This window comes from Roseburia sp. 831b (assembly GCF_001940165.2).
In the GTDB taxonomy this organism is placed as follows: Bacteria; Bacillota; Clostridia; order Lachnospirales; family Lachnospiraceae; genus Roseburia.
On record NZ_CP135162.1, the window covers coordinates 2,760,687 to 2,805,000 of the forward strand.

Annotated in this window: 43 protein-coding genes and 2 tRNA genes (1 of these 45 running past the window's edge); 17 read left to right on the forward strand and 28 right to left on the reverse strand. The window is 37.8% G+C overall.

What is annotated here, in order from left to right; genetic code table 11:
• Nucleotides 1–209 precede the first annotated feature (209 nt).
• A complete protein-coding gene (locus BIV16_RS12750) occupies nt 210–716 on the forward strand; it encodes a hypothetical protein (RefSeq protein ID WP_075680484.1) in 507 nt (168 codons plus the stop codon).
• 257 nt (nt 717–973) lie between these two features.
• Here BIV16_RS12750 and BIV16_RS12755 read toward each other — a convergent pair whose 3' ends face one another.
• Nucleotides 974–2,308, reverse strand: a complete 1,335-nt coding sequence (locus BIV16_RS12755) for a D-alanyl-D-alanine carboxypeptidase family protein (RefSeq protein WP_242940375.1) — start codon at nt 2,306–2,308, stop codon at nt 974–976.
• Nucleotides 2,309–2,554: 246 nt separating this feature from the next.
• Between BIV16_RS12755 and trmB the strand changes: the two genes are divergently transcribed.
• Nucleotides 2,555–3,193, forward strand: a complete 639-nt coding sequence (gene trmB / locus BIV16_RS12760) for a tRNA (guanosine(46)-N7)-methyltransferase TrmB (RefSeq protein WP_075680485.1) — start codon at nt 2,555–2,557, stop codon at nt 3,191–3,193.
• A 52-nt stretch (nt 3,194–3,245) separates the two neighbouring features.
• Here trmB and BIV16_RS12765 read toward each other — a convergent pair whose 3' ends face one another.
• The 3 genes from BIV16_RS12765 to BIV16_RS12775 all read right to left on the reverse strand — a co-directional run bounded on the left by BIV16_RS12765 (nt 3,246) and on the right by BIV16_RS12775 (nt 4,559).
• Nucleotides 3,246–3,383, reverse strand: a complete 138-nt coding sequence (locus BIV16_RS12765; RefSeq protein ID WP_159435935.1) for a hypothetical protein — start codon at nt 3,381–3,383, stop codon at nt 3,246–3,248.
• 413 nt (nt 3,384–3,796) lie between these two features.
• Complete coding sequence (locus BIV16_RS12770; RefSeq protein ID WP_075680486.1) at nt 3,797–4,270, reverse strand: LURP-one-related/scramblase family protein; 474 nt, start codon at nt 4,268–4,270, stop codon at nt 3,797–3,799.
• A 216-nt stretch (nt 4,271–4,486) separates the two neighbouring features.
• Nucleotides 4,487–4,559: transfer RNA gene (locus BIV16_RS12775), tRNA-Lys, on the reverse strand.
• Nucleotides 4,560–4,707: 148 nt separating this feature from the next.
• Here BIV16_RS12775 and pepT point away from each other — a divergent pair.
• Nucleotides 4,708–5,925, forward strand: a complete 1,218-nt coding sequence (gene pepT / locus BIV16_RS12780) for a peptidase T (protein ID WP_075680487.1) — start codon at nt 4,708–4,710, stop codon at nt 5,923–5,925.
• A gap of 86 nt (nt 5,926–6,011) precedes the next feature.
• Here pepT and BIV16_RS12785 read toward each other — a convergent pair whose 3' ends face one another.
• The 13 genes from BIV16_RS12785 to BIV16_RS12845 form a co-directional block, all read right to left on the reverse strand.
• Entirely contained in the window at nt 6,012–7,370 is a 1,359-nt protein-coding gene (locus BIV16_RS12785; protein WP_075680488.1) for a hypothetical protein, read from the reverse strand.
• Between the two features lie 527 nt (nt 7,371–7,897).
• Nucleotides 7,898–8,449, reverse strand: a complete 552-nt coding sequence (locus BIV16_RS12790; protein ID WP_075680489.1) for a histidine phosphatase family protein — start codon at nt 8,447–8,449, stop codon at nt 7,898–7,900.
• Between the two features lie 105 nt (nt 8,450–8,554).
• Nucleotides 8,555–8,626 (reverse strand) — tRNA-Arg (locus BIV16_RS12795).
• Between the two features lie 33 nt (nt 8,627–8,659).
• On the reverse strand, nt 8,660–9,538 hold the full coding sequence (locus tag BIV16_RS12800; RefSeq protein ID WP_075680490.1) for a DUF3881 family protein: 879 nt from the start codon (nt 9,536–9,538) through the stop codon (nt 8,660–8,662).
• An 84-nt stretch (nt 9,539–9,622) separates the two neighbouring features.
• Complete coding sequence (locus BIV16_RS12805; protein ID WP_083625194.1) at nt 9,623–10,597, reverse strand: HD-GYP domain-containing protein; 975 nt, start codon at nt 10,595–10,597, stop codon at nt 9,623–9,625.
• A 20-nt stretch (nt 10,598–10,617) separates the two neighbouring features.
• Nucleotides 10,618–11,124, reverse strand: coding sequence for a DUF4446 family protein (locus BIV16_RS12810; protein WP_075680491.1), 507 nt, complete (start codon nt 11,122–11,124; stop codon nt 10,618–10,620).
• Nucleotides 11,125–11,208: 84 nt separating this feature from the next.
• Nucleotides 11,209–12,114, reverse strand: a complete 906-nt coding sequence (locus tag BIV16_RS12815) for a ParB/RepB/Spo0J family partition protein (RefSeq protein WP_075680492.1) — start codon at nt 12,112–12,114, stop codon at nt 11,209–11,211.
• A gap of 1 nt (nt 12,115) precedes the next feature.
• Nucleotides 12,116–12,883, reverse strand: coding sequence for a ParA family protein (locus BIV16_RS12820; protein WP_075680493.1), 768 nt, complete (start codon nt 12,881–12,883; stop codon nt 12,116–12,118).
• Nucleotides 12,884–13,696: 813 nt separating this feature from the next.
• Entirely contained in the window at nt 13,697–15,298 is a 1,602-nt protein-coding gene (gene tnpC / locus BIV16_RS12825; protein WP_075680494.1) for an IS66 family transposase, read from the reverse strand.
• A 279-nt stretch (nt 15,299–15,577) separates the two neighbouring features.
• The gene (tnpB, locus tag BIV16_RS12830) at nt 15,578–15,940 is read right to left on the reverse strand and encodes an IS66 family insertion sequence element accessory protein TnpB (RefSeq protein WP_075680044.1); all 363 of its coding nucleotides are present in this window, start codon (nt 15,938–15,940) and stop codon (nt 15,578–15,580) included.
• Nucleotides 15,930–16,319 (reverse strand): hypothetical protein, encoded by a 390-nt coding sequence (locus BIV16_RS12835; RefSeq protein ID WP_075680043.1) that lies wholly within the window; start codon nt 16,317–16,319, stop codon nt 15,930–15,932. Before BIV16_RS12835 ends, tnpB begins: the two co-directional genes overlap by 11 nt.
• A gap of 867 nt (nt 16,320–17,186) precedes the next feature.
• Nucleotides 17,187–17,825 (reverse strand): response regulator, encoded by a 639-nt coding sequence (locus tag BIV16_RS12840; RefSeq protein ID WP_075680495.1) that lies wholly within the window; start codon nt 17,823–17,825, stop codon nt 17,187–17,189.
• Nucleotides 17,818–18,849 (reverse strand): sensor histidine kinase, encoded by a 1,032-nt coding sequence (locus BIV16_RS12845; protein ID WP_075680496.1) that lies wholly within the window; start codon nt 18,847–18,849, stop codon nt 17,818–17,820. The genes BIV16_RS12840 and BIV16_RS12845 overlap by 8 nt, the downstream gene beginning before the upstream one ends.
• A gap of 177 nt (nt 18,850–19,026) precedes the next feature.
• On the opposite strand from BIV16_RS12845, the gene BIV16_RS12850 reads away from it, so the two are divergent.
• Nucleotides 19,027–19,977 carry an alpha/beta fold hydrolase gene (locus tag BIV16_RS12850; protein WP_075680497.1) on the forward strand — a complete coding sequence of 317 codons (951 nt, stop codon included), beginning with the start codon at nt 19,027–19,029 and terminating at the stop codon, nt 19,975–19,977.
• 126 nt (nt 19,978–20,103) lie between these two features.
• Here BIV16_RS12850 and rsmG read toward each other — a convergent pair whose 3' ends face one another.
• From rsmG to rpmH, 9 genes are all read right to left on the reverse strand, one after another.
• Complete coding sequence (rsmG, locus tag BIV16_RS12855) at nt 20,104–20,820, reverse strand: 16S rRNA (guanine(527)-N(7))-methyltransferase RsmG (protein WP_075680498.1); 717 nt, start codon at nt 20,818–20,820, stop codon at nt 20,104–20,106.
• A gap of 9 nt (nt 20,821–20,829) precedes the next feature.
• Nucleotides 20,830–22,749 (reverse strand): tRNA uridine-5-carboxymethylaminomethyl(34) synthesis enzyme MnmG, encoded by a 1,920-nt coding sequence (gene mnmG / locus BIV16_RS12860; protein WP_075680499.1) that lies wholly within the window; start codon nt 22,747–22,749, stop codon nt 20,830–20,832.
• A gap of 31 nt (nt 22,750–22,780) precedes the next feature.
• A complete protein-coding gene (locus BIV16_RS12865; RefSeq protein ID WP_075680500.1) occupies nt 22,781–23,071 on the reverse strand; it encodes a Dabb family protein in 291 nt (96 codons plus the stop codon).
• 80 nt (nt 23,072–23,151) lie between these two features.
• Nucleotides 23,152–24,528, reverse strand: coding sequence for a tRNA uridine-5-carboxymethylaminomethyl(34) synthesis GTPase MnmE (gene mnmE / locus BIV16_RS12870; protein WP_075680501.1), 1,377 nt, complete (start codon nt 24,526–24,528; stop codon nt 23,152–23,154).
• Nucleotides 24,529–24,625: 97 nt separating this feature from the next.
• Complete coding sequence (gene jag / locus BIV16_RS12875; protein ID WP_075680502.1) at nt 24,626–25,249, reverse strand: RNA-binding cell elongation regulator Jag/EloR; 624 nt, start codon at nt 25,247–25,249, stop codon at nt 24,626–24,628.
• Between the two features lie 53 nt (nt 25,250–25,302).
• Nucleotides 25,303–26,577, reverse strand: a complete 1,275-nt coding sequence (locus tag BIV16_RS12880; RefSeq protein ID WP_075680546.1) for a YidC/Oxa1 family membrane protein insertase — start codon at nt 26,575–26,577, stop codon at nt 25,303–25,305.
• Between the two features lie 23 nt (nt 26,578–26,600).
• On the reverse strand, nt 26,601–26,810 hold the full coding sequence (gene yidD / locus BIV16_RS12885; protein WP_075680503.1) for a membrane protein insertion efficiency factor YidD: 210 nt from the start codon (nt 26,808–26,810) through the stop codon (nt 26,601–26,603).
• Nucleotides 26,811–26,830: 20 nt separating this feature from the next.
• The gene (gene rnpA, locus BIV16_RS12890; RefSeq protein WP_075680504.1) at nt 26,831–27,175 is read right to left on the reverse strand and encodes a ribonuclease P protein component; all 345 of its coding nucleotides are present in this window, start codon (nt 27,173–27,175) and stop codon (nt 26,831–26,833) included.
• Nucleotides 27,176–27,218: 43 nt separating this feature from the next.
• Nucleotides 27,219–27,362: a 50S ribosomal protein L34 gene (rpmH, locus tag BIV16_RS12895; protein ID WP_075680505.1), complete on the reverse strand. Its 144-nt coding sequence runs from the start codon at nt 27,360–27,362 to the stop codon at nt 27,219–27,221.
• Nucleotides 27,363–28,015: 653 nt separating this feature from the next.
• Between rpmH and dnaA the strand changes: the two genes are divergently transcribed.
• The 8 genes from dnaA to BIV16_RS12935 all read left to right on the forward strand — a co-directional run bounded on the left by dnaA (nt 28,016) and on the right by BIV16_RS12935 (nt 38,979).
• A complete protein-coding gene (dnaA, locus tag BIV16_RS12900; RefSeq protein ID WP_075680506.1) occupies nt 28,016–29,392 on the forward strand; it encodes a chromosomal replication initiator protein DnaA in 1,377 nt (458 codons plus the stop codon).
• A 402-nt stretch (nt 29,393–29,794) separates the two neighbouring features.
• Nucleotides 29,795–30,907: a DNA polymerase III subunit beta gene (gene dnaN / locus BIV16_RS12905; RefSeq protein WP_075680507.1), complete on the forward strand. Its 1,113-nt coding sequence runs from the start codon at nt 29,795–29,797 to the stop codon at nt 30,905–30,907.
• Between the two features lie 24 nt (nt 30,908–30,931).
• On the forward strand, nt 30,932–31,147 hold the full coding sequence (locus tag BIV16_RS12910) for an RNA-binding S4 domain-containing protein (RefSeq protein WP_075680508.1): 216 nt from the start codon (nt 30,932–30,934) through the stop codon (nt 31,145–31,147).
• Complete coding sequence (gene recF / locus BIV16_RS12915; protein ID WP_075680509.1) at nt 31,144–32,244, forward strand: DNA replication/repair protein RecF; 1,101 nt, start codon at nt 31,144–31,146, stop codon at nt 32,242–32,244. The genes BIV16_RS12910 and recF overlap by 4 nt, the downstream gene beginning before the upstream one ends.
• A gap of 68 nt (nt 32,245–32,312) precedes the next feature.
• Complete coding sequence (gene gyrB, locus BIV16_RS12920; protein WP_075680510.1) at nt 32,313–34,235, forward strand: DNA topoisomerase (ATP-hydrolyzing) subunit B; 1,923 nt, start codon at nt 32,313–32,315, stop codon at nt 34,233–34,235.
• Between the two features lie 93 nt (nt 34,236–34,328).
• Nucleotides 34,329–36,938 (forward strand): DNA gyrase subunit A, encoded by a 2,610-nt coding sequence (gene gyrA / locus BIV16_RS12925; RefSeq protein WP_075680511.1) that lies wholly within the window; start codon nt 34,329–34,331, stop codon nt 36,936–36,938.
• Between the two features lie 167 nt (nt 36,939–37,105).
• On the forward strand, nt 37,106–38,125 hold the full coding sequence (locus BIV16_RS12930; RefSeq protein ID WP_075680512.1) for a putative ABC transporter permease: 1,020 nt from the start codon (nt 37,106–37,108) through the stop codon (nt 38,123–38,125).
• Between the two features lie 11 nt (nt 38,126–38,136).
• Nucleotides 38,137–38,979 (forward strand): fumarate hydratase, encoded by an 843-nt coding sequence (locus BIV16_RS12935; RefSeq protein WP_075680513.1) that lies wholly within the window; start codon nt 38,137–38,139, stop codon nt 38,977–38,979.
• Nucleotides 38,980–39,043: 64 nt separating this feature from the next.
• Here the strand turns inward: BIV16_RS12935 and BIV16_RS12940 are convergent, their stop codons facing one another.
• Both BIV16_RS12940 and BIV16_RS12945 read right to left on the reverse strand, forming a co-directional pair.
• Nucleotides 39,044–39,946, reverse strand: a complete 903-nt coding sequence (locus BIV16_RS12940) for an RsiV family protein (protein WP_075680514.1) — start codon at nt 39,944–39,946, stop codon at nt 39,044–39,046.
• Between the two features lie 47 nt (nt 39,947–39,993).
• Nucleotides 39,994–40,488 carry an RNA polymerase sigma factor gene (locus BIV16_RS12945; RefSeq protein ID WP_075680515.1) on the reverse strand — a complete coding sequence of 165 codons (495 nt, stop codon included), beginning with the start codon at nt 40,486–40,488 and terminating at the stop codon, nt 39,994–39,996.
• 249 nt (nt 40,489–40,737) lie between these two features.
• Between BIV16_RS12945 and BIV16_RS12950 the strand changes: the two genes are divergently transcribed.
• The 5 genes in view from BIV16_RS12950 to BIV16_RS12970 are tightly spaced (at most 53 nt apart) and all read left to right on the forward strand, a layout consistent with a single transcriptional unit that may run on beyond the window.
• Complete coding sequence (locus BIV16_RS12950) at nt 40,738–41,733, forward strand: alpha/beta hydrolase family protein (RefSeq protein ID WP_075680516.1); 996 nt, start codon at nt 40,738–40,740, stop codon at nt 41,731–41,733.
• 53 nt (nt 41,734–41,786) lie between these two features.
• Nucleotides 41,787–42,338 carry a Fe-S-containing hydro-lyase gene (locus tag BIV16_RS12955; RefSeq protein WP_075680547.1) on the forward strand — a complete coding sequence of 184 codons (552 nt, stop codon included), beginning with the start codon at nt 41,787–41,789 and terminating at the stop codon, nt 42,336–42,338.
• 38 nt (nt 42,339–42,376) lie between these two features.
• Entirely contained in the window at nt 42,377–43,204 is an 828-nt protein-coding gene (locus BIV16_RS12960; protein WP_075680517.1) for an ornithine carbamoyltransferase, read from the forward strand.
• Nucleotides 43,205–43,246: 42 nt separating this feature from the next.
• Entirely contained in the window at nt 43,247–43,588 is a 342-nt protein-coding gene (locus tag BIV16_RS12965) for a phenylpyruvate tautomerase MIF-related protein (protein WP_075680518.1), read from the forward strand.
• Nucleotides 43,589–43,618: 30 nt separating this feature from the next.
• A protein-coding gene (locus BIV16_RS12970) for a Gfo/Idh/MocA family protein (RefSeq protein WP_075680519.1) crosses the window boundary here: on the forward strand, nt 43,619–44,314 show its 5' portion. The gene runs 366 nt beyond the window's last position; the window shows 696 of its 1,062 coding nt (coding positions 1–696); the start codon lies at nt 43,619–43,621; the stop codon falls past the right edge of the window.

Consider the following 44,314-nt stretch of genomic DNA (forward strand, 5'->3'; position numbering starts at 1 on the left):
CTATATCGTAATCACAATTCGTTGTCAATTTCAGATTGAACTACTGAAAACTTTTTCATTCTCACTTCATATTCTTTCATTTTATCTATATTTTTCTATTATGTCAGATATTTTACAAATTCCACTTGTGATGCTCCAAATTATGTCGTAAACTGAATTTAGACATTTTTTCTTGTCGTTTATGTCGCATCAAAGAAAGGACTTATACTATGGAAGAATATGCTTCTTTACGAAAAAATCCATCCCGCAAAACCTGTGAGGATGTCATTAAACGGATTCTTTTTGCTGAGATTGCAGAAAATGGAACGAATGCACACTTTAGAAGTGCCTCCGATTTTATGAGCTACTTCGAGTCTCTCTATCCTGCGTCCGAGGCGCTCACCAAACAGGTTCAGCGCGCTGTAAAAACCTTGGATATGCCGCGTGATGAAAAAGGTTATTTTATTGTCAATAAATCCAAGGAACAGTTTGCACAGGAAAAGGAGCTTTCTGCCACCTTGAAAAAGGCAGATGCCGGTGTGTTTTCCTTAACCGATTGTGTTCCGGTTCTTCTAAAAGCGGACGCCGCTCTTTGTCCTTATCTCACAGAACTGTTATCGCAATCCCCTCTGGCCGGTGATTTGATTGTGACCATTACGAACTGTAACAATGGATTACTCTTGTATACCAAAAGGGAAAAAGAGCTTTTGGCTGTGCTTGAGAATCTTGTGATGTAGGTTTTCTTTCGCTATTTTGTTGGCTGTCTTTCTGGTTTCGTATAATTATCTTTCTAAAAATGTGTTGTTAATTACTATAATTTACATTGTTTTCAGATAATTTTGCGTAATTTTCTTAGTGTCTTATATAATAAAAACGACAATATCTTTGATTTGATATTGTCGTTTTTGTTATATTTGTTATCTTAATTTGACTTTTCTTTTTGTTCTTGTCTTTTAGTTTCTCTTTGAACGGAAGCTCAAGTTACTTTTTTCTTTTATCTTCTCTTTGAACGGAAGCTTAAGTTACTTTTTTTCTTTTTTCTCTTTTGCTTTTTGCTATATTTACGAACTTCAATATTATGCCGCATGATATAAAAATTGTCTGCCGCACGTCTTGCTACAAAAAAGATTACAACAAGTGCTAACACACCTAACAAAATTAGAATTACGATGAGCGGATTGATATGAAGTGTTTTCTTTTCCGCATCTTCTACATTGTCAAAATCAAACGTTTTGACATCGGTATCCGTCACGACAATGTCCGCTTTTCCGACCTGGCGTCCCATATAAGTGTAACTTAGCTCTCCCACCACCTTATCGATGGTATTATCCTGATTCACCTCAACGGTGGTATCCTGAAACTCTGCCGTTTTTGGAAGTACAATCTGAGCATCCTGGTCAATCTGTGCATACGCCGGATAGTCATTCAGGGAACCAACATTCTGGTTCACCTCATTCTCATATCGGTTTTCATTATCTGCGATGTTCCACATCTGGAAATTATCAAAACAATAATCAAACAGCGTGGTACTGTCTAGCCAATGCGCCGGGGAAATCGTGTTCATCACGACGCATACCAGCGTCATTCCGTCTTTCTCTGCATAGGTAACAAGTGTGCTGTTTGCCACCTTTGTAAAACCGGTCTTACCACCCGTACAATATTCGTATTTAAACTGTGTATATTTCCAAGGATACAGCATCTCATTGTGATTCTGTAATGGTGTTGGATCGGAATGTTTATTTGTCGGTGGAATCGTATAACGGGCTGTTCCTGTAATAATCCGGAACGTCTCATTTTTATATGCCGCCTGCGAAATCAGCGCCATATCTCTTGCCGAGGTATAATGCTGCTCATCTGGCAGACCGTTTGGATTGTTAAAATGCGTGTTGGTACAGCCAAGCTCTTTTGCTTTTTCATTCATCATCTCAACAAAATGCTCTTCCGTACCGCCCACGTGCTCTGCAATCGCCCACGCACACTCATTCGCAGAGGCTAACATAATTCCATACAAACATTGTTCCACGGTCATCTCTTCGCCAACATCACGCGAAATATGGGACGTATCACCTTCATTCTTATATACGGCTTCCTTTGAGAATGTGACAATCTCATCCATGCTACAATTTTCAATAGCAAGCAAGGTTGTCATAATCTTCGTAATACTTGCCGGATATAGCTGCTGGTCTGCATTTTTTTCATATAAAACCGTTCCTGTGGATACCTCCATCACAATTGCCGATGGTGTGTCAATCGTCGGCCCCTCCGGCCAATACTTAGCAGCCTCAACCTTCTGTGGAAAGCTTGTCAAAAGACAAAACGCTGCCAACACTATTCCTGTTATTCTTTTCCAATGTATCTTTTTCAATCTTCTATCCTCAACTTCTATTTTCAGAGACTTTTCTGCCTGCACGGCTATCTATAAGTATAAACGCATGGTTTTTCTGTTGCAACAACTTTTCACCAAATTAAAGAAAAATGCTTTTTTTATCCACAATTTTATTGTAAAATAACCTCATGCAGTGGATAAGCTACCGTTTTTTCTTATCCCTTGTAAATAAATAGTAGGAGTTTTCCAATGCGATTACGAAATATTAAAGGTGCCGATGAGGCCATTGAAAATAGCGAATATTGTATCAAAAATCCAGAAAGTTTAAAAGGGAACTGGCAGTCTGTTTTTCCTTCCAGCCAGCCGCTTCACATCGAAGTCGGCATGGGAAAAGGTCGCTTTATCATGGATCTTGCAGCTGCTAACCCGGACATTAATTACATCGGAATCGAGCGTTATACCAGCGTACTTTACCGTGCCGTCCAGAAGATGGAGCTTACCCCTCTTCCAAATCTTCGTTTTCTTTGCATCGATGCCGCAACCTTACCGGATGTCTTTGCCCCTGAGGAAGTAGCCCGCATTTATCTGAACTTTTCTGATCCTTGGCCAAAGGACCGCCATGCCAAAAGACGACTTACCTCACGTGAATTCTTTGCACGTTATAATCAGATTCTTGCCAAAGATGGCCGCGTAGAATTCAAAACAGACAACCAGGATTTATTCACTTTCTCTTTAGAAGAAATCCCGGAAGCTGGCTGGAACTTAGTTGCATCCACCCGTGACCTCCATCACGACCCGGTCCTGAATGAGGGAAACATCATGACAGAATATGAAGAGAAATTCTCTTCCAAAGGAAATCCAATCTGCAAGTTGATTGCGAATCGATAAATTAGTAGAAAAAGCAAAAGGTGCTGAACGAAAAAATCGTTCAGCACCTTTTTTAAGTTAGAAGTTCCTTTTCTAAATCTTCTGCGTCAATCCATCCTTCTTTTTCAGCTCTTTCTTCTGCCTCCTGAAGTTTGGTAGATAACATATCAACATATGTTTCATCCATCATCTTATCTTTATCTCTCTTCATATTAATAATTTTCCTTAAAAATTATAAATGCACTTGCCACACTTTTTCTGATTCTATATCATTATAGCCTTTTTGTATTTTGCATAAATTTCTCCATAAGAAAATACCTACTATCACTTGATTTTATACGCTACTAATATATATATTTACATATCAATAATAGCCATCCTTCTATAAATTTTGACAAAAAGTAACGGAATAATTTACATATCAAATACCAAAGTAACGGAATAGATGACATTTCAACACTAAAAGTTACGGAATAAATGACATAAAACCCTGTTTTTAATAAAAAAATCGTACAAATTATGTTCCGTATTATCATTCATTCCGTTACTTTAAATAATAATAATAAAAAATTTAATAAAAAACAAATTCTTCAAAACATCATATAACGCTTCCTTCTATAAGAATCAATCTCCCTGCGAACAATTCGCCGCATCAATCGCAATGACAAGCATCATGCCCATGAGTTCATCCTCCGGATTTGCAATATCAATCACATAAGTATCCCCAAAATGCAGCAATTCCTTGGAAATATGAATAATGGAGCTGCACCCAGAATACACATCATAGTCCCAACCTAAGAAGTCTCCCTCAACGCGCCAGCCATTACAATCAATCTCATACCTCGGTTTAAAAAAGGAAAACTCCTTTTGTATCTTGCCAACGGTTCTTCCGCCTATCTCAATCTCAAAAGCAGGCAAGAATGTCAACAGTTTCTGTTTAATCATTCCAATTTCATTCTGGTTTGCATCATAAACATGAAGCTGGTGGCCCAATGCAATAAGCTCCGCTTTCACAAAATAACGTACATTTCCATTTTCATCGTAAATATCATAAGAATCTGTCCATGAAAAAACACGCTGCTTAATTAGTAATCTCATAAGATACCTTCCTCCTACATTTTTTAATGGATTCCACTATGATTTTGCATATAATTGGGGTTTCAATTGATTTTTGCCCGAACCTGGACTTACTTTACTATAAATAAGTATATAAGAAATGTTTTTGAAAAGAAAGAATGTTCTCGATTTTTATCCCAGAACAGAAAAAAACACCGCCCCCACGACCACTTTGTCGCAAAAACAGTGCTTTTATAATGCGCCACCAGGGGTTCGAACCCTGGACACCCTGATTAAGAGTCAGGTGCTCTGCCAGCTGAGCTAGTGGCGCGTATCTTGTGAACACAAACGTTATTATATAATATTTTTTTAAGAAATGCAACATATTTTTTATTATTTTTTATTTTATTTCATAAAAATTTGTGCTATCTTGGTAGTAGTGTGAGTATTTCACAATAAAATAGAAAGGGAGACCGCAAATGAACGTAAAAGAACGATTTTTAAAATATGTTTCTTATTGGACGACCTCTGACGAAGACAGCCAGACCGTACCATCCACCAAGAGACAGTTTGATCTTGCAAAAGAATTAGAACAGGAAATGATTGCTTTAGGATTGGAAAAAGTAAAACTTACCGACCAGTGTTATTTATATGGTCTTTTACCTGCAACAGACGGCATGGAAAAGGCAAAAGCAGTCGGATTTATCGCACACATGGATACCGCACCTGACTTCTGCGGGGAACATGTAAAACCTCAGATTATCGAACAGTACGACGGTGGTGATGTTCTTTTAAAAGGGGCAAATACGATGTTAAAAGTATCCGATTTTCCTACCCTTACTTCCTTAAAAGGACGCACCTTAATCACAACAGACGGAACCACCTTACTTGGCGCCGATGATAAGGCCGGTATTGCTGTTATTTTGTCTGCCGTAGAAGAAATCAAAGAACAGAATCTTCCTCATGGAGATATCTGGGTTGGTTTTACACCGGACGAAGAGATTGGTGCTGGCGCAGACCACTTTGATTTAGATTATTTTAAAGCTGATTTTGCTTACACCGTAGATGGCGATTACGAAGGCGAAGTTGCTTATGAAAACTTCAACGCTGCAAGCGCTGTCTTTTCCTTAAAAGGTGTCAATGTACATCCAGGCGAGGCAAAAGATATCATGTTAAACGCTGCACTTGTCGGCTGTGAAATCGCTGCTTCCCTTCCGGAAAAAGAGACACCAGCCCATACAGAAGGTCATGAAGGATTCTATCATTTGACGGATATGTCCGGTGATGTTGCATCTGCAACACTCTCTTACATTGTACGTGACCATGACAAAACTTCTTTTGAAGCAAGACTTGAGACATTGCGTTCCTTGGAAAAAGCAATGAACGAGAAATACGGAGCTGGTACTGTAACGCTTACCATTACAGAATCCTATCTGAATATGTTAGAGATTATCGAACAGCATCCAGAAGTCGTTAAACTTGCAAAAGATGCCATTCAAAGCGTTGGTTTAGATCCACTCTCCCGCCCGGTACGTGGTGGTACCGATGGTGCACGTTTAAGCTTTATGGGACTTCCTTGTCCAAACCTCGGTGCAGGCGGATATGGCTTCCATGGTCCTTACGAGCATATTACAGTAGAAGGCATGGAGACATCCATCCAGATTCTGAAATACATTGCTGCACATCCTATCAACTAATTTTGTAGTTGTTTTATTACTTGCAATGTATTTCTTAAACTACAAAAAGGTTGTGAAACAAATGTTTCACAACCTTTTTTCACACCTTAGATACTTGCAATCAATGCTGCTATCTCGTCTGGTGACATAATTTTATTCGGATCTGAAAGATCTGGTGCCGCTGGTTTTGGCTCCTCAACCGGCTTTGGCTCTTCCATCTTCGGACTATCCGTTGCAGTTGTATTTGCAATCAACGCTGCTATCTCGTCCGGCGTCATAATCTTATTTGGATTATCGGCAACCGGCGTTTCCTCGACTGCTGGTGTGTCTTCCACTACTGGTGTTTCCTCAACCACTGGTGTGTCTTCCACTACTGGTGCTTCCTCGACCACTGGTGCTTCTTCCACTACTGCCGGCTCTTCTGCAATTGGCGTGTCATCAAAACCTAATGTATCGTCAAATCCAGGTGTGTCGTCCAAACCTGGTGTATCATCCAGCACCGGCGTATCCTCTAAGCTTGGTGTATCCTCTAAGCCCGGTGTATCATCAAAACCTAACTGTGGCTCTTCCTCCAATCCAACCTCTGGAATAACATCCTCAGATGCTGTATCAAGAACCTCCGGCTCTTCTAAATTCATCTCATCCAACGAATTATCTGCAAGCGGAGTTTCTTCTAATGAAACATCCTCTAACGTTGTTTCTTCCAGCGGTGTCTCTTCTAATGGAGTCTCTTCTGTTACAACTTCATCCGTAGGTGTATTTGCCTCATTTACAGCGGCAGATGCAGGTGTCACTACCGATTCCGGCATTACAATCTGTGGCTGTGGAATTGAGATATTCGATACAGCCTCTAATGTCTGATTCCGAATACTGAGTTCCATTTCTTTTAAGCTGGATAAAATCTCCTGCTGTTTCAGTAACAAATCTTTATTCGCACTGTCAATGACTTCCTTCTGTCTCTGGAGCAGCTCATCATTATTTCCTTCTAATGCATTTTCAAATGAAAGCACACGTTCCATCAACTTGTCATTTGAATTCATTAAGGCATCTGTATTCTCTTTACTACGGTTAATTGTGACTTTGGCGATTCCCTTCTGTGCAGAAACAATGTCATCCGCAGGAAGCATCAGATTCTTTTCAAGTGAATTCACTCTTGTCTGAAGCTCATCAAAAGATTTTCTTAAAACCAGATAGGTCGCTTTCCCAGATTTAAAAATATTCTCGTACTGTTCTTCGCGCCGTGCCATTGTCTTCTGATTCTCTTTTAAAACTGCTACTACTATCATATAAACTGCAAGTAGCATAATTACCGCAAGAACGCCTATCACAATAAAATTCCTGGAATCATTTACCATCTCATACAATTCCAACAAAAGTAACAGACATGCAATCAATGTCGAAAAAATAATTTTTACTCGATTCGTATCTTTGTGCGGCTGTGGTGTCACTGGATTTTCCTTACCCATAATGAATACCCCCTTGTAATTTAATGTCTTCCGTGACTTCTTACATTTATTTATGTCGTATTTTTCATACGTTTTTCCTATTAGACTATCTATATTATAACGTGTATGAAGTCGGATGTCGATGTTTTTTTTGGCTATCCTCGACTCGTTTTTGCCGATATTTTGCGAAATTTGTAAAAATAGGAAGAGTCATAGGTAAGTATTCTCACATATGACTCTTTCCACTGTCCGTATTCTTTCTCATTTTTTGAATGTTCTCTGAGGGTTCATCCATTCCGTGCCTGCAAATTCATATTTATGGCTACCATTCGAGCTCAATATGCGGTAATGATAACACTTGTTTTCTTATTAGATTACCTATATTATAGCGTGTGTAAGGTCGGATGTTGCTATTTTTTTAATCATTATTATAGTACACAATAACTCTATCAAAGTTGACAAAGAATTCTGAATTTTCAATAAACGCCACATTAATTGCCTTTGCCAATTTCCCCGATATACTAAAAATAACGGTTATTACACACCCTCTAAATTAATTTTATAATCTTACACTGCTCAATCCCGGCACTCCAAAATTCCTCAATCGGTAATTTTTTAACTTGACATATAATAGCTGAATTCATTGCACCGTGTCCCACAATAAGAATATCTTTTCCCGCTTGTATCTGTGGCTCTACTACCTCCTTAAGAAATGAACCCGTTCTTGCAAATAATTGTTCAAATGTTTCTGCCCCACCCACAGATTCTATGTATTTCTCCGGCTGATTAAATATCACATTAATTGGACAATCCGGAATTGCAAGGCTATTTTCAATCCCCTCATATTTACCAAAACTCATTTCACTCAAACGTTTATCCTCTATTATAGGAATTTTTCTATTTTTTAACACAATTTGTGCTGTTTCTACAGCTCTGACTAAAGGAGAGCAATAACACACATCTATGTTTAATTCCTTATATTTTTCACAAGCCTGTCTCGCCATTCGCTTTCCCTCATCATTCAAAGGTATATCCGTTCTTCCCTGTAATTTATGTAATGCATTCCATTCGGTTTTTCCATGCCTCATAATATATAACATTTTTATCTCCTCCTAGTCCTATATTTTTTGACTTTCTGACTCCGTCAATGCCTTTTTATACAAAAAATGCAACAATGAATTTACTACCATTGTTGCAAAAATTAATGTTCCCTGCGGGAATCGAACCCACAACTAGCGCTTAGGAGGCGCTTGTTATATCCATTTAACTAAGAGAACAAGTGTCCTTTTCAGGACTTTTTTATTTTTCGATTAGTCTTGGTAGTTGATGCTGCCTTGCATCCAGATATTTCCTTTAAAACGTCTGCCTACCTGTGGCTCTCCCAACAAATCTTTCTGGTTGATACACACACTAAACGATATATCACTACATAAAATATCCAGACAATAGATATTTTCTAATGTAACCTGGTTCTGAACGAGTGAAACATCCATAATTTCACCCAAAATGGAATATTGATCGCTCTCTATTCCGTATGGCATAAAATAAGATTCTACAATACTTAAGACATCCTCATGAGCCACCCGGCGGGACAACATGGAATAAGTATCCATATCTTCAAGGGTCAGATTCTCAATCGCATCTTCATCCCCTTCTCTTGCGGCTGCAATCAGACAATTTCTGTCTCTTGTACCTCCATTCTGGTGACGATTCTTATTCTCCGGTTTGTTAATCGGAAGTAAAATCTTGCCATCTGTGGATAACGCTGCAAGAATCACACCATTTTGTGGATGAAGTGATAAAGAATATTTCTTCTCTGCGAAATAATCTACAATATTCTGCAAGTAAAAAATTAATGTCACACCAATTCTTACTTCATCACATACTCCGGCATAAGATTCCTTTTCTGCATGTTTCTCAATCTCAACTTTTTCCCTGGTTGAAATCTGTTTTCCGCAAAAATATGGGTAATAGTAATCCACTTCGAAACGGTCATCCTCACGATAAGTTCCACGTAAAGAGATTCCCATGAACTCTCCATATTCTTTTGACATCTCTGCAAACTCATTTCCTTCCGAATCTTCTGCAACTTTCAAAACGGTTGGATGTTCAATAATGTCTGCTATGATATTGTCTAATTCTTTTTTATTCAGATTTGAAAATCCAATCGCTCTTAAAAACTTATGCAATCTCATTCTCCTTCTAAGATTCGTTTTGTCACAAAATGTATTCTTATTATATTATATCTCTATCTATTTTGCAATTTAAAACATTTATTTCTGCGGCTCTTTTATTTCCAGTAATCGAGGTCTTGCTGCATCCAATGTCTGTTCTATCACCACAAAAGTGCTTCCATCCTCTTTTACAATCTCTGTTCCAACCGGATAATGTGCCACAATGTGTTCTAAAATAGTTACAATCTCAGCATCATACTTTTTGCCTTTTTCTTTTTCCAGTAGGGCAAGTGCGTCTGGAATTTCTACTCTTTTACATTCCATCCCTGTAATCATGCAATCAAAAGCATCGCACACCTGTAAAATGCGGCAGCCAATATCCTGCCTTTTTTGTTTCAATGGAAAACCGGAACCATCCATTCTCTCATGATGCGACAATACCATTTTACGGGAAAGGTCTGGCAGCCAGCTTTCTGCCTCCAGCGCTGAAAAACCAAGAATTGTGTGTTTCTTATATTCAAACAACTCCGCCGCACTTCGTTCCGCATCTGCACAATTTAGGTATGGAACCGTAATATAACGCAACCCAATGTCATGGAGCAATGCACCAATTGTAATCTCATGTAAGCTGTTCTCATCTAGTGAAAGGATTTTTGCAATGGTTACAGCTAATACTGCAACCATCACTGTATGTTCATATAAATTTGCATTTCTGGTTTTATAATCGAACACTTGTTCTGCATTTAATTTCTTTAAATCAGTTATGATATCTTTTGCAAACGCATCTAACTTTTGCAAGGAATCTGTTCCACTGTAAATGTGACTTTCCAGAATTTTTCGAGTTTCCTCAATATAATGAGTTCTCTGCTCTTCACTTATGAAAAAATGAGGTGTTTCCTCTTTTTCATAAGGATCTTCAATGGCAACCGTTTCTACACCAAGTGTTGACAGCAACTCGATATATTCCGGTTTCAACTCTGTTCCTTTTGGAATTAGAATCAAATGTTCCTCAGTAAAAACTGTTTCAGCTAATACCTCGTTTCCCCTCAATTGATTGACCAGCTTTATCTGCATGTGTTCTAAACTCCCCTTATTTATTTTGCAGTTTCTTGGATTCCTTTTGCCATATTCAGTGCTTCCTGTTCTTCCTCGGATAACACAATGATGGAATTTCCATCTACAATTTCTTTAATATAGGTATAGCAGCCTTCTCTTGTATGCATTGCATTGATGATAAATCCATCTTCTTTTGCATTTAACATTGCAAGGGAAAAACTTAATTTTCCACCCATTTCATTGAACGCATCGTATTTTACCAAGCCCATCTTCTGGTAGGTTGTATTCATTGCCTTGGAAAGAATCTCAATGTCTTTTTCATTTTGTTCGTTTTCTGAGATTAAGGTGTCAACCTGTTCAAATCTTTCTTTGATTGTATCCTCTAATGTCTTGGCATTTTTTCCACTCATGAAAATCTTATAATTCTTTTTTAACTTATGCATCTGAATAATATTTACAAGGTATAAGATAAATACAATCAGTGCAAATCCTGCTAACCCTAATATGATATAGTCTGAGTCAAATCCTAAATATTCTTGTATCATAATTACTCCATTTCTTTCTCTTACTTGTATTATCCCATAGATTATTTTTCAATTACGTTTTCTATGTGACCTATTTTATTTCGATTATTGAATACTACGAATCATATCAATGATTCTGTCTAACTCTTCCGGAGAATAATATTCAATCTCAATTTTTCCCTTTTTCTCATCCTTTTGATGAATTGAAACCTTTGTACCAAGAACAGATTTCATTTTTTCTTCTAAATCATGGTAAATTGCTTCTACTGTCGGATCTAATTTAGATTCTTTCTCTAGTGTGGAATCTTTTTCTTTTTGCAGTTTTTTCACTAATTTTTCAGTTTCACGTACACTTAATTTTTCATCAAAAATTTTCTGTGCTACTGCATATTGTTTTTCTGCATCATCAATTCCAAGAAGTGCTCTTGCATGACCTGTCGTAATCAAGTCATCAATTACCATCTGCTGAACACTCTCATCCAATTTTAACAGACGCATTGAGTTTGTCACTGCTGTTCTACTTTTTGATACACGTTCTGCAACCTCATCCTGTTTTAAATTAAACTCTGTCAAAAGACGTTTATAAGCAATTGCTTCTTCAATTGGATTTAAGTCTTCACGCTGGATATTTTCAATCAAAGAAATTTCTACAATTTCCTGATTCGTCAGGTTTTTAATGATAACAGGAACATCCTTTAAGCCGGCAATTTTCGCTGCTCTCCATCTTCTCTCACCTGCAATAATCTCATAATATGATTTTTTATCCTGCACCAACAATGGTTGTAACACACCAAATTGTTTGATAGATTCTGCTAATTCGAGCAACGCATCTTCATCGAAATTTTTTCGTGGCTGCTCTCTGTTCGGTTCAACCTTATTGATATTCATCAAAATTCCATCAACAACTTTTTCGTCTTTTACTCCATCCTTTTTTGCGGATGGTTTATTTACTTTATCTGATATTAAGGAATCTAATCCTTTTCCCAATCCATTCTTTTTTGCAGTTGCCATCTTAGTCTTCCTTTCTCTCCATCACTTCTTTTGCTAACATACGGTAACTTTCTGTTCCTGCAGATTTTGAATCATAAAGATTAATTGGCAATCCATGACTTGGTGCTTCTGCAAGTCTGATATTTCTTGGAATTATCGTGTTGTAAATTGTAGTCTGTAAGTTGTTCTTTACATTATCTACAACCTGAACAGATAAATTTGTTCTTGCATCGTACATAGTAAATACAACACCATCGATGGACAAATCTGGATTTAATCTTTCCTGTACCAAATCGATTGTATGTATCAACTGGCTTAATCCTTCCAATGCATAATACTCACACTGAATTGGAACCAATATTGAATCAGCAGTTGTCATCGCATTGATGGTTAACATATTCAATGATGGTGGACAATCAATGATGATATAATCATAATCATCGCGAATATAATCCACAGCATTTTTTAAGATATATTCCTTTTCATTGATTCCCAATAATTCAATTTCCGCACCTGCAAGATTTACATTAGATGGTATCAACTCCAAATTTTCCATTACAGTTTCTGTCATGCTTTCTTTGATGGAACACTCATCAAGCATTAATTCATACACTGTATTTTCTAATTCGCTTTTATCAACCCCTAACCCACTTGTCATATTTCCCTGTGGATCTAAATCGATTGCAAGAACTTTCTTTCCTGTTTCTGCCAAACAAGACGATAGATTTATTGCAGTTGTTGTCTTACCGACACCACCCTTTTGGTTCGCAATTGCTATAATTCTGCCCATTTTCTAATCCTTTCTCTTTTCATTTTTCTATATTTTAAAACTTTATTTTCCATATAAAATAAAGAAAATACTCTCATAGATATCATTATATCACTATTTATAGTGCATTTCTACTTAAAATGTTTCACGTGAAACATTTTTTTGCAATTTTCAAGCTATGGTACCTCATTATTTTTCATAATACCAAATCTTGTGGAATCCTCTATTTTACTGGATTTTTTTGAAAAATGTTTCACAACTACAATTTTTTATGGATTTTCAAGCTGTTGTGCACTCTCATTCTAGGATATACTAAATATTGTAGATTATATAAGTTAATGGCTTATTTTCATAAAAATGTTTCACGTGAAACATTTTTTATGGCTTTTATCTCTAATAACTCAAAATAGATGTGTTAAAGAAAATATGATACTGTATGTAATAGTCTAGGATAGATATGTAAAAATATATATAACATCTTGTAACACCGTATAGTTTTATATATTCTTATATAGTTCTATATAGTTTTATATGGTTCTGTATAGTTTTATACAGTTTTGTATGGTTCTATATAGTCCTATATAGTCTTATATAATTCTATATAGTTTTGTATTGTTTTGTATTGTTTTGTATTGTTTTATATTGTTCTGTACTGTTCTGTATTATTCTATATTGCACTGTATTGAACTGCATAGTTCTATATAATTCTATATTACTTTATATTATTCCATATTAGATTATACAATTTTATATTATACCGCATTATATTGTATCGTAAACGCACCATAGTCGGTACTAATACTTGATTAGCCGCTCCAAAGAGCGGCGTTGGTTTTAAAGTTGCTTTCTGCATTCCTTTGGTAGCTTGTCTGACCAAGGAAGCAGATCTTCACAAAAACTTGCATCATGGTCATCCATGTGCTTTGGAATCTCTGTCAGAAGATATTCAAAGTAATTATAAGGTTTTAGATCGTTAGCCTTTGCAGTTTCTGCAATGCTGTAAATGATTGCACTTGCTTCTGCCCCTGCGATGGTATCAATCATAACCCAGTTTTTCTTGCCTACACAGAATGGCCGAATTGCCTGTTCTGCCGAATTGTTATCGATTGGCACTTCTCCATCTTCAAGGAATGTTCTCAAATACTTTTCCTGATTCAAGGAGTAAGTAAATCCATTTGCTGTCTTACTCTTCGGCGGAACAGACATGAGATTCTGTTTTGCCCATGCAAAATAAGCATCCACCAGTGGCTTTACAGTCAACTGACGATGTTTCAGGCGTTCATCCGGATTCATGTCCCCAAGCTTGTTCTCCTCGCGATAGATTGCTTGGATTTGCTTCAATGCCAGATATGCAAGAGACATTTTCTGGTTTGCCTTTGGTAGAGCCTTAACAGCCTCATCGAAGCGACGTCTTGCATGTGCCCAGCACCCAGCGATTTTCAGGTCTTCGCGTTCTTTTTCAATCGTATGGTAGACCTGATAGCCATCCGTCAGACAAATTCCTTGAAAATCTTTAAGAAAAGCTCGTGGATGACTGGCATTACGAGATGGTTGGTACTCGTACAAGATGATCTGCTTATTCAGATACATCTTTCCTGTACGGTATACCCACATGTAATGCTTATTTCCGGTAGTTCTGTTTTCTTTTGAAACAAGAACCGGAGTCTCATCTGCTTGTAAGACATGATAGTCATACATTTTCTCGTGCAGATAATCATAAAAGATTGAGAGATATCTCTCTGCACATAGAATGGTCCAATGAGCCATATCCGCGCGATCGATGTTAAGACCCATTCTTTGGAATTCCTGTTCCTGACGATAAAGAGGTGCTGCATTAACATATTTGGCATTCCAAATGCCTGCTAGCAAAGATGGTGAAACAAGACTGTTTCTTAGTAAATAAGCAGGATGATCTGCCTTTTTGAAATGATTGTCCTTTTTAGATTTATACACGCCAACGTGATGTTCTTCGATTTCAATCTTCATTGGGGTAAAACGATAGCGATGGTATACTTCATCTTCAAGCTGATACCAGCCATCTTCTCCGAATTCGTCGATTAACTCGTCTTCCGTCATCTTGTGTTCAACCGGAACGATTGGAAGACCTTTGATGTCAGCAGCGCGTTTCCCCTTTTTCTTTTTACTATGAGGTTTCGATGTTTCTTCTTCCTCTGAGCATTCAAGGGCTGCAACAGCTTCTGCTTCATTAAAATAAACGATATTGCCATCAACCTCTAAGAAGCTGATCTGGTTATCTACATCAAGTTTCTCAGATGACTTCCCAAAACGGTTATTGTTCAATACAGCGACCTGTTCCAACAACAGTTGCAGTTTCCGATCAATATCTTTGAGTTGTGATTGTTGTGCCAAAAACAGTTGAATAAGGGTAGCCTTGTCAAAATTATTCAATTGTTCTTCTGTATATTCCATCGCCATAATGTACCTCTTTTCTAAGGTCTATTATAGCGGATATGGACTTAAATTGCGAATGTTGTTCGTTTCAAAATTCGGCAAATTGCCTATGCCTGTAAGCTCCCACAAGGGATTTGTAGACCTTGTAAATGCAGAGTTTTCAAAACAATGGATATAAATTACAATTACCTAAAAGCGCAATAACACGCTAATAATGCAGAATACTGGACTTACAGATGATTGTAATTACCATATTAGAACCCAGGAATGATGCCCCTGAAATTTCTACCTTTTGCACAATCATTATGCCATATGTTCTGGCGGTCGGATCTCTTGAACCGTTTTCTTTGGAAAAATTGTTAGACCTTCCATGAGCCAACGAAATTGCTGACTGGTAAGTGCTCGTACTTCGGATTCATTTCTTGGCCACACGAAGTTCCCTTTCTCTAGGCGCTTATACAAGAGCAAGAATCCGTCCTTTTCCCACACCAATCCTTTGATTCTGTCAGTCTTGCGACCACAGAAAAGGTAAAGCGTATCAGGAACGTACGGGCTACTTCCTGTTTTGGATTCGATGATAGAAGCTAATGAATCCAAGCCAAAACGGAGATCCGTGTAGCCGCAAACGATATAAATCTGTTTAAAACAAGTGGCATCATTCAACATGGGCAAGCACCCCAAGAACTTTTGATAAAAGTGAAGATGATGTGTTTTCTGTAACACGAAGAGTCACACCATGCGCTGAAAGTTCAATAAATGATTCATCGCACTCTTGATTTGTTTCTGCAAAAGAATAATTACCATTTGTCATTAGATTGGTAGGAACAGGAACAATCGCTTGTTCAACAACCTCGCTTGGAAGCGAATCCAAACAGGCTTTGCGAACCTGAGTCATTCGGTAATAATAGTTTGCGGTGGTAATAGAATGTTCCTGACACCATTCGCTGACAGACATTCCAACAGGCCGATTGTTACAATCTTGAATCATTTGAGCCCATTCTTGTATACGACAATTGCGTGATGCTATAGATGTTTGAGATTTCATAATAGAAGCCCTCCTTGTGTCAAAAAAGTTTAGACTAAACTTTTTAGACTAAACTTTTTTGATGAATATTAATTGTTGGGTCTATTTTCTCAAATTTTCATAGCACAATCTATATACGCACTATGGTGCGTTTACATTGTATCTAATACAATAATCTATTACTCTGTATTCGTTTTCATTCTAATATACTATTTTTGATAATAGAGAATTATCTATAACACATCATACACCAACATTAATGTATGTTAATTTACAACTGCTGCCACTTACTTCTACATACTGGTTATCCTTTCATGTATTTTCACATTATAAGAAAGAGAATCTTTCTATATAAGAATTAGTGTACCAATAGATACCTCTCAAATTTTCTAATAACAATTATTACATATATACTTGTATCATGTTAAAACGCATTATTTGCTCCTGGTTATAATAGACATAATATACCTTTAACTTTTTACAGATTTTTATTAAAAAAGAATGATTTTCTTTTCCAATTATGATTCGTGTGTCAAAAGGTAGCTCACAAATTCGTTCCTGGAAAATCATACAAAGGCAAGACTCTTTTTGTGACTTTGTACAAAATTGACTTGTCAATGTACAATTTGTCAAGAAAAACTGTAAGCTGCCTTTTGACAGCCAAATCCCAATCATAGAAAAAAGAGAAAATGTTTCACGTGAAACATCTTCTCTTCTAATTGAAATCTATTATTTCTTATATCGTGATTTCATCACTCAATAATTTCGTCGTTCGTCAATCATGCAAGCATGTTGACTCACTTGCACTCATTATATCATGAACTTCGTTCATGATGCCTTCGGCTGATATATATGCGCATTCGCGCATGATATAATTCGCTTCACTCATTATATCATAATCAAGTTATTTCGAATTGCAAATACCGCTGCCTGTGTACGGTCTGTTACTTCAATCTTTTTAAAGATATTAGAAACATGATTTTTCACAGTACGCTCACTGATACCTAACTCTTCTGCAATTTCTTTATTGTAATTTCCTGTGGCAAGAAGTTTTAATACTTCTAGTTCTCTTCTTGTCAGGTCTTCAATCTTATTCTTATCATTGTCACGCTGAATCATCTTTGCATTTAAAGATGGAATCAAGCTTGGCTGAATATAATTTTCACCATCGACAACAGAAACAATTGCTTTCTTTAATTCGGATGACTCAGAGTCTTTTAGTAAATATCCATTGATACCAATCTCAACTGCTTTTAACAAATAATCAATCTCATTATGAACGGTTAATACCAAAACTTTCGTCTTGATTTTCTTTTCTTTTAATTTTGCAAGAACTTCAAGTCCATTCATTCTTGGCATATTGATGTCTAATAATAAAACATCCGGTTTTGCAGTTCCAATTTTTTCAAGGCACTCAACACCATCACTTGCCTCTTCTACTACTCTCATGTTACCATCTAATTCTAGTAATTGTTTTAATCCTTCTCGAATCATAGAATGATCATCGACGATCATAATATTAATCATACACTCTTTCCTCCTTATTCTTCACAGGTATCTTTGCGATAATTATTGTTCCTTCCCCTCTGTGTGAAACAATATCAATTGTTCCCGACAATAAATACACTCTTTCCTTCATCATAGATAATCCAAAACCGGAATGATCCTCTCTTGATGTTTTCGGCAATTCTTCTAATTCGAATCCACATCCATTATCCTGAATCTGAATTGTAATGGTATCCAGATCATAAATAAGTTTCACGTGAATCAAATCGGCTTTTCCATGACGAATTGCATTGTTACATCCTTCCTGAATCACTCGTAGAATTGTAATTTCTACGACAGGTGATACTGCAAACATATTTCCTTCTATTGTAAATGAAATATTTACAGAAAAATTGTGTTCTAATTTCTGAAGCCAATCCTGAATTGTAACATCAAGCCCAATATCATCAAATGACATCGGCCGTAAATCATAAATCATCTCTCTGGTAGAGTTAATAATCTCTCGCAGAGAACGATTTAAATTCACAAGTTCTAATCTACAACGAATCGGATCCGTATCGACCAACTTTGAACAAAGTTCTGATTTGTGAACAAGACTGGTAAGATTCTGAACTGTAGAATCGTGCAACTCTCTTGAAATTCGTTGCCTCTCATTTTCCTGTGTCTCAAGGAGTTTCAATCGGAACTCTGAATCTAACTGATCCTTGTTTTCACTGCCAGTCTTTCCCCTATTTATCACACAGGCAATTACTTCCTTTATCTGCTCTATTCTTTCTCGTTCTGAATTTTCTTTTTCCTTTATCTGCTCTAGCTCTTTTATAATGAGTTTCTGTTCTTCTTTTAATTCATCAATTTTTTTCTTATTCTTTGAATTCACATCCCTTGGAGTAAACGACTGATAACATTCATCTGTATTCTCATCCAAAAGTCTGATAAACTCAATATTCTCTTTCTGTTGAATTTCAATCTCTTTTCTTTTCAAAACAGTAGCTTCATACTCTGTTTCAAATTCAACTAGAAGATTTTCTAAAAATTCTTTTACCATGCTTTCACCACGAACATATGTTTGCATTATAATTTATAAAAGTACGAGTATATTGTATAACATTTCGCAAATTCTGAAAAGGGATTTATTTCCAAATATAAAATTAATTTGTATAAAATCATAAAAACGTCTATAATAAAGTTAGAAACTAATATATTTTTAGATAGGAGGCCAACTATGAAGAAGAATATCAAACATTTTCTTTTTTTGACCGCTCTCTCTGCTGGTGCTCTCCATGTTACCAATCGATTTATCGATATGAGAGCCTGCATGAAAAATTTGCTTTCAACAGACAGTGGTGATTTTTATAAATGGAAAAATGGTGACATCTATTATTCCAAATCTGGTTCCGGAAGTCCAATTCTTCTGGTTCATGATTTAAACCCGGCAAGCTCCTCTTATGAATGGTGCAAGCTCATCAAAAAACTTGAGAAAAAGCACACTGTATACACAATAGATTTGTTAGGATGCGGTCGTTCTGAGAAACCATATCTGACTTACACAAATTATCTATATGTGCAGTTATTATTAGACTTTATCAAAAATGTAATAAAAGAAAAAACAACTGTAGTTGCAACAGGTTCTTCTGTACCTTTTACCATTATGGCTGCTAATATGGAATCCGAACAGTTTGAAAAGTTAATTTTCATCAACCCACAGTCCTTGCAGGCCTGCGACAGAACTCCTGAACGGATGACACGAATTCAAAAACGTCTGCTGGAGCTTCCGATTATTGGAACTTTTGCATACAATATGATGATGTCTCATTGTACGATTGATGAAAATTTCCGTAACACTTATTTTGCAAGACCTCAGCTAATCTCCTCCAAATTAGAAGATTTATATTTTGAGTCTGCACACGCAAATCAGAGTCATGGAAAATATTTACTGGCAAGCATCCTTGGAAATTATACTACGATTTCCATCAAGCATGTTCTCTCAAAACTTGACGTACCGGTTATGCTCATTGGCGGAAGAAATTGTAAAGACTCTGCTTCTATCTTAGAATCCTATGTTCACTACAATTCTTCATTTGAGACTGTGACATTATCCAATTGCAAAATGCTGCCTCAATTAGAAACTCCAGACCGCATTTTAACCATTTTAGATGGCTTTTTGAATGAATAATCTCTCATAGGTACTTGGTAACATCTGCTTATGTTGACTTGTAAGTGATTTTTCATAAAAGGAAAATCCTGTAAAACAAAAAGGAATTGTAACCGCATTCTGTTGTGCGTTACAATTCCTTTTTTATTATCCAAGCGGCTGCTTGCTTGGCGTTCCTGCTTTTCTTGGATATGCCTTTGGTGTTCCTTTGGTTTTCTCAATGATGACAAAAGAACGCTTCTGCTCATATAAGTCAAACTTAAACACTTCCTTCGTCTTTCCACCCAAAAGAAAAATCGCATGTTTTGCATTTAACACTTCTTCGTCAATTTCACCTGACTTATAGGAAATGAAATTTCCACCAATTTTTACAAATGGCATACAATATTCACTTAACGTGGAAAGATTTGCAACTGCGCGCGAAACACAAAGGTCAAATCCTTCCCGATACTCTTTGTTTCTTGCTAACTCTTCTGCTCTCGCATGCACCGCTGTGATTTTCTTTAAATCCAACTCCTCAATAACATCCTGTAAAAAATTGATTCGTTTATTCAAGGAATCTGCTAATACAATCTCAAGTTCCGGAAAAGCAATTTTTAACGGGATTCCCGGAAAACCTGCGCCGCTTCCAAGATCAAGAATGCGAATCTCTTTCGACAAATCACACACTTTTACCAGCGATAAGCTATCCAGAAAATGTTTTTCCACCACTTCCTCAAACTCTGTGATTGCGGTTAGATTCATCACCTTGTTTGTCTCAACTAACTTTTCATAATAGGTTAAAAACTGTTGTACCTGCTCATCTGATAGCTCAATCTGAAGGTCCTTTAACCCTTTTTCAAATTTATCTAATTGATATGCCATGCATAACTCCTATTCTTTGCTTTTTTCTCCGTGATATTTCATCTGCTCCAAATGAACCAGCAAGACTGAAATATCTGCCGGAGAGACACCTGAGATTCGTGATGCCTGACCAATGTTAAGTGGCTTATAAAGCTTTAACTTCTGTTTTGCCTCAATTCTTAAGCTGTTAACTTCATCATAATCTAAATCTACAGGAATCAACTTTTTCTCTAACTTCTTAAAGTGCTCTACCTGCTTAATCTGTCTTGTGATATATCCTTCATACTTTAAGTTGATGTTGACCTGTTCGATGACATCATCTGGAAGCTGTGGTCTTTCTTTGTCAAGTGGCGCTAAAACTTCATAATTTAATTCCGGTCTGCGAATCAATTCTGCCAGTGTTGTTCCGGTATTTAGTGGAATACTGTTTAAACTTTCCAACACAGCCTGAACCTCTTTGTTTGCACCAAGTGTCACATGGGAAACACGTTCAATCTCTTCTTTGATTAACTCTTCTTTTTTACATACCCAGTCATAACGCTCTTTGGAAATCAGGCCAATCTCGTAACCTTTCTTGGAAAGACGAAGGTCTGCGTTATCCTGTCTGAGCAGTAAACGATATTCTGCTCTTGAGGTCATCATACGATATGGTTCATGATTTTCTTTTGTCACAAGATCATCAATTAAGACTCCGATGTATGCCTCAGAACGGTCTAACACAATTGGCTCTCTTCCTAGTGTGGTAAGTGCTGCATTGATTCCGGCAATAAGTCCCTGACAGGCTGCCTCCTCGTATCCGCTGCTTCCGTTAAACTGTCCGCCAGAGAAAAGTCCTTTTATTTTCTTAAACTCTAACGTTGGATACAACTGGTTTGGATTGATACAGTCATATTCAATCGCATATGCATTTCGAACAATCTTGACATGCTCTAAACCTGGAAGGGTTCGGTACATTTTCTGCTGTACATCCTCCGGCAAAGAAGACGACATACCACCGACATACATCTCATTGGTATTTAATCCTTCCGGCTCAATGAAAATCTGATGACGGTCTTTATCTGCAAATTTTACAACTTTATCCTCGATGGAAGGACAATAACGTGGACCTGTTCCCTCAATAATTCCAGCATAAATTGGAGAACGATCCAGGTTGTTTCGAATAATCTCATGTGTCGTCTCGTTGGTGTAAGTCAGCCAACAGGAAATCTGGTCAATCTGAACGTCCTTCGGATCTGTCGTAAAAGAAAATGGAACCACTTTTTCATCCCCAAACTGCTCCTGCATCTTCGAAAAATCAAGAGAACGCTTGTCAACTCTTGCCGGGGTACCGGTCTTGAAGCGGAACATCTCTACACCATGAGCCTTTAAGGAGTCTGTCAGGTGGGTTGCTGCCTGCAAACCGTTTGGACCTGTGTAAGTAATCATCTCTCCCGTCAGACATCTTGCATTCAGATAAGTTCCGGTACAGAGTACGACTGCCTTACAGTGATAAGTTGCCCCTGAAAAAGTTTTCACACCTGTAATCTTAGAATTTGTCTCATCTGTAATAATTTCGGAAACCTCTGCCTGACGAATTGTAAGGTGATCGGTGTTCTGAAGTGTCTTTCTCATCTCCATGCTGTAATTCTGCTTGTCCGCCTGGGCGCGAAGAGAATGAACCGCTGGACCTTTGGATTTATTCAACATCTTAGACTGAATAAAAGTCTTATCAATGTTAATTCCCATCTGTCCGCCAAGCGCGTCAATTTCCCTTACCAGATGGCCTTTCGAACTTCCACCAATATTTGGATTACAAGGCATCATGGCAATACTATCGACACTGACCGTAAAAATAACGGTTTCCAATCCAAGTCTCGCGCAGGCTAATGCAGCTTCACATCCAGCGTGACCTGCACCTACAACTACAACATCATAATTTTCTTCTAACGTATTTCTATTTTCCGTAGACATTTCTATGTTCTTCCTTCTTACTCTCTATTCCTTAAAACTCGTAATCAATACAAGCTCTGTTCTCTCTTACTGATGTAATAAATTTTCCAAATGCAAGGTGATTTGGATGTTTCTGATATTCATTTAAATCATCAATGGATTCAAAATCAAAAATAAGAGAAAGGTCATAATTATTCTGAGGTGCCTTGCTGCTATTGGTTACAACTTCGAATTTCTTAATATATGGAATCTCTTTTAAAGACTGTGCTCTTTCTAATGCTTCTTTTAAGTTTTTCTCTTTTTCTTCTTCTTTTAACTGAAACATACAAATATGACGAACCATTTTTCTTCCTCCTGAATTCTGTTTCTTATTTCACTTTCTAATATTTCTTTCAGATACACTATTTTTGACTTGGAAAATCTTTATTTTCCCATGCAGAATTTACTGAAAATCTCCTGCGCAAGGTCGTCTTCAATCGATTCTCCAATGATATTTCCCAACTCTTCATACGCATTCATTAGGTCAATCGAATAAAAATCTTCCGGCATCCCGTCCTCAATACTGCGCACTACTAAATTTAAACTATTCCTAGCTTCCTGTAAAGATGTTTTGTGACGAATATTTGTGATATACACTTCATCGTTAAATGTAACCTGACCGGAAAAAAACAGTCTCTTGATTTCCTCTTCCAAAAGTTCTAAACCGGTCTGCTCTTTTGCTGAAATTGGAATTGGCTTTATCGCAATGTGAGACATAATCTCTTCCGCTGTTGTAACCGGATTTAAGTCTGATTTATTTAAAAGAATGATTGCATTTCGTTCTTTCAATAGTTCCATAATCTCAAAATCGTTCTCATCCAGTTTTGTCGAGGAATCAACTACATATATAATTAAATCTGCGTCTTCCAGGTATTTTTTTGCTTTGTCGACCCCAATTTTTTCTACGACATCATCCGTATCACGGATTCCCGCTGTATCAATGATATTTAAGATAATACCATTTAGATTAATCTGCTCTTCTAAGACATCACGTGTGGTTCCGGCAATGTCCGTTACAATCGCGCGTTCCTCTCCTACTAACGTATTCAAAAGAGAAGACTTTCCAGCGTTTGGTTTTCCAACAATTACGGTCGAAATTCCTTCTTTTAACATTCTTCCGTTATCACTGGTCGCCAACAGCTTTTCGATTGCTGCCTTATTTTTTTCTACGATTTCTTCTAATTGCTCGGCATAACCATCCAGACTGATGTGTTCCGGATCATCTAACGCAGATTCAATATAAGCGATTTCATGCAAAAGCTCTGCACGAATCTCTTTGATTTTTTCCGATACTTTTCCAGACAACTGCTTCATGGAGCTTTTTAATGCAAACTCGTTTTTTGCATTGATAATATCAATGACGGATTCCGCCTGCGCCAAATCGATTCTTCCATTTAAAAAAGCACGTTTTGTAAACTCTCCCGGTTCCGCCGGTCTTGCACCATATTTTAAAACAGTCTCTAAAATTTTCTTCATGACATAAACACCGCCATGACAGTCAATCTCAACGGTATCTTCCCTGGTGTAACTCTTTGGTCCCTTCATGATAAGTAACATCACTTCATCTATCACTTCATCCCCATCACAGATAAACCCATAATGGAGCGTATGCGTTTCCATTTCCGTCACTTTTTTTTTGCTTTTTGCTTTAAAAATCTGATCCGTAATTGTCAAAGCATCATCACCGCTGATTCGGATGATTCCAATACCGGCACTTGTCATCGCCGTCGCAATTGCTGCAATCGTATCTGTTTTTTTCATTTCAATCCTCGTTCTATTGAAAAATTTTTATAGTTCCTCATTCACAAAAATGGGCATCCTAAAAAGGATACCCATCGATTGTTTCCTGTCCGTAGTCTTATCTTTTTAAGGTAACAACTACATGTCTGTATGGTTCTTCACCTTCGCTATGTGTTGTAACATAACGATCATTCTGTAATGCAGAATGAATGACTCTTCTTTCAAAAGGATTCATTGGCTCTAAAGAAACCGGTCTCTTTGTTCTCTTAACCTTATATGCGATATTTCTTGCAAGGTTCTCTAAAGTCTCTCTTCTTCTCTTACGATAATCTTCTGTATCAAGTTTGATTTTTACATAACTATCGGACTGTTTATTTACCGCAAGATTTGTGAGGTACTGTAAGGAATCTAAGGTCTGTCCTCTTTTTCCAATCAAAACACCCATGTCTTTTCCCTTTAATTCAACATTGATGTTTTTCTCATCATCCTCTTTGGTAACCAGAATCTCAACTTCCATACCCATTGCGTCGAATACCTGATTTAAGAAATCTTTGATGCTATCTTCAATGGTAAATTTCTTACGAACTTTGATAATCGCATCTCTTCTTGCGATTCCAAGAAATCCAGTGCTTCCTTTTTCAATTACTTCATATTCAATCTGATCACTTGTGGTGCCTAATTTTACTAATGCCTCTGTAATTGCATCGTCCACTGTTTTACCTGTAACTTCGATAAATTCCATATTAATACCATACCCTTTCACACAAATATTGTGTTTTCCCGTTAAAACCCCTGTTATTTGTTTTTATTATTTCTTTCGTTGAAGTCTTTTACCATATTTGCTTTTGCAGCCATACTTCCGGCTTTTGCATTCGCTTTTGTAGCTTTTGCCTTCTCAAGCTCTAATTCTTTCTGTGCAGAAGTAACGGTACTCTGCTTTGCAGTATTTTCAATCTTCTTTGTATTTACACGGGCTGCTTCACGAATCTGGTTCTCAGCAATTCCCATCTTTTCACGTTTTTTCTTTGCTTTTTCCTGGTTTTTCTTAATGATTTCGTCGAGGTCAAGTTTATCAAAATGTTTGTTTAAGAAAAACTGCTGGATGCATCGAATCACTGCACCGGCAATCCAGTAAATACCAAGACCAACTGGAACTGTGAAACACATTACCAATGAGAACAATGGCATGATGTTGTTCATCATCTTCATCTGGGCTGCCATCTGATCATTGTCTCCAGTAGAAGCCTGTGGCATCATCTTAATGTTTAACACCTGAGATAAATAAGAAATAACAGGTACCAACAATGCTGCAATAATCATTATCCACTGATGATTTGCAAAGCTGTCTTTGATGACATACATTGGTGTATCGGAAATATTTAATACAATAAACTTATTTACACCTTCAACAACACTGTGTGTTGATGTAATTAAATCAGAAAGGTTCGGGAATACATCCTTTAAGTTGTCCCATCCTGAAGAATTCATCTTATAAAGTACATCAACAATATAATTAGAAAGAACTGTTTTATCACTTCCGGTAAAATCAGCTCTTGTAGTTGCAAGAAGATTCATCTTCTCAACAAAGCTTGTCATGGTATTCTGATAACCATCTGTTGCCATAATACCATTTACCAAATCTAAATAATCTGCTTTTACACTACTTACATAAGCAGGAACGTTCATAAATACACGATACAAAGCAAGCAACAATGGCATCTGAATTAACATCTGCACACAGCTTCCCATTGGAGATACTCCATACTTCTGGTAAATCAACTGTGTTTCTTCCTGCATTGCCTGCATAGAAGCCTGATCCTGTTTTCCTTTGTACTTCTTCTGTACTGCCTGCAATTCAGGATTCATCTTCTGAGATAATTTCGAAAACTTCTGCTGTTTATAGGTTAAAGGAAACAGCAAAATATAAACTACAATTGTAAATAAAATAATAGAAAGACCTACATTATGAATGCCAATTGCCCCCATCGCAGTGTAGATGCCATTCATAATCCATCCAAGTACTTTTGCAATCGGTCCAAGTATTGCTCCGTCATATGCCGTTAATAAAATGTCTGTCAACTAAAATACCTCCATTATGGAACGGGATCATATCCGCCTTTTGAAAAAGGATTACATCTTAAGATTCTCCACAGTGCCAGTGCACCACCTTTTACAGCCCCGTATTTCTCCACTGCCTGTAAACCATAAGTTGAACAGGTCGGATAATAAGGACACTTTGTTGTCTTCATAGGAGAAATATACTTTCTATAAAATTTAATCAAACCAATTAGAATTTTTTTCAAAATGATTCCATCTTCTTTTTCTATCTATTCTTTGTTACATGATGAAGACCTCCAAGATGTAACAGCGCACTCTCAATTTCGTGATAGGTGCAATCTTTCGCTGTACTTCTTGCGATGACTACGATATCTAAACCACTATTAAACATGTCTTCGTGTAGTCGGTAACTCTCCCGGATCAATCGGGTTACATGATGTCTTATAACACTATTTCCAACTTTTTTGCTAACTGAAATACCTATTCTGTTTTTTTTCGATTCATTTTCCAATATGTACATCACGAGGTAACGATTCGCATAACTCTTCCCATTCCGGTACACATTCTGGAAATCTCTGTTTTTCTTTAATGATTCCGAATATTTTAACATATCATCTCTTTCAATAAAGAAGAAAAGACCACAAATATGTGGCCTAAGCTGATAATTTCTTTCTACCTTTTAATCTTCTTGCAGCCAATACTTTTCTTCCGCCTGCTGTACTCATTCTACTTCTAAAACCGTGAACTTTAGATCTCTGTCTGTTCTTTGGTTGAAATGTCATTTTTCCCTTATGCATAATTTCACCTCCTAATAAAGTTAAAAAACATCATTCTCATTTATATCAAAAAAAACGCGCCAAGTCAAGCAAAACCTGTACTTTTTTCTTATTTTCTAACATCTTCCATCTACTACCACTATATATATAATGAAGTAAATCTAACTTACCATATCTAGTGTGTAATTTTTCAACTGAAAAAAATTTTTGTCACTTTTCCACAAGCTACAAACCCAGTAATATCAACGTTTACATAAGTTATCCTCAATTTGTGGATAACTTGTGGATAAAAGTGGGATAATCCCTTTATAACTTGTTCAAAATGTGGTTAACTTATTGATTTTACTGGTCTATAACTCTTTTTCTTATCTTAACATAAACTGTTTAAAACTATTTTTCAAGCTCATATTTTGCCCATACAGAAATTCTTTTTCCACAAGGCTAGTTGAAAGATACCCACAAAGTTTTCATTGCTTATTCGAGCAAAATAGTGTAGGATAAGGAGTGTGGGATTTTATACGATGCCCACAGTATATATTTTTAATTGTATAGTATCAGTGCCAGATACTGAAAAATCAGGCATTCTACCAATACCAAGGGGTTAGTTTCGAAAAAATTACTTACCCTTTATTTGTGTTAGATAGACATCAAAAGTTAGAAATCGGAGTATGAGAATGGATAAGATTATCGAAAAATGGGATGAAATATTACAAACCGTGAAGACAGAACACGAGTTGAGTGATGTTTCTTTCGATACATGGCTAAAGCCGCTCAAAATATATAGCGTTCAGAATAATAAAGTCTATATATTAGTTTCAGAGGATCAACAGGTTGCACTTGGATATATTTCTAAGAAATATTACCTTCCTCTTAAAGTTGTCATTACTGAATTAACAGGAATTGATTATGAATTGGAATTTATTCTGCCGGAGCAGACAAGCTCAATTCCATCAAATAATGCTTCCCTTAAAAAAGAAACAACTGCAAGTAAAGCTGCGGTTTCTTTGAATGCAGAAAAATCAAACCTGAATCCAAACTATACATTCGAAACTTTTGTCGTTGGTAACAATAACCGTTTTGCACAGTCCGCTTCCCTTGCAGTTGCGGAATCTCCGGGTGAAGCTTACAACCCTCTTTATATTTATGGAGGACCTGGACTTGGTAAAACCCACTTGATGCACTCCATCGGACACTTCATCTTAGAGCGCAATCCGAACGCAAAAGTTCTTTATGTTACATCGGAAGAATTTACAAATGAAGTAATTGATTCTATCCGTAATGGTAATGCATCCGCGATGACCAAACTAAGAGATAAATATCGAACCATCGATGTTCTTATGGTCGATGACGTTCAGTTTATTATAGGAAAAGAAAGTACACAGGAAGAATTCTTCCACACTTTCAATGCACTGCATTCTGCCGGAAAGCAGATTATCTTAACTTCCGATAAACCTCCAAAAGATATGGAGACTTTGGAAGACCGAATCCGTTCCCGTTTCGAATGGGGTCTGATGGCTGACATCGGAACTCCTGATTATGAGACCCGAATGGCTATTTTGCGTAGAAATGTTGAAGCAGACAATATGAATTTAAGCGATGATATCCTAAATTACATCGCAACCAACATCAAATCCAATATCCGTGAACTTGAGGGAGCTTTGAACAAACTCCTTGCTTACTCGAACCTTGTCAAAACAGAGATTACCATGGATATTGCGATGAAGGAGCTCCAGAATATTATCATTCCGGACAAGCCAAGAGAGATAACACCTCAGCTGATTATTGAAGTGGTTTCGGAACATTTCCAGATTTCACTTGATCAGATGATTTCCAAAAATAGAAGTAATGAGATTGCAAGACCTAGACAGATTGCAATGTACCTTTGTAAAAATATGACCGATATTCCGCTCGATTCTATCGGTGCACTTTTAGGTGGACGAGATCACTCTACCATTATTCATGGTATTAAGAAGATTTCCGATGAATACGAATCGAACGAAACAACCAGAAATCTGATTGAAACAATTAAGAAAAAGATTAACCCTAACTAATTATGCCCTTTTGCGCCCATATCAGGCTCATAGAGAGCATTTTAAGGAGTTTTTGACGTTTTTTAATTATTCACATAAATATGTTTATAAACTGTTTAAAGCCTGTTTAAAGGCAGTTCAAAAACGGTGATTTTATCCTCATAGCATGTTGAGATGTCTTTTTAGGCACCGGTTCTTGTGGTTGACATAACATTTTTATTCACAAAGAATCCAAGTTGTTTCCGCAGGATTTTCACACAGTTATGAGACGAAAATTTTTGGACAAGCCCTTATGTTTAGCGGGTTTCAGAGGTTATGCACTTATAAACACCCTCTAAGAATAAGACTTTTAATTTTTTTTATTTTTATATTTATCTGGCTTCGCCCCGCCGTTGCCATTCACAGGAAGGAGTTATACACAACATGAAACTTATCTGTTCTAAATCAAATTTACTCCATGGTGTAAATATTGTTTCAAAAGCAGTTCCTACAAGAACGACCATGGCTATTTTAGAATGTATCTTAATTGATGCTTCTACAAATGAAATCAAACTGACTGCAAATGATATGGAGTTAGGAATTGAAACAAAGATTGAAGGTGAAATCGTAGAACGAGGTGTGATTGCCTTGGATGCTAAGATTTTTTCTGAGATTGTTCGAAAATTACCAGATAGCGATGTTGTGATTGAAACAGATGCTTCTTTCAAAACAACGATTACTTGTGAAAAAGCGAAATTTAACATTGTTGGAAAATCTGGAGAAGATTTTTCTTATATCCCTTACATTGAACGTAATGGTTCCATTAACGTATCGCAGTTCACGTTAAAAGAAGTGATTCGTCAGACCATTTTTTCCATTGCTGACAATGACAATAACAAATTGATGACAGGTGAATTATTTGAAATCAATGAGAATGAGTTAAAAGTGGTTTCTTTGGATGGACACCGCATCTCCATTCGTAACATTGAATTAAAAAATAATTACGAACATAAAAAAGTGGTTGTTCCAGGAAAGACACTTCAGGAAGTCAGCAAGATTTTACCTGGAAGTGCCGAAGAAGAGGTTCACATTTTCCTAACAGACAATCATATTGTGTTTGAATTTGACCAGACAACGGTTGTTTCAAGACTGATTGAAGGCGAATATTTCAAGATTGAGCAGATGTTATCTTCGGATTATGAGACAAAAGTGAAGATTAACAAGCGTGAGCTTTTGAACTGTATTGACCGAGCTACCCTTTTGGTAAAAGAGGGTGACAAGAAGCCAATCATCATGAATGTGACAGATGGAAACATGGAACTTAAGATTAATTCTTTCATTGGTTCCATGAATGAAGATATTGATATTGCCAAGGAAGGAAAAGATATTCTGATTGGATTTAATCCAAAATTCTTTATCGATGCCTTAAGAGTCATCGATGAGGAAGAGATTTCTCTGTACATGGTGAACCCAAAAGCACCATGTTTCATCAAAGATGATGATGGAAAATTCATTTATTTGATTTTGCCGGTTAACTTTAATGCGGCTTCTAACTAGGAGAATCAGAGAATAGGTGTAAAAATGATAACAGTAGACATTCGAGAAGATGAAGAATTCATCAAATTAGGCCAGGCGCTGAAAAAAGCCGGATTAGTCGGTTCCGGGGTGGATGCCAAAATGGTAATTTTGGATGGACTTGTCACCGTAAACGGCGAAGTGGAAATGCAGCGTGGCAAAAAACTCTATGATGGAGATGTTGTTTCTTTTGATGGAGAAACAGTGGAAATTAAAAAATGATCATCAAATCAATGGAATTAAAGAATTTTCGAAATTACGAAGATTTAAAAATTTCGTTTGATGAGGGAACCAACATTTTGTTTGGTGACAACGCTCAGGGAAAAACGAATATTTTAGAGGCTGTTTACATGAGTGGAACGAGCAGATCCCATAAGGGGAGCAAGGACAAAGAAATGATTCGTTTCGGTGAGCAGGAAGCACATATTCGTACCATTGTGGTGAAAAAAGAAAAAGAATACCAGATTGACATGCATTTGAAAAACAGTCGTTCGAAAGGCATTGCAATCAACCGGGTTCCAATTCGCAAAGCAAGTGAATTATTTGGAATTTTGAACATGGTATTTTTTTCACCGGAAGATTTGAATATCATCAAAAATGGTCCCGCAGAGCGCAGAAAATTCTTAGATGCAGAGTTATGTCAACTAGATAAAATTTATCTGGCTGATTTGACAACATACAATAAATTGCTGAATCAGAGAAATAAGTTGTTAAAAGACATGGTTTTTCGGCCGGAATTAGGAGATACCCTTCCAATCTGGGACATGCAGCTTGTGGATGCCGGAAAAAAAATTATCCAGAGAAGAAGAAAATTCATCCAGGAATTAAATGAGATTGTGCATGAAATTCACTATAAGATTTCCGGGGGAAAAGAAGAACTGTTGCTTTCGTATGAACCGAATATTGACGACAGCTTTTTTGAGGATGAGCTATACCGGAGAAAAGAAAGAGACTTAAAGCTCTGCCAAACTTCGGTTGGGCCGCACCGGGATGATTTGAAATTTTCCATCCAGGGAGTCGATATAAGAAAGTTTGGTTCCCAGGGCCAGCAGAGGACATCGGCATTATCGCTGAAGTTATCGGAAATTGAGCTTGTGAGACAGTCGATTCACGAGACACCGATTCTGTTACTGGATGACGTGCTTTCCGAGCTGGACAGTAACCGCCAGAATTATCTGCTGAACAGCATACATGATACACAGACCATTATCACCTGTACCGGTCTGGATGAGTTTGTTAGAAACAGGTTTCAGATAAATAAAGTATTTGAAGTAATGAGTGGAAAAATAGTCGAAAAAGATTCGATGGATCAGGATTGACAGCAGGTTTTTAGCAGAGAGTCCGAATGAGAGAACGTTTTGAATTTCCACTTGATAGGAGGAAGAGAATGGGCACTGAAAATGAATATGGAGCTGACCAAATTCAGATATTAGAAGGACTTGAAGCAGTTCGTAAAAGACCTGGTATGTACATCGGAAGTACATCCGCAAGAGGACTTCATCATCTGGTTTATGAGATTGTAGATAATGCAGTTGATGAAGCTTTAGCAGGATATTGTAAAAATATTGAGGTCACCATCAATCCAGATAATTCCATTACCGTAGAAGATGATGGACGAGGAATCCCGGTTGATATCAACCATAAAGCCGGAAAATCTGCACTGGAAGTTGTATACACGGTACTTCATGCCGGAGGAAAATTCGGTGGCGGAGGATACAAGGTATCCGGTGGACTTCACGGAGTAGGTGCATCTGTTGTAAATGCGCTTTCAACAAAGTTACAGGTAGAAGTATACAAAGAGGGAAAAGTTTACTTCCAGAGTTATAAGATTGGAAAACCGGATGAACCGGTAAAAGTAATCGGTGAATGTGATGCGGAAAAACACGGAACCAAAGTTACATTCTGGCCGGATGGAACCATCTTTGAAGAGACTGTTTATGATTACGATACCTTAAAACAGCGTTTGAGAGAGACAGCCTTTTTAACAAAAGGACTTCGCATCGTCTTAACCGATACCAGAGAAGGTTCTTCCCACAATCATGAATTCCACTATGCCGGCGGTATTAAGGAATTTGTCACTTACTTAAACCGCAGCAAAGAGGCACTTTACCCGGAAGTAATTTACTGTGAGGGAACCGTCAACGGAGTTTATGTAGAAGTTGCAATGCAGCATAACGATTCTTACAATGATGCAACTTACAGTTTTGTCAATAACATCATTACACCGGAAGGTGGAACACATCTTGCCGGTTATCGTAATGCGTTGACCAAAACATTTAATGCTTACGCAAGAGCAAATAAATTATTAAAAGACAATGAACCTGCTTTAACAGGTGACGATATCCGAGAGGGTCTGACCGCAATCATCAGTATCAAGATTGAGGAGCCTCAGTTCGAGGGACAGACCAAACAGAAGTTAGGTAACAGTGAGGCAAGAGGTGCTGTGGATTCCGTTGTAAGTGAACAGCTTACTTACTTCTTAGAGCAGAATCCTACTGTTGCAAAAACCATCTGTGAAAAATCTTTGTTAGCACAAAGAGCAAGAGAAGCTGCAAGAAAAGCGCGTGATCTTACCAGAAGAAAAACAGCGCTAGAAGGTACCGCTTTGCCGGGAAAATTAGCAGATTGTTCAGATAAAGATCCGAAAAACTGCGAAATTTACATCGTAGAGGGAGATTCCGCAGGCGGTTCTGCGAAAACAGCGCGTGACCGTGCAACACAGGCAATCCTTCCACTTCGAGGAAAAATTTTAAATGTTGAGAAGGCAAGATTAGATAAAATTTACGGAAATGCTGAGATTAAGGCAATGATTACCGCATTTGGTACCGGAATCCATGAAGATTTTGATATCAGTAAACTGCGTTACGACAAGATTATCATCATGACCGATGCCGATGTCGATGGTGCGCACATTGATACCTTAATGCTGACATTCTTATACCGTTTCATGCCGGAACTGATTCGCCAGGGACATGTATATCTTGCTCAGCCACCACTTTTCAAAATTGAGAAAAACAAAAAAGTATGGTATGCCTACACGGATGATGAATTAAACGACATTTTGACAGAGATTGGTCGTGACGGAAATAACAAGATTCAGCGATACAAAGGATTAGGTGAGATGGATGCCGAACAGCTTTGGGAGACAACCATGGACCCTGAGCGAAGAATCCTGAAAAAAGTCATGATTGACGAAGAAAATTCTTCCGAGATTGATTTGATTTTTACAACCTTGATGGGCGATAAAGTTGAGCCAAGACGTGAGTTTATCGAAGAAAATGCAAAATATATGACAAACTGGGATTTGTAAAATCTACAAACAAATGTAGTTGTATTATAATTGGCAGATTGATTAAGATTGCAGTGATGTAATCGATTTTATGAGAATGGAGACAAGGAATAAATGGATGACAAAATTTTTGATCAGATTCAGGACGTGGATCTGAAAAAAACAATGGAAACATCCTACATTAGTTACGCAATGAATGTTATTGCACAGCGTGCGTTACCGGATGTAAGAGACGGTTTGAAACCAGTACAGCGTCGAGTGCTGTTTTCCATGATTGAGTTGAACAATGGTCCGGACAAACCACATCGTAAGTGTGCCCGTATCGTCGGAGATACCATGGGTAAATACCATCCACATGGTGATAGTTCCATCTATGGTGCATTGGTAAATATGGCACAGGACTGGTCTACCCGTTATCCGCTTGTAGACGGTCATGGTAACTTTGGTTCTGTCGATGGTGATGGAGCCGCTGCGATGCGATACACAGAAGCGCGTCTGAGCAAGATTTCCATGGAAATGTTAGCGGACATCAACAAAGATACCGTTGATTTCATGCCAAACTTTGATGAGACCGAGAAGGAGCCAACGGTACTCCCATCCCGTTATCCAAACCTTTTGGTAAACGGAACAACCGGTATTGCAGTAGGTATGGCAACCAATATTCCGCCACATAACCTTCGTGAAATTATTAACGCAGTTGTAAAAATCATCGACAACCAGGTAGAAGAAAACCGTGAGACCGAGATGGAAGAACTGTTAGAAATCGTAAAAGGACCGGATTTTCCAACCGGTGCAACCATTTTAGGAACTGCCGGAATCAATCAGGCATATCGTACCGGACGAGGAAAAATCCGTGTGCGTGCTGTTACCAATATTGAGCCAATGCAAAACGGCAAGAACCGTATTGTGGTAACAGAGCTTCCATACATGGTAAATAAGGCAAAACTTGTAGAAAAAATTGCAGAACTTGTACGTGACAAGAAGATTGATGGAATTACAGATCTACGAGACGAATCCAGTCGTCAGGGTATGCGAATCTGTATTGAATTGCGCCGTGATGTCAATCCAAATGTTGTATTAAATCTGCTTTACAAACATACACAGCTGCAGGATACGTTTGGCGTTATCATGTTAGCACTTGTGGACAATCAGCCAAAAGTGTTAAATCTCTATGAGATGCTGAATTATTATTTGATTCATCAGAAAGACGTTGTCACTCGTAGAACCAAATACGATTTGAATAAAGCACAGGAGCGTGCCCACATTTTAGAGGGATTGCTTATTGCACTTGACAATATTGATGAAGTCATCAACATCATCCGAAGCAGCCAGAATACACAGGAAGCAAAAACTCGTTTGATGGAGCGTTTCGCATTATCTGATGCGCAGTCCCAGGCAATCGTAGATATGAGACTTCGTGCGTTGACCGGTTTGGAACGCGAGAAGTTAGAGACCGAATATGCAGAACTCATGGATCGTATCACAGAGTTAAAAGCAATCTTAGCAGATGAGAAGAAGCTGCTCGGTGTAATCCGTGAAGAAATTCTTGCAATCGCTGCAAAATACGGTGATGAGAGAAGAACTGCAATCGGATTTGATGAGTATGATATTACCATGGAAGACTTAATTCCGGTTACCAACACGGTTATCACCATGACAAAGCTTGGTTACATCAAGAGAATGAGTCTGGATAATTTCCATGCACAGAACCGTGGCGGAAAAGGAATCAAAGGTATGGAGACCATCGAGGATGATTATATCGAGGATCTCTTCATGACAACTTCCCATCATTACCTGATGTTCTTTACCAATACCGGACGAGTTTATCGTATGAAAGCATACGAGATACCAGAAGCTGGAAGAACAGCACGTGGAACTGCAATCATCAACTTATTGCAGCTTCAGCCAGGAGAAAAAATATCCGCAGTCATTCCAATCAAGGAATATACACAGGGACATTTCCTTTTCATGGCAACTAAGAATGGTATTGTGAAGAAAACACCAATCACAGATTATGAAAATGTTCGTAAGACAGGTCTTGCCGCAATTACATTGCGTGACGATGACCAGTTAATCGAAGTGAAAAAGACAGATAACGAACAGGATATCTTCTTAGTAACCAAATATGGTCAGTGTATCCGCTTCAATGAACAGGATGTAAGAAGTACCGGAAGAACCTCTATGGGTGTTATCGGTATGAACCTTGCAGACGGCGACGAAGTTGTCGGTATGCAGATGGAATCACAGGGAGATTCCTTGATGATTGTATCGGAAAAAGGTCTTGGAAAATGTACGTTAATTTCCGAATTTACAACCCAGAACCGTGGTGGTAAAGGTGTGAAATGTTACAAGATTACCGAGAAAACCGGAAACATTGTCGGTGTGAAATCTGTAAACAAAGATAACGAAGTTATGTTGATTACCACAGAAGGAATCATCATTCGTATCAAAGTTGCAGATACTGCCCTCTTAGGCCGTGTTACATCTGGTGTTAAACTGATGAACTTAGCAGATGATGTAACTGTCGCAAGTATTGCAAAAGTCAGAGAAGATAAAACTCTGATGGAAGAAAGTGATGCGTCAGAACTGGTATCGGAAGAAGAGGAAGCTGCAAGTGTAGCTGAGGTAGCAAAGAAAACAGCGGAAGATTTACAAGAGACCGATGACGAACTCATGAAAGATCTTTTAGAACGCGCAGAAGCTGACAAAGAATCAGAAGAATAAATTAAGGTTTACATAATTATAAAAACCTGCCACATTTTTAACATGTGACAGGTTTTTCCTTATATATAGTAGAAAAGAAAAAAAGGATTCCAAAAATAAATAGAATATTTTATAATACTTTTAAGATATGATATAGAAGAAAGACAAATGAAAAGTGAGGAAAAGACATGCCACAAAACTTTTATGAACTCGTATGGATCTTTATCATTTATGCATTTATAGGCTGGTGTACAGAAGTATCCTATGCCGCACTGGATCGGGGAATTTTTGTGAACCGGGGATTCTTAAATGGACCGTATTGTCCGGTTTATGGATGCGGTGTCACCATTGTCATTGCAGTACTGACGCCGCTAAAGGAAAATCTAATCATCTTATTTATTGGTTCGATTCTCTTAACCAGTGTTTTAGAGTACATAACCGGTTTTTTACTGGAAAAAGTTTTTCATAATAAATGGTGGGATTACTCCGATAAGCCATTCAACCTGCATGGGTATGTATGCTTGAAATTTTCGATTTATTGGGGACTTGCCTGTACGTTTGTCATGGATGTGGTGCATCCGATTATCTACAAGGCAATCACGGTGGTTCCGTTTAAAGTCGGAGTCGTCATTTTGTGTGTGATTATGACAGCATTTGCAGTAGACCTTTGTGTGACGGTGACAACCATTTTGAAGTTCAACAAGCAGTTGAAGCTACTGAATGAAGTTGCCGGCCAGATTCACAAGTTGTCCGATGAAATCGGCGAGGGCATTTATCAGAATGTAAATATGGTTGTAGAAAAGTCAGAAGAGTTCCAGGAGAACCATGCTGACATTGTAGAAAAATTAACAGAGACAAAAGAAAAAATTACAGATTTTCCATCCAATACCAAAGCTGCAATTACAGAGAAAACAGATAACATGAAGCTTGTGCTTGCAGAAAATTATATGGAAGCCAAGAGCGAATTTGAAGCAAGAAAAGATAACTTTACCGAAAAGGCAGAGAACTTGAGCGATTCTGTAAAAGAGAAGTTAAGACAGCGTGAAGAATTAAATAAAAAATATCAGGAATTGTTGGAGAAGAAAGACAAAGGAATCCGCCGTCTGGTAAAGGCATTCCCGGATATGAAACCAAGAGAGAATAAAGAAACTTTAGTAAAATTAAGAAATTACTGGAAAGAAAAAGAAGAAGAGAAAAAACAAAAATAAGGAGAAAGCAGATGCGAACCATAAAGACAAGCGAGATTACAAAGAACATCAAAGAAATGTGTATTGAGGCAAATCATTATCTTTCCAGTGATATGGATGAGGCAATGAAACATGCGGTAAAGACAGAAGAATCGGAACTTGGAAAAAAGATTTTAAATCAGCTCCAGGACAATTTGAAAATTGCAGATGAAGAGATGATTCCAATCTGTCAGGATACCGGAATGGCGGTTGTTTTCTTGGAAATTGGGCAGGATGTCCATTTTGAAGGAGATTTGTTGGAAGATGCTGTGAACGAAGGTGTCCGTCAGGGATATATCGAAGGTTTCTTAAGAAAATCCGTTGTAAAAGATCCATTGATTCGTGAAAATACAAAAGATAACACGCCGGCAGTCATTCATTATTCCATTGTTGCCGGTGATCAGGTAAAAATTACATTTGCACCAAAAGGATTCGGCAGCGAAAACATGAGCCGCGTGTTTATGTTAAAGCCAGCAGATGGAATCGAAGGTGTTAAAAATGCAATTCTCACAGCCGTAAAAGATGCAGGTCCGAATGCCTGTCCACCGATGGTAGTCGGTGTTGGAGTTGGTGGCACTTTTGAAAAGTGTGCAATTTTAGCAAAACAGGCACTTACCAGACCGGTCAATGAACACTCCACAATTCCATATGTCAAAGATTTGGAATGTGAAATGTTAGAGAAAATCAATCAGTTGGGAATCGGTCCGGGAGGACTCGGTGGAACCACAACTGCACTTGCAGTGAATATCAATACTTATCCGACCCACATTGCAGGGCTTCCGGTAGCAATCAATATTTGCTGCCATGTAAACCGGCATGTAGTACGTGAAATTTAACTACAAATATAATTAAACTCCGAGACAACCGGAAAATAATCCGGCTGTGTTCGGAGTTTTGTCATTATTTGCGGATATCTGCTAAAACATCATTTGGAATGGTGAAAGCAGGGCATCCCATATACATAGGGGCAACATCACCTTCATTGAATGCAATAACCAGTTCGTTGTCGGAATTTAAGTAAAAAGAAGTATCGTCCGTAATAGAGGTAAAATCCCATTCCGGCATATCGGAGTTCAACCAATAGATTTTATTGGAATCCGCATCCATCTGTGCCTGCATCTGGTTTTTAATCTCCTGGCTGATGACATCAAGGTAATTGCTTCCATCCTGGAATAAATCAGCGAGTTTCAGGCGTTCACCGGTTGTCAGGTCAATGGTGTAATAATAATCCCATTCCGCACTGCTTCCGGCAGACTGAAAACACATTAATTTTAATGTAAAATACTGATCTGTCGTTGCAATAACTTCGGATTTTACAGTCATATCCTGATAACCGTCTTCATTTTTCTTTTCTGCCTCAAATTCGTCGATGAGCTTTTCTGTGATGGATTGGATTTCACTGTTAATTTCATCCGCAGATTTTTTGGTTTTGTCAGCAACTTCACTGTTTTCAGTCGATTCCGTGGAAACTGCGACCTTAGGTACGGTAATATCTGCGGTATTATGGTCGTCTTCATATTGATAATCGCGGAAAGTTACGACATTTACAAGCTTTGACAGACCAGGAACCTGGCTCATGGCATAAGCAACACCTGAGGAGGTGTTTGGTAAAATAATAAAAACAAGGGCAACGGCTGCGGCGGATGCTAGTGTATTGCGCAGTATGTGAAGAGAGCGTTTTTTCTGGTTTTCTTTTTTTGCCTGGGCGATGGCGGCTTTCATTTTATCAAGTTGTTCCGGCGGCATTTCATGGTTTGGGTAATCCTGTTTTAATGCCTCAAATTCATTCGTTCTATTTTCCATAACATTTTCCTTTCTGACAGAGTGACTCTGTCTAAAAATTGTTGTGTTTAAGAAAAGACCCAGTCGTCTTTTAGCTGCAATTTTAATTTTTTCAGACTGCGGTAGATTCTGCTTTTTACAGTGTTGACATTTTCATCCATCAAAACTGCGATGTCTTCGAGTTTCATCTCTTCAAAAAATTTTAATTTTAATAAAATCTGTTCTTCCTCTGGAAGAAGTTCTAACGCATGCTTCAAATCAAGATTTTCGTAATTGTCTTCTGTCTGTATCTCAGATGTCACTTCGTCCAAAGACTCATGTTTTCGTTGTTTACAAAAAGAAAAAATCTCATTTAACATAATCCGGTATAGCCAAGTAGCGGCATACTCAATATTGTTTAAACTACAACTGTTTTTGATTGCCTTGTAAGCACCATTTTGTACAATATCTCCCGCGTCTGCATCGTTGTGTACATAACTGTATGCCAGACGATAATATTGATTGTAATTTTTTAAAAGTAAATCTTCCACGGTCTTGTCTTTTGTCTTTTGGTTTGTACGCATTGCCTGAAGTCTGTCCTCCTTTCGTTGTTCTATAAGTTAGACGGTATTAATCAGAAAAAAGTTTCAGCTTTTAAATTTATTTTTCAAAAATATTTTCCGGTTGTATTTGAAAAGTTAACTGTTTTTATTTTAGACGAATTTTTCAAAAAGAAATAGTAGATAAATGAATTGATTTGAAATAATGAATAGGATAGAATACAAATAGGAACAAAGCAGAGGGTTAAGCTATGGAAAGGTGAGGTTTATTTTATGAAAAAATACGTTAGTATGGTTACAATTATGGCAGCAATTGCGGTTTTACTGATAGCTTGTGCGAAGAATCCTTCGGCGCAACAGGAAAGTTCGAATGTGCCGCAAACGGAACAGCAAAGTGAACAGGAAACGCAGACAGAGAATGAAAAAGATACTGCAAAAAAAATCATCGAGGAAAGTTTTGCAGAAAATGAAATTTCAGAGTATGAACAAATAGATTTATCAACTTACGAAGAGCAGGCTGGAATGTCGCTGGATGATTTCATCAGTTACCGTTTTTTCTATGAAAATGATGGTCTTTTGATTGAAGGGTATTTCAGTGCACCGGTAAGTCTTATAAATGAGGAAAAGAAAAGTTCCTGCCTGATTTTTAATCACGGCGGAAATCAGGATTATGGAGCGCTCGATCCGGTACAGACGACCTATTACTCCTATGTATTTCACACAGTATGTGTCGCATCGAATTACAGAGGATGCGGAGAAAGTGATGGAACTGACACTTTTGGTGGGGATGATGTGCATGATGTTACGCATTTGATTGATGCTTGTGAAAAATTTAACTATATAGATTCTGATAAAATAAATATGCTTGGAATTTCCAGAGGCGGCATGATGACCTACGAGGCTTTGCGTGGAGAGAACAGAATTCACAAGGCGGTTGTGGTATCCGGGCTTGCAGACAGTTTTATGGAGTATGAGGAAAGACAGGATATGCAGTCGGTTTATAAAACATTAGTAGGCGGAACGCCAGATGAGATTCCAGAAGAATATGAAAAAAGGTCGGCGACCTACTGGGCAGACGAGATTGACACGCCGCTCCTCATTTTTCATGCAACAGGGGATGAAAAAGTTTCCGTTGCGCAGGCTGAAAAAATGGCAGATGCTTTAAAATCAGCTGGAAAAAACTGTGAACTTGTCACGTTTGATTCTAATGAGCATGCGCAGCTTCGCAATGAAGATGTTGAGAAAATAAAAGAGTGGTTTTTACAATAGAAAATAAAGTTGTATGGACTATCGTCATGAAAAGTATGACAGAAAGAGGAAATATGGACAAACACATTACAACACCGATTACGGCAGAGACAACAAAAGATTTAAAATCCGGTGATTACGTTTACATCACAGGAACGATTTATGTAGCGCGCGATGCAGCACACAAAAGAATGATAGAGGCATTAGAGCGCGGGGAAGAACTTCCAATTGATATCAAGGACAGTACAATTTATTATATGGGACCATCCCCGGCGAGAGAAGGCCGTCCAATCGGCTCCGCAGGACCAACGACCGCATCCCGTATGGATAAGTATGCGCCAACCCTGCTTGACCTCGGTGAGAAAGCCATGATTGGTAAAGGAAAAAGAACCAAAGAAGTTATTGATGCCATTGTCCGCAACCAGGCAGTTTACTTTGCAGCAATCGGAGGCGCCGGAGCTCTTTTGTCAAAATGTATCACAAAATCCGAGGTAGTCTGTTACGAAGACCTTGGTGCTGAGGCAATCCGTAAAATAGAAGTCAAAGATTTCCCGGTGATTGTGGTAATTGACCGTGAAGGAAACAACCTTTATGAGACAGCCATTCAGGAATACTGCAAATTATAAGGAATGATTCTGTTGAAAAATGCATGGAGACAAGACATATGAAACATCTGATTCGCCTTACAGACTTAAATGTGGATACTGTATACAAGATTTTTGAAATAGCAGATGAATTGGCACAGGGAAAATATAAAGATGCTCTAAAAGAAAAGACGGTTGTCATGTTTTTTCCGAATACGAGCATTCGTACCCGTGTGACATTTGAAAAAGGAATCTACCTTCTGGGTGGACAATCCATTCTTTTTCCATCTGAGACATTAGATAAAAAAGAAGATTTAAAAGATGTATGTGGGTATCTGAACAATTGGGCGGACATCGTCATCGTGCGCCATAAGGACATCCATGTTCTCGAAAAAATGGCTGACTATTTACAGGTGCCGTTACTCAATGCCATGACGGATGTCAATCACCCGTGCGAAATGTTATCTGATTTATATGCATTATCCAAAAGAAGAAAAGATTTCACAAAAGACAACTTTTTGTTTGTCGGAGAAAAAGGAAATATTGGTCTTGCGTGGAAAGAGGCGTCCGAAGTGATGGGATTTTCGCTGGAGCAATGTTGTGCGAAGGGATATGAGATAGAGGGATTGGTAACATACCAAAATATCTATGACGCCGTAAAAGGAAAAGATATCATCTGCACGGACTCCATTCCTCAAAATGAATTGGAAGAGTTTAAAGATTGCCAGGTCACAAAGAAAGCGATGGATAGGGCAAATGACGGCGCACTCTTAAATCCATGTCCTCCTTTTTATCGTGGGGAGGAAGTTTCCAAAGATGCCATAGAATCCGATTATTTTGTTGGATATGAATTTAAAAAATGCCTATTAGAAGTTCAACAAGCGGCAATATTATACAGTATAAGCTAGAAAATTTTTAAATAAAAAGAAGTCAGACGGGAGGAAAAACAAATGCCATTTATTGATTCCAAAATCACAGTACCGGTCACACCGGAAAAGAAAGAAGCCATCAAATCAAAGTTAGGCCAGTCCATCAGCCTTTTAAATAAGTCAGAGACCTATCTTATGGTTGGATTTGAGGACAATTACGATTTATACATGGGTGGAGAAAAGTTAGAAAAAGGTGCTTACGTGTCAGTCAGCCTGTTTGGAGACGCTTCATCCGCAGCTTATGAGAAAATGACGGGTGCAATCTGTGACATTTTAGCAGACGAGTTACAGATTCCGGGAGACAAAGTTTACGTGACCTATCATGGAGTGAATGACTGGGGATGGAACGGCAGAAATTTTTAATAGAAAAAGAAACAAAGAGGTGTATTTACAATGGAAAAAAAAGAATTAAACTGGGCAGTATTAGGTTGTGGTGTTATTGCAAATGAGATGGCACAGGCATTAGAGAAAATGGGAAAGCGTCTTTATGCGGTTGGAAATCGTACGCATGAAAAGGCAGTAGCTTTTGCAGAAAAATATCAGGTTTCCAAAGTTTATGATGATTTTTCCGAAATGTTTGAAGATCCGGAAGTAGATGTCATTTATATTACAACGCCGCATAATACACATCTTGAGTTTGCAAAGAAAGCAATTCTGGGTGGAAAGCACGTTTTTTGCGAAAAGTCTGTTATGTTAAACAGTCGTGAATTAGAGGAGACAGTGCGTCTTGCAAAAGAAAAACAGGTTGTATTTGCCGAGGCAATGACCATCTGGCATATGCCTATATATAAAAAGTTATGGGAGTTTGTACGTCTTGGAGAAACAGGCTCTTTTTCAATGGAAGAGATTGCAAAAGAAAATCCAGCGTATGAAATGATAGAAAGCGGAATCCCTGCGCTTGGAAAAGTACAACTCTTACAGCTTAATTTTGGAAGTTACAAAGAATACAATATGAAAAACCGTTTCTTCAATATGAACCTTGCAGGAGGAGCAATGCTCGACATCGGTGTTTATGCCCTATCCTTGACGAGAAGCTTCATGGCGAGCCAGCCAAATGCAATTATGAGCCAGGTAAAGTATGCACCAACA

What these genes read in the sequence shown, in the direction of transcription:
- BIV16_RS12945 (WP_075680515.1), bottom strand. Translation starts at nt 40,488, where the DNA reads ATGCGTACAAACCAAAAGACAAAAGACAAGACCGTGGAAGATTTACTT.
- BIV16_RS12940 (WP_075680514.1), bottom strand. Translation starts at nt 39,946, where the DNA reads ATGGAAAATAGAACGAATGAATTTGAGGCATTAAAACAGGATTACCCA.
- mnmG (WP_075680499.1), bottom strand. Translation starts at nt 22,749, where the DNA reads ATGTCTACGGAAAATAGAAATACGTTAGAAGAAAATTATGATGTTGTA.
- BIV16_RS12765 (WP_159435935.1), bottom strand. Translation starts at nt 3,383, where the DNA reads ATGAAGAGAGATAAAGATAAGATGATGGATGAAACATATGTTGATATG.
- BIV16_RS12750 (WP_075680484.1), top strand. Translation starts at nt 210, where the DNA reads ATGGAAGAATATGCTTCTTTACGAAAAAATCCATCCCGCAAAACCTGT.
- dnaA (WP_075680506.1), top strand. Translation starts at nt 28,016, where the DNA reads ATGGATAAGATTATCGAAAAATGGGATGAAATATTACAAACCGTGAAG.
- BIV16_RS12910 (WP_075680508.1), top strand. Translation starts at nt 30,932, where the DNA reads ATGATAACAGTAGACATTCGAGAAGATGAAGAATTCATCAAATTAGGC.
- BIV16_RS12770 (WP_075680486.1), bottom strand. Translation starts at nt 4,270, where the DNA reads ATGAGATTACTAATTAAGCAGCGTGTTTTTTCATGGACAGATTCTTAT.
- BIV16_RS12935 (WP_075680513.1), top strand. Translation starts at nt 38,137, where the DNA reads ATGCGAACCATAAAGACAAGCGAGATTACAAAGAACATCAAAGAAATG.
- mnmE (WP_075680501.1), bottom strand. Translation starts at nt 24,528, where the DNA reads ATGAAAAAAACAGATACGATTGCAGCAATTGCGACGGCGATGACAAGT.
- BIV16_RS12950 (WP_075680516.1), top strand. Translation starts at nt 40,738, where the DNA reads ATGAAAAAATACGTTAGTATGGTTACAATTATGGCAGCAATTGCGGTT.
- BIV16_RS12835 (WP_075680043.1), bottom strand. Translation starts at nt 16,319, where the DNA reads ATGAAATCTCAAACATCTATAGCATCACGCAATTGTCGTATACAAGAA.
- rsmG (WP_075680498.1), bottom strand. Translation starts at nt 20,820, where the DNA reads ATGGCATATCAATTAGATAAATTTGAAAAAGGGTTAAAGGACCTTCAG.
- recF (WP_075680509.1), top strand. Translation starts at nt 31,144, where the DNA reads ATGATCATCAAATCAATGGAATTAAAGAATTTTCGAAATTACGAAGAT.
- jag (WP_075680502.1), bottom strand. Translation starts at nt 25,249, where the DNA reads ATGGAATTTATCGAAGTTACAGGTAAAACAGTGGACGATGCAATTACA.
- BIV16_RS12960 (WP_075680517.1), top strand. Translation starts at nt 42,377, where the DNA reads ATGAAACATCTGATTCGCCTTACAGACTTAAATGTGGATACTGTATAC.
- BIV16_RS12840 (WP_075680495.1), bottom strand. Translation starts at nt 17,825, where the DNA reads ATGATTAATATTATGATCGTCGATGATCATTCTATGATTCGAGAAGGA.
- BIV16_RS12965 (WP_075680518.1), top strand. Translation starts at nt 43,247, where the DNA reads ATGCCATTTATTGATTCCAAAATCACAGTACCGGTCACACCGGAAAAG.
- BIV16_RS12820 (WP_075680493.1), bottom strand. Translation starts at nt 12,883, where the DNA reads ATGGGCAGAATTATAGCAATTGCGAACCAAAAGGGTGGTGTCGGTAAG.
- rnpA (WP_075680504.1), bottom strand. Translation starts at nt 27,175, where the DNA reads ATGTTAAAATATTCGGAATCATTAAAGAAAAACAGAGATTTCCAGAAT.
- BIV16_RS12845 (WP_075680496.1), bottom strand. Translation starts at nt 18,849, where the DNA reads ATGGTAAAAGAATTTTTAGAAAATCTTCTAGTTGAATTTGAAACAGAG.
- tnpB (WP_075680044.1), bottom strand. Translation starts at nt 15,940, where the DNA reads ATGTTGAATGATGCCACTTGTTTTAAACAGATTTATATCGTTTGCGGC.
- rpmH (WP_075680505.1), bottom strand. Translation starts at nt 27,362, where the DNA reads ATGCATAAGGGAAAAATGACATTTCAACCAAAGAACAGACAGAGATCT.
- BIV16_RS12790 (WP_075680489.1), bottom strand. Translation starts at nt 8,449, where the DNA reads ATGTTATATATTATGAGGCATGGAAAAACCGAATGGAATGCATTACAT.
- dnaN (WP_075680507.1), top strand. Translation starts at nt 29,795, where the DNA reads ATGAAACTTATCTGTTCTAAATCAAATTTACTCCATGGTGTAAATATT.
- BIV16_RS12850 (WP_075680497.1), top strand. Translation starts at nt 19,027, where the DNA reads ATGAAGAAGAATATCAAACATTTTCTTTTTTTGACCGCTCTCTCTGCT.
- gyrB (WP_075680510.1), top strand. Translation starts at nt 32,313, where the DNA reads ATGGGCACTGAAAATGAATATGGAGCTGACCAAATTCAGATATTAGAA.
- gyrA (WP_075680511.1), top strand. Translation starts at nt 34,329, where the DNA reads ATGGATGACAAAATTTTTGATCAGATTCAGGACGTGGATCTGAAAAAA.
- BIV16_RS12815 (WP_075680492.1), bottom strand. Translation starts at nt 12,114, where the DNA reads ATGGCAACTGCAAAAAAGAATGGATTGGGAAAAGGATTAGATTCCTTA.
- tnpC (WP_075680494.1), bottom strand. Translation starts at nt 15,298, where the DNA reads ATGGCGATGGAATATACAGAAGAACAATTGAATAATTTTGACAAGGCT.
- trmB (WP_075680485.1), top strand. Translation starts at nt 2,555, where the DNA reads ATGCGATTACGAAATATTAAAGGTGCCGATGAGGCCATTGAAAATAGC.
- BIV16_RS12865 (WP_075680500.1), bottom strand. Translation starts at nt 23,071, where the DNA reads ATGGTTCGTCATATTTGTATGTTTCAGTTAAAAGAAGAAGAAAAAGAG.
- pepT (WP_075680487.1), top strand. Translation starts at nt 4,708, where the DNA reads ATGAACGTAAAAGAACGATTTTTAAAATATGTTTCTTATTGGACGACC.
- BIV16_RS12955 (WP_075680547.1), top strand. Translation starts at nt 41,787, where the DNA reads ATGGACAAACACATTACAACACCGATTACGGCAGAGACAACAAAAGAT.
- BIV16_RS12930 (WP_075680512.1), top strand. Translation starts at nt 37,106, where the DNA reads ATGCCACAAAACTTTTATGAACTCGTATGGATCTTTATCATTTATGCA.
- BIV16_RS12785 (WP_075680488.1), bottom strand. Translation starts at nt 7,370, where the DNA reads ATGGGTAAGGAAAATCCAGTGACACCACAGCCGCACAAAGATACGAAT.
- BIV16_RS12810 (WP_075680491.1), bottom strand. Translation starts at nt 11,124, where the DNA reads ATGATACAAGAATATTTAGGATTTGACTCAGACTATATCATATTAGGG.
- BIV16_RS12805 (WP_083625194.1), bottom strand. Translation starts at nt 10,597, where the DNA reads ATGCAGATAAAGCTGGTCAATCAATTGAGGGGAAACGAGGTATTAGCT.